This is a genomic window from Kineosporia sp. A_224, assembly GCF_002198655.1.
Classification (GTDB): domain Bacteria; phylum Actinomycetota; class Actinomycetes; order Actinomycetales; family Kineosporiaceae; genus R-H-3.
On sequence record NZ_MWLN01000225.1, the window covers coordinates 1 to 43,079 of the forward strand.

Genomic DNA, 43,079 nt, shown 5'->3' on the forward strand with positions numbered 1-43,079 from the left:
CAGAAGCGGACGCTGCCCGAGCAGGTGGCGCCGGTGACGAGGTTCGTCGCCTTGGCCGAGATGACGTCCGTGCCCTTGAGGTTGGTGACGACCTTGCGGACGTGGAACACGCCCGCGACGGTCTTCTTCGTCGTGTTCACGCGAGTGATGCCGTTGTCCTTGATGACGACCTTCCAGTTCTGGCCGGACCGGGCCTCCACCTCGTACTCGATCTCGATCTTGCCGTTCTCCGGGCCTGCCTTGAGCTTCCAGGAGCCGCTCGGCGAGCAGGAGCCGCGCTTCTCGACGCGGCCGGCCTTGGCGTCGGCGGGACCGGCGGCGAGGACGCCGCCGGCGAGCAGTGCGACGGCGACGGCACCGGCGGCGCCGGCGCGGACGGTGCGACGAGGGGATCGGGTGGTGGACATGGAGGCCTCCAGGACCTTCGAGGGGACTCCCCCGGGGGAGCGGGGGCCGCGGCGCTGGTCGCCGCTGCGGCACTCGAAGCCTGCGGCCGCAGCGGGGCAGGTTGCGAGAGGGACATCCGGGCTACGCCGTGCGCACGTCGCCGGGACCGCAGGTGCTAGGACCAGCCCCCGGGAACCTGCCCCTTCGGCCAACGACCGTTCGGGCAAGGACGACCCGGCCCCGTGGCCGCACCGGCCCCCGCGGCCTGGCACCATCAGCAGGTGCCGAAGACGCTCCGCGCCCCGTCGTGGCGCCCGCTCGCCGTCCTGCTCGCCGCCGCCGGGGTGACGCACGTCGTCGCCCCGCAGGTCTTCGAACCGCTCGTCCCGCGCCGGCTCGGCCCGCCGCGCCCGTGGGTGCTCGGGTCGGGCGTGGTCGAGGTCGCCTGCGCGGCCGGGCTGCTGCACCCCCGGACCCGCCCGCTCGCGGCCCGGGCGACGGCGGCGCTGTTCGTCGGGGTCTTCCCCGGCAACGTCCAGATGGCGGTCACGGCCCTGCGGTCGCACAAGGCCGGACCGGTCTACCGCGCCGTCACGCTCGCCCGGCTGCCGCTCCAGGTCCCGCTGGTGCGCTGGGCTGTACGTGTCGGACGTGAGGGTTAGTGTCTTCGGTGTGACTGCCACCACATTCACCGACCAGCACTTCACCGACCAGGACTTCGCCGCGCTCACCGACCCGCTCCGGGGTGAGCTGACCGCGCACTGCTACCGCATGCTCGGCAGCCTCCACGACGCCGAGGACCAGGTGCAGGAGACCTACCTGCGCGCCTGGCGGGCGTTCTCCCGCTTCGAGGGCCGGTCGTCGGTGCGGACGTGGATGTACCAGATCGCGACGAACACCTGCCTCACCGCGCTCGAGCAGCGCAGCCGCCGCCCGATGCCGACCGGCCTCGGTGCACCGGCGTCCGACCCGCTCGGCCCGCTCGAGTCGCGTCCCGAGGTGCCGTGGCTCGAGCCGGTGCCGGACGCGCTCGTCAGCGCCCCGGGCGCCGACCCGGCCGCGGTGGCCACGACGAAGGACAGCGTCCGGCTCGCCCTCGTCGCCGCCCTGCAGTTCCTCACCCCGCTGCAGCGCGCCGTCCTCATCCTGCGCGACGTCCTCGCGTTCAGCGCCGCCGAGACCGCGCAGATGCTCGAGATCTCCGTCGCGTCGGCGAACAGCGCCCTCCAGCGCGCCCGGGCCGGGCTCGCCCGGCACCCGCGCACCGGTGACGGCGCCTGCGTCGACGCGCTCGACGAGCGCTGCCGGGGCCTGCTCGAGCAGTACATGGCCGCCTTCGAGCGGTACGACACCCGGGCCCTCGTCGTCCTGCTCAAGGACGACGCGACGTGGGAGATGCCGCCGTTCACCGGCTGGTACCGGGGGGCGGAGCAGATCGCGGCGCTCATCGGCACCCAGTGCCCCGCCGAGCGGCCGGACGACATGAAGATGCTCGCCGTCGAGGCCAACGGGCAGCCGGCCTGCGCGATGTGGATGATCGGGCCGGACGGCGTCCACCGCGCCTTCCAGCTCCACGTCCTGGACGTCGTCGAGGGCGGCGACGGCACGGTCGGGGTCGCCCACGTCTCGGCGTTCTTCGACACCGCGCTCTTCGACGCGTTCGGGCTGCCCCAGGTGTGGCCGGACGACGCGGAGCGTGCCGCGGCCCTGCCGCCGGGCGGTCACCCGCTCAACCCGCACCACCAGTCCTGACGCGACGCGGCGCCGGCCCCCGTGACGGGGGCCGGCGCCGGGTCGTGGACCGGGTCGGGCAGGTCAGCGCGCGACGACGAGGTCGCGCTCGGCCTGCCGCTCGCCGTAGTGCCGCACGAGCATCGAGACGTCGATGATGAGCGCGACGTCACCGTTGCCGAGGATCGTCGCACCGCCGATCCCGTTGACGTGGCCGAAGAGCATGCCCAGCGGCTTGATGACGGTCTGGAACTCCCCGACGAGGGCGTCGACGACGAGCCCGACCTTCATGCCGGCGTACTCGACGACGACGACGTTCTCGCGGCGCGGGCGCTCGCCGTCGATGCCGAACAGCGACCGGAGCCGGATGAACGGCAGGACCTCCCCGCGCAGGTCCATGCAGTCGCGCAGGTCGCTGTTCGGCGGCAGCTCGACGCACTCGATGACGCGGTCGAGCGGCACGACGTACGACGCGCTGCCGACCCCGACGAGGAAGCCGTCGATGATCGCGAGGGTGAGCGGCAGCCGGATCCGCATCGTGCAGCCGACACCGACCTTGCTCTCGACCTCGATCATCCCGCGCAGCGCCGTGACGTTGCGCTTGACGACGTCCATCCCGACGCCGCGGCCCGACAGGTCGGAGACCTGCGCCGCGGTGGAGAAGCCGGCCTCGAAGATGAGCTGGTAGATGTCCTGCTCGGACAGCGACGCGCCGGCCTCGACGAGCCCGCGCTCGACGGCCTTCGCGAGCACCTTCTCGGGGTCGATGCCGCCGCCGTCGTCCGTCACCTCGATGACGATGCTGCCGGAGTCGTGGTACGCGTTGAGCCGCAGCGTGCCGCGGGCCGGCTTGCCCCGCTCGGCCCGGACCTCGGCCGACTCGATCCCGTGGTCCATCGAGTTGCGGACCAGGTGCATGAGCGGGTCGCCGATCTGCTCGACCAGGGCCTTGTCGACCTCGGTCTCGCCGCCGGAGATGACCAGGGCGATGTCCTTGCCGAGGTCGGCGCTCACGTCGCGGACGACGCGCTGGAAACGGCTGAACGTCGTCCCGATCGGCACCATGCGCAGCTGGAGGGCGCTGTCGCGGACCTCCTCGACGAGACGCATGAGCTCGCTGATCGAGGCGAGGAGCGTCTCGTCGCCGTTCGTCGTGGCGTGCAGCCCGGCGCCGGCACCGGCGATGACGAGCTCGCCGACGACGTCGATGAGCCGGTCGAGCCGCAGTGCGTCGACGCGGATGCTCCGCGCCTCACGGGCCGCGCCCGCGGCGGCCTGGCCGCCGGCCGGGGCCGCGGTCTTCGCCGCCGGCGTCTTCGCCGCCGCGGAGACCGTCTTCGCTGCCGTGGCGGGGGGCTGCGCCGCAGCGGTTCCGCCCGTCCGGCTCTGGGCCGGGACGCCGGCGACCGCGGCGGGGGCCGCGGCGGCAGGCGTCTGCGTGTCCGGAGCCGGCGCAGCGGCCGCCGGGGCGGCCGGAGCCGTGCCGGTGACCTCGACGGCCGAGCCGGCCTGTGCCAGCGCCTCCTCGAGGGCCCGGGGCGTGAGGGCGCCGGAGGTCACGAGCACCTCGGCGACCGCACCGGCGAGCTCGCCGGAGCCGGTGACGAGCGTCGCGTAGTCCGCTGCCGGGCTGCCGGCCGCGAGCACGGTGATCTCGCTGTCCTCGCGGACGAACTCGAAGACGTCCGAGACGGACGCGACGTCGGCGGTCGTCTCGAGAGTCACCTCGAAGTCGAGGTAGGACGACTCGGGGTCGAAGGCAGCAGCGTCCGGGAACAGCCCGTCGAGGACGCGGACGTCACGGATCTCGCCGAGCGTCGACAGGTAGCGGATGAACGACAGCGGGTCCATCCCGCTGCGCAGGCAGTCGACGCCGAACCGCAGCGACAGGTGCATCGCCCCCTGGCCGGCGGCGGTGTCCGCGGCGTCGGCGGTGGTGGTGTCGGCCGGGGCGGGTGCGTCGTCGGCGGGTGCGGGGGCCGCGGCGTCGGTGAGGTACGGCTCGAGCCGGGCGTGCAGCGCGACGCCCTCGGCGGCCAGGGCCGGGTCCTCGTCGAGGCGGCCCTCCTCGACGGCGGACATGAGCCGCCCGAGGTGGTCGCAGCACGGCAGGAGCGCGCCGACGAGCTCGGGGCTCACGGCGATCTCGTCGTTGCGCAGCCGGTCCAGGACGCTCTCCAGGACGTGCGTGAACCGCACGAGGTGGTCCAGGCCGAACAGGCCCGACGAGCCCTTGATCGTGTGCGCGGCACGGAAGATCGCGCCGATCGCCTCCTCGGGGTCGGTGTCGTTCTCGAGCCCGAGCAGCCCCGTCTCCATGTCCTGCAGCAGCTCACGGGCCTCGACGACGAACGTCGCCATGGCCGAGCGCATCTCGTCCTCGAAGCTCATCGGTCCGCTCCTTCAGGCGTCGGGGTCAGTCGCTCGAGGCGCGCGTCGAGGTGGACGATCGCGAGCGCCTCGGTGACGGCGTTGCTCGCAGCCGTGATCTCCAGCGTCTTCCCGAGCTGGGTCGCCTCACGGCGGGTGAGCAGCAGCAGCTGCAGGCCCGCGGCGTCGAGTTCGGTGACGGCGGACAGGTCCACGGTCAGCGTGTCGCCGCGCTCGAGGAGGGCCAGGAGCTCGGTCTTGCGGTCGCCCGCGGTGTGGATCGTCAGCTCGCCGTCGATGACGAGGTCGGCCCCGCCGGACGGCGTCCCGGCCTCGACCGTGCCGGCCTCGGTCGCGGCGGCCGCGGTGGCGGCGGCCTCGGCGGTGGCCGGGTCGGTGGTCTGCGTCCGCGCGGCCTGCGCCTGCTGCGCGCCGCGGTTGGCCCCGGATCGGCGGCTCACGGCAGGATCAGCTTCGAGACGGCGGCGAGCATCTGCGCCGGCTGGAACGGCTTGACGACCCAGGCCTTCGCTCCGGCGGCCTGGCCCTCGGCCTTCTTGCCGTCCGCGGACTCGGTCGTCAGCATGATGATGGGCGTGAACTTGTACGCCGCGAGCTTCTTCGTCTCCTTGACGAACGTGATGCCGTCCATGCGCGGCATGTTCACGTCGGAGATGATGAGGTGCACCTTCCGGCCGTCCAGCTTCGACAGCGCGTCGACACCGTCGACGCCTTCGATGACGTCGTAGCCGGCGCCTCGCAGGGCGAGGCCGACGACCTGCCGGACCGAGGCGGAGTCGTCCACCACGAGGATCGTCTTTCCCATGTCTGCGTGCTCCTAGAAGAAGGTGATCTCGGTGTCGTGGACATCGACCGGTGCGCCGGAGGAGTGCACTTCGTGCTCTTCGGCCATCGTGTACGTCGACTGAAGCATCTCCAGCAGCCCGTCCGGGTCGAGCGGCGTCGGGACCGGTGCGGCCTCCGCGAGGGACCGCTCGACCTGGACCGGGAGCGCGTCGATGCAGTCCCGCACGTGCTCGAGGGTCTGGCTGACCCGGTCCTGGAACTGGAACAGGACGATCGAGCTCTCCAGCTCGCTCTTGACGCCTTCTGCGGCGGCGCTCAGCTGGTCGCCGGACTCGCGCAGGCCGACGACGACGGCGTGCAGGTCGTCGAGGACCTCGCGGACCTTCTCGTTGGCGTCCACGACCAGGTGGTCCTCGTTGCGGGCGCTCTCCTCGGCCATGTCGATCGCCGCGGTGATCGCCGTGCTGACCTCGTCGGCCTTGCGGCCGATCCGGGCGCCGGTGGTGCCGGACATGTCGGCGAGCTGGCGGACCTCGACGGCGACGACGTTGAAGGCGCGCCCCGCCTCCCCGACCCGGGCTGCCTCGATCGCCGCGTTGAGCGCGAGGAGGTGGGTCTGCTCGGCGATCCGGGTGACCTCGGTCGTCATGCTGCGCATCTCGTCGTTGAGGGACATGAGCAGGCGCAGCTCGCTGAGGGTCTGGCGCTTGGCCGTGAGGGCGTTGTCGAGCGAGCCGACGACCTCGAGGAGGCGCTCGCGGCTGTAGTCGAAGACGTCCCGGTAGGCCTCGGACATCGCCTCGCGGGAGGGGTCGACGATCTCGTTGAGGTGGCTGACGATGCCGCCGAAGGTACCGATGAGGTCGTTGATCGACTCCCCCATCTGGACCCGCGAGGACTCGACGTGCGCCGACCAGACCGGGGTCACGACCTCGGACAGCCGCTTGACGCTCTCGGCGTAGGCCTGGACGTCCTCGACGCTGACCGGGCCGGACGCGCCGGAGCCGCCGGACGCACCCGTCTGCGGGCCCGCGGTGCGGCCCCGGCGCAGGCCCGCGAGCCAGCCCGCCACCCCGGCGACGAGTGCGCCTGCGACGAGTCCGATGAGCATGTCCACGAAGGTCTCTCCCTCACTTCCGGTTCGCGAAACCCGCGATGGCGCCCGGGATGCTCTGCAGCGGCATCTCGGTGGCGACCCCGCCCATCCGCACGGCCTCGGCCGGCATCCCGTAGATGACGCAGGTCGCCTCGTCCTGGCCGACGGTCTGGGCACCGGCGTCGCGCATCTCCTTGAGGCCGCGGGCGCCGTCGTCCCCCATGCCCGTCATGATCACGCCCATCGCGTTCGGGCCCGCGAACTGCGCGACCGAACGGAAGAGGACGTCGACGGACGGCTTGTGCCGGTTGACCGGCGGGCCGTCGGCGACCTTGACGCGGTACTGGGCGCCGTCCCGGACCAGGCTCATGTGCCGGCCGCCGGGGGCGATGATGATCCGCCCCGGGAGCACCCGGTCGCCGTCGCTGCCCTCGATGACCTCGGACTGGCACACCCCGTCGAGGCGGGACGCGAACGCCGCGGTGAACTTCTCGGGCATGTGCTGGACGACGACGATCCCGACCGGCACCCGGGGCATGTTCGTGAACACGGCCTCGAGCGCCTGGGTGCCGCCCGTCGACGTGCCGACGGCGACGACCCGGTCGGTCGTGACGCCCATGTACGTGCGCGCGGAGTGCGCCGGGGCCTCGGCCATGGCCTGCTCGGGGCGGCGCTGCCCGGGCATCTGCGACAGCGTGCTGGAGATCGCCCGCATCCGCGCCATGTTCCCGGCGGCGGCCTGCTTGACGACGTGCGCGATGTCGTTGCCGTCCTGCTCGAGGAACTGCTTGAGGCCCGCGGTCGGCTTGGTGACGAACGCGAACGCGCCGGACGCCATCGCCTCCATCGTCGTCTGGGCGCCGCGCGTGGTGAGCGTGGAGCAGATGACGACGGGGGTCGGCTTGACCGCCATGAGCTTCTTGAGGAACGTGATGCCGTCCATCCGGGGCATCTCGACGTCGAGGACGACGACGTCGGGCCACTCCGCGTTCATCCGCTTCATGGCGTAGATCGGGTCGGCCGCGGCCCCCATCACGTGGATCCCGGGGTCCGCGTCGAGGACGCTCGTCAGCACCTGGCGGACCAGTGCGGAGTCGTCGACGATGAGGACGTTCACCTGAGGACTCATCGCAGGACCAGCTCCTCGCTGATGTCGACGTGCCGCATCCACACGTCTCCGCGGTCGATGTCGAGGATCACCTGCCGGTGCCCCGTGCCCCCCAGGTGCATCGCGCTCAGCCGCAGGCCGTGCGCCTCGAGCAGCCGCAGGCCGGCCTCGACGTTCCACGCGGCCACGTCGACGGGCGAGCCGGCCGGCACCGCGAACTGGGTCCCGCCGCCGAACATCTTCACCTGGTACTCCTGGGGTGAGGTCGAGGCCGCGGCGACGCCCTCGAGAAGCATGAGGAGGGCCTCGTCGGCGTACCTGCCGTTGAGCTCGTCGGCCGGTGTTCCCGCCGGCCGGCTGGGGGTCATGTAGTGGCACATGCCGCCGATCCGGGCGGCCGGGTGCCACAGCGTCACCGCGACGCAGGACCCGAGGAGCGTGCGGACGCGGATGTCTCCGCCGCCGAACCACAGCTCCCCGGGGCGGAGGAAGACCTCGTGAGGTCCCTCCAGGTCAGTCATCGCCGGCGCCTGCCCGGTACACCGAGGGCTGGATCATCCGCAGGCCGGAGCCGAGGCCGTTGACCGACTCCGAGTGGCTGACGAACAGGTAGCCACCGGGCCTGATCATGCCCTCGACCTGGCGCACGAGCTGGGCCTTGGTCTCGGTGTTGAAGTAGATCATCACGTTGCGCAGGAAGACCACGTCGAACGTGCCGAGGTCGGTCGGCAGGTTGATGAGGTTCGCGCTGCGGAACCGGGCGTGCTCGGTGAGCGCGGGCGAGATCGCGAGGTAGCCCTCGTACTCGTCGCGGCCCTTGAGGCAGTACTTGCGCAGCAGGTTCTGCGGGATCCGCTGCGCCGCCTCGACCGGGTAGAGCGCCCGCTGCGCGGTCTCGAGCACCCGGCTGGAGATGTCGGTCCCGACGATCTCCCAGTCGCCGTCGGCCCCGAGCCGCTCGGCGAGCGTCATGGCGATGGTCCAGACCTCCTCGCCGGACGACGAGGCCGCGCTCCAGATCCGCACGCGCTGGTTGCGCGGCAGGTCCGCGAGCCACGCGTCGAGGAAGTCGAAGTGCGCGGGCTCGCGGAAGAACGACGTCTCGTTCGTCGTGAGCAGGTCCACGACGAGGCGGGTCTCGAGCGGGTCCCCGTCACCGAGGCGGCGGAAGTACTCGGAGTAGCTCGTGAGCCCGAAGTGCCGCAGCCGGCGGTCGAGCCGGCCCATCACCATGGCTTCTTTGCCCGGCTTGAGGTCGATCCCGGTCATCGCGTGGAGGAACCGCGCGAGCCAGGCGAACTCGTCGGCCGAGATCTCCGGCCGGGTGTCCGTGGAGGTGCTCACTCCTGCACCGTCTCCGCCCGGGCCTCGACCGAGGTCGACGCCTTGCTGAGCAGCACCATCTCCTCGACCGACAGCACCCGGCTGACGTCGAGGACGATGATGAACTCGCCGTTGTACTTCGCCATGCCGCTGATGAAGTCCGAGCGGATCCCGGCCCCGAAGGCGGGCGGCGGCTCGATGTCCTCGGCTCCGAGGTGGACGACCTTGTTCACCGCGTCGACCATGATGCCCATGTCCTGGCCGGCCTCGCCGTCCTCGGTGCCGCCGGCCGCCTCGACGATGATGATGCTCGTCCGGCGGGCGATGTCGGTGTTGCCGCGGCTGAACCGCGCCGCCATGTCGACGACGGGGACGACGCGGCCGCGCAGGTTGATCACGCCGCGGATGAACGACGGCATCATCGGCACGACCGTCAGGTGACGGAACTCGATGATCTCGGTGATGTCGAGGATCGGCAGGGCGTAGACCTCCCCGCCGAGCACGAACGTCAGGTAGCGGTCGGACTTCGAGCTGAGGTGCTCGCCGTCGCCGTCCCGACCGAGCTGGCGCGGCAGCTGGCTCACCGCGCCGGCGGGCGCGGCCGGACCGGACTCGAGGGTGTTCGTCATCGTCTCTCGCCTCTCAGAACCGGTCGAACTTCGCCTCGTCGAACACCGGGGCGGTGTCCGGGCGCTTCATCTGGACGGGGGTCTGCGCCGGGATCCGGGGCAGGGACTGCGGCTCGGCCGGCCGTGCGGCCGACGAACGGAACTGGCTGCCGGTCTTGAAGAACTGCATGAGGCCCTGGAGCTGGGCCGTCTGGCTCGTCATCTCCTCCGACGTCGCCGCGAGCTCCTCGGACGACGAGGCGTTCTGCTGGGTGATCTGGCTCATCTGCGACATCGCCCGGTTGATCTGGGAGACGCCCGTGGTCTGCTCACCGGACGCCGCCGCGATCTCCTGGACGAGGTCCGAGGTCTTGCGGATGCTCGGCACCATCTCCTGGAGCAGGCTGCCCGCCCGCTCCGCGGTCTGGACGCTGTCCCCGGCGAGCTGGCCGATCTCCTGGGCCGCGACCTGGGAGCGCTCGGCGAGCTTGCCGACCTCGGTCGCGACGACCGCGAAGCCCTTGCCGTGCTCGCCGGCGCGGGCGGCCTCGATCGTCGCGTTGAGCGCGAGCATGTTCGTCTGGAACGCGATGTCGTCGATGATCGCGATCTTCGCCGCGATCTNACGGCAAGGGCTTCGCGGTCGTCGCGTTGAGCGCGAGCATGTTCGTCTGGAACGCGATGTCGTCGATGATCGCGATCTTCGCCGCGATCTGCTTCATCGCCTCGACCGTCTTCTCGACCGCGTCGCCGCCCTCGGTCGCCTCGGTCGCCGCCTTGCCGGCGATGCCGTCGGTGGCCTTGGCGTTGTCGGAGTTCTGGGCGATGCTCGCGGCCATCTGCTCGATGCTCGCGCTCGTCTCCTCGACGCTCGCCGCCTGCTCGGTCGTCGCCTGGGACAGGTTCTGCGACGCCCCGCTGATGTGGTTGGCGGCGTTGGCGAGCTGGCCGGCCGCGGAGACGACCTCCCCGACGGTCTCGGCGAGCTTGGCCACGGTGTTGTTCGTCGTGACCCGCAGCGCCTCGAGCTGGCCGCGGTAGGGCGTCTGGATCGTCTGCGTGAGGTCGCCCTGCTCCATGGCCGTGAGGATCCGGCTCACCTCGTCGAGCGGGCCGATCACCGCGTCGAGGGTGTTGTTGATCCCCTCGACGATGGACCGGAAGCCACCGGCGTGCCGCATCGCGTCCGCGCGGGTCTCCAGCCGGCCCTCGACGGCGGCCTTGGCGAGCAGGTCGGTGTCGGCGATGAGCGCCCGCAGGTTGGACCGGACCTGCTCGACCGTCTCGTTGATGAAGACCTTCTTGCCGGGGAAGGTCTCGAGCGGTGCGTCGAAGTCCCCCACGCCGAAGGCCTTGACGACCGCCATCGCCTTCTTCTTCACCGCGATGTGGCCGTTGACCATGTCGTTGACACCCTGCGCCATGACCTTGAACTCGCCCGGGAACTGCTCGACCGGCATGACGACGTCGATGTCGCCCGCGTCGTGCTCCACGGACATGTGGTTCATCGAGGCGATGAAGCCCTTGAGGTTCGCGCGGAAGGTCTCGATCGTGTCGTTGATGAAGGCCTTCTTGCCCGGCAGCTGCTCCATCGGCGCGTCGAAGTCACCCTCGCCGAACGCCTTGATGACCGCCATCGCCTTCTTCTTCACCGCGATGTGCGCGCCGACCATGTCGTTGACGCCCTGGGCCATCCGGCCGAACTCGCCCGGGAACTCCCCGGCCGGGATCGAGACGTCGATGTCGCCCGCGTCGTGCTCGGCGGACATGTGGTTCATCGCCGCCATGAGGCCCTTGAGGTTGCCGCGGACCGTCTCGATCGTGTCGTTGATGAAGGCCTTCTTGCCCGGCAGCTGCTCGAGGGGGGCGTCGAAGTCACCCTCGCCGAACGCCCGGACGACCGCCATCGCCTTCTTCTTCACCGCGACGTGGCCACCGACCATGTGGTTGATCGCGTGCGCGAGAGGCCGGTAGCCCTCGGGGAGCCGCGCGGCGTCGATGGCGACGTCGATGTCGCCCGCGTCGTGCTCGGCGGCCATGTGGGCGATCTCCGCCTGCAGCGTGGCGATCGTGTCGATGAGCGAGTTCGCCGCGAGGCACAGCGGCAGGTCTTCGTGGTCGACCCCCTCGACCGGCGCCCGCAGGGTGAGATCGTTGCGGGCGGCAGCCTCGAGGGCCGTCGTGACGGCGGCGTGCACGGCTGCGGAACGGGACCCCGGGCGGGCCCCCTGACGGCTCAGACGGTCGAACACTCGACGACTCCAGCTCTCGAGACGCGCCGGGCGGCGCGTGCCTGTTCGGACGGACGGCTCCGGGGTGCTGCTGTCCGCTCACTCCGGGCATCGGCCGCAACGGGCGGGGACTGAAGCGTCCTGATCATCCGGGCGCCGAGATCCTGGGCGGGACATGCCCAGGACTCCCGGCGGAACGCGGAGGACCGTTCGCGACGACCGACGTCCTCAAGTCATCGGCAGCCGGTCGCAGCCGCTGGACGGCACCACCTGCCGCCCGCCGGGTGATGGGTCGTTGACCCGTCCGGGTGGGCCGTCACCCGGTGCGACGCACCGCCCCGTCGAGCACCTGGGCCCATCGCCGCAGCACGCCCCGGCGGCGTCGGCTGTCGTCGGTGAGGACGTCGGCGAGCGCCAGGCCGCGGAGCAGGTCGAGGGTGCCCTGGACGAGCTCCCGGTTGCCGGGCAGCGTCTCGTCGACCCCGAGCAGCGCGACCGCCGTCCGGTGCACCTCGGCGTTGACCTCCGCCTCGGAGCGGGCCACGAGCGCGCGCAGGTCGTCCTCGACCGCCGCGGCCGTGTGCAGGTGCAGGGCGGCGCGGAACAGCGGCCCGGTGTAGACGCCGCAGAGCATGACGAGGACGGCCTCGGTCCGCTCCCCGGACGGGGCGAGCCGGGCCGCCTCGCGGCGCACGTGCGCGAGCCGCTCCTGGGCGGTGAGCTCGAAGGCCGCGGCGAACAGCGACTCCCGGGTCGGGAAGTGGTGCTGCGCCGCACCCCGGGAGACGCCGGCGCGCTCGGCGACGGTGACGACCGTTGAGCCCGCCCAGCCGTGCTCGGCGAGGGACTCCACCGCGGCCTCGAGGACCTTGCGCCGGGTCAGCCGGCTGCGGTCCTGCTGCGGCTCGCGACCGGCGGGCTCCCGCCCGGCCCGGCCCGCCGTCACCACCACGTGAACCTCCTGGTCCGTCCTGCTGCGGCTCCGTCGCGCCCGGTGCGTCACGATCGAGCGCCCGGTGCGTCAGATCGAGCGCCCGGTGCCCTCCCAGTAGGGCCTGCGCAGCACGTTCTTGAGGATCTTGCCCGTCGCGTTGCGCGGGAAGGCCTCGACGACGTCGACGCTGCGCGGGCACTTGTAGCCGGCGAGGTGCTCACGGGCGTACGCGACGACCTGCGCGGCGTCGACGGTGTGCCCCTCGGCGGGGACGACGATCGCCTTGACCGCCTCGCCCCAGACGTCGTCGGGGACACCGACCACCACCGCCTCGGCGATGCTCGGGTGCTCGACGAGGACGCGTTCGACCTCCGGGCCGTAGACGTTCTCGCCACCGGTGATGATCATGTCCTTGACCCGGTCCTCGATGAAGACGAAGCCGCCGTCGTCGACCCGGCCGACGTCCCCGCTGCGGACGTACCCGTCCGGGGTGATCGTCTCGGCGGTGGCCTCCGGCTTGTTGAGGTAACCGCCCATCCGCTGCTCGGTCCGCCACCACAGCTCGCCCGGGGTGCCCGGCGGGACGTCCTCGCCGGTCGCCGGGTCGACGACCCGCAGCTCCACCCCGGGGATCGGGGTGCCCGCCGACGCGAGCCGCTCGGGCCGGGCGGCGTCCCGGTGCGCCGCCGGCTTCAGCGTGGTCACGACACCGCTCAGCTCGGTCATCCCGTAGACCTGGAGGAAGTCGGTGGCCGGGCACGCCTCCATCGCGGCGCGCAGCACCGGCAGCGGTGCCGGGGAGGCCCCGTAGCCGAGGATCTTCAGTCGTGCGAGCGCCCCGAGCGCAGGGGCGCCGGCCTGGACGAGCCCGGCGATGACGGCCGGCACGAGGAAGGCGTGCGTGCACCCGCCGAGGAAGCTCCCGACGAGGCCCGGGCCGGTCACCTCGCGCAGGACCGTCGTCGGGACCCCGGCGTCGAACCCGACGAGCGCGTAGCAGCTGCCGCCGACGTGGAAGAGCGGCATCGCGACGAGGTTGCGGTCGCCGGGGCCCATCGGGAAGTCGCTGCGCAGGGCCACGGTGTGCGCCACGAGGCCGCGGTGCGTGAGCGTCGCCCCCTTGGGGAAGCCGGTCGTGCCGGAGGTGTACAGCACGAGCGCGGTGTCGTCCGGCTCCACGTCGGGCGCGGCGTCGGCGGGCGTGGCCGCGGCGAGGAACGCCTCGTAGGTGTCCTGCTCGCCCCCGACGACGACCACGGTCGTGATCCCGGGCAGCCGCTCATGGACCGCCTCCCAGGCGGGCACGAGGTCGGCGCCGACGAACAGCAGGCGCGGGGCGGCGTCCCCGAGGACGTACACGAGCTCGTCGGGTGCCAGCCGCCAGTTGACGACGGCGTTCGCGGCCCCCACCGCGCTCGCGCCGAGCGTCACCTCCAGGCACGCGGGGTGGTTCTTGTCGACGAACGCCACCCGGTCGCCGCGGCCGATGCCGGCGGCGGCGAGCGCACCGGACACGCGGCGGGCCCGGTCGTCCCACTGCGCCCAGGTCCATGTGGTGCCCTCGTACGCGACCGCCTCGGCGTCGGGCGTCGTCGTCGCCCAGTGCCGGACGATGTCGCTGACGAGCCGCGGGCGCGGACCCGGCCGTGGGGTGGCGATGGCGTCGGAGGTGGTCATCACGGTCTCCTTCGGTGCGGTCAGCGGGCCCAGGACGGCGGACGGCGCTCGGCGAAGGCGGTCATCCCCTCGCGGGCCTCGGCGGAGGCGAACAGCGACGCGGACAGGGCGGCGAGGGCCGGGCCGGTCGCGTCGAGGGCGGCGAGGACGTCGGCCGCGGCGACCTTCTTCGACTCGGTGAGGCCCTGCGGCGAGCACAGCCGCAGCGCCGCGAGCACCTCGTCGACGGCGGCCGCGGGGTCGTCGGCAGCGACCGTCACGAGGCCCGCGGCCTGCGCCTGCGCGGCGTCGAACGTCTCGCCCGTGAGGTAGTAGCGGCCCGCCGCGCGGCTCGTCATCCGCGGGGTCGTGACAGCGGAGATGACGGCGGGCGCGAGGCCGAGGCGGGACTCGGTGAACGCGAAGGTGCTCCTCGGGCCGGCGACGACGACGTCACAGGCACCGACCAGGCCGAGCCCGCCGGCCCGGACGTGCCCGTCGACGAGCGCGACGACCGGGCACCGGTGGGCGACGAGCCCGCGCAGCAGCCGCAGCAGCGTCTCAGCTGTGGCTTCGACGCCGTCTGCGAGCGCCTCGCGCAGGTCGGCACCGGCGCAGAACGTCGTCCCCGTGTGGGTGAGCACGACCGCCCGCACGTCGCGGTCGGCGGCCGCCCGGTCGAGCGCGGCCTCGAACCCCGCGACGAGCGCCCGGGAGAGCGCGTTGCGGTTGGCCGGTGAGTCCAGGGTGAGGGTGGCGACGGCGTCCCGGACGGCGTACCGCACGACCTCGCCGTCGTCCGGCTGCCCGCCCATGGGTGTGCCCATCAGTAGGACCTCGGCAGCCCGAGACTGTTCTGCGCGACGAAGTTGAGGATCATCTCGCGGCTCACCGGGGCGATCCTGCCGACCCGGGACATCGTGAGCAACGGGGCGAGACCGTACTCCCGGCTCAGGCCGTTGCCGCCGAGGGTCTGGATCGCCTGGTCGACGGCCCGGGCACCCGCCTCGCCGGCCGCGTACTTCGCCATGTTCGCCGCCTCGCCGGCGGCCTCCTCGTGCCCCTCGTCGACGAGTGCCGCGGCCTTCTGCATCATGAGCCGGGCCAGCTCGACCTCGACCTTCACCTGGGCGAGCGGGTGCGAGATGCCTTGGTGCGCACCGATCGGCACCGACCAGACCTGCCGCTCCTTCGCGTACGCGACCGCCTTGTCGAGCGCGTAGCGGGCCGTCCCGAGGGCGTAGGCCGCAGCCATGACCCGCTCCGGGTTGAGGCCGGCGAAGAGCTGGGCGAGACCGGCGTCCGGGTGCCCGACGAGAGCGTCGGCGGGCAGCGCGACGTCGTCGAGGAAGAGCGCGAACTGCCGCTCCGGGGTGAGCAGCTCCATGTCGATGGCGCGGTGCTCGAAGCCGGGGGTGGTGCGCGGGACGACGAACAGCGCCGGCCTGAGCCTGCCCGTGCGCGCGTCCTCGGTGCGGGCCACAATCATGACGTCGTCGGCGGCGTCGACTCCCGAGACGTAGACCTTGCGGCCCGTGAGCAGCCAGCCCGCGTCGTCCCCCGTGCCGTCGCGCCGGGCGACGGTCGTGATGTTGTGCGAGTTGGAGCCGGCGTCCGGCTCGGTGATGCCGAAGGCCATGACCCGGCTGCCGTCGGCGAGACCGGGCAGCCAGCGGGCCTTCTGCGCGTCGGTGCCGAACCGCGCGACGACGGTGCCGCAGATCGCCGGCGACACGACCATCATGAGCAGGCCGCAGCCGACGGCGCCGAGCTCCTCGAGGACGAGGGAGAGCTCGTAGAGCCCGGCCCCGCCGCCGCCGTGCTCGGCGGGCAGGTTCACCCCGAGGAAACCGAGCTTGCCGGCCTCGGCCCACAGCTCGTCGGCGTGCCGCCCGGCCCGGGAGACCCGCTGGAAGTACTCGAAGCCGTAGCGCCGCCCGAGGTCGCCGACGACCTCGCGCAGGGCGGCCCGTTCGGGGCTCTCGACGAAGCTCATCGCTGCTCCTCCTCGCTCCCGGCCGCGCCCGCCGCATCGTCAGCTGTGTCAGCTGTGTCAGCCGTGTCACTGACGACGGCGAGGACCGCACCGACCTCGACCTGGTCGCCGACGGCGACCAGGACCTGCGCGACGACCCCGGCGGCCGGGGCCGCGAGGACGTGCTCCATCTTCATGGCGTCCAGCCAGACGAGCGGGGTACCCGCCTCGACCCGTTGCCCGGCAGCGGGTCCGAGCCGGACCACGGTCCCGGGCATGGGCGCGAGCAACGAGCCGGCGGCGGCTGCGGCCCCGGCCTGCGGGAAGCGTGCGAACGGGGTCAGCGCGACCGGGCCCAGCGGGGAGTCGACGCACACCAGGGCCGCGTCGCCCTCGCCGTGCGGGGCGCTGCCGTGGGCGGCGACGTCGAACGTACGGCGGACACCGTCGACGTCGAGGACGACCCTCTCCGGGTCCGCGGCGACGAGCGCGACGTCGCCGGACCCGTCGGCCCGCAGGCCGTCACGGCCCAGCCGGTAGGCGACGTCGACCCGCTCCCCGGCGTGCTCGAACGCCGCCGTCTGCGGGTGCGCGAGGACGTTGCGCCACCCGCCGGGCAGGTCGCCGAGCACCGGGGCCGCGCGCCGTCGTCCGGCCGCCGTCGCCAGGGCCGCCGCGATCGCGGACCAGCGGACGGCGTCCGGGCCGGCGAGCGGTGCCGCGAGGACGGCCAGGTCGTGCCGGTCGAAGAACCCGGTGTCGGTGTCGCCGGCGGCGAAGGCGCTGTGCCGCAGCGTGTTGACGAGCAGGTCGCGGTTCGTCGTGACCCCGTGGACCCGGGCCGAGACCAGGGCCGTGGCCAGCCGGGCCACGGCGTCCTCGCGGTGCGGGGCCCAGGCGATGACCTTCGCGAGCATCGGGTCGTAGTGCGGCGAGACCGTGCCGCCGCTCTCGACGCCGCTGTCGAGCCGGAGCACCGCGCGGTCGGCGGGCCGGTCCGGCACGGCGAAGCGGGCGTCGACGCCGGGGACCTCGAACCGGTGGAGCGTGCCGGTGCGCGGCGCCCAGCCGGCGGCCGGGTCCTCGGCGTAGAGGCGCACCTCGACGGCGTGGCCGCGCGGCGCGGGCGGCTCCGGGTCGAGCGGGCGGCCCGCGGCGACCGCGAGCTGGGCGGCGACGAGGTCGAGGCCGTACCGCAGCTCGGTCACCGGGTGCTCGACCTGCAGCCGGGTGTTCGTCTCGAGGAAGAAGAAGCGCGGCACGCCGTCCGAGCCGGTGCCCGCGCCGTCCACGAGGAACTCGACGGTCCCGGCCCCGACGTAGCCGATCGCGCGGGCGGCCGTCGTCGCGGCGTCGAGGAGCCGCTCCCGCAGCGCGGGCACGGCGTCGACGAGCGGGGACGGCGACTCCTCGACGATCTTCTGGTGCCGGCGCTGGATCGAGCACTCGCGCTCGCCGAGCGCCCAGACGGTGCCGTGGGTGTCGGCGAGCACCTGCACCTCGACGTGCCGGCCGCGCTCGACGTACGGCTCGACGAAGACGCTGCCGTCACCGAACGCGGCGAGCGCCTCGGCGCCGGCGCTCTCCACGGCGCCGGCCAGGTCCGCGAGGTGGCGGACGACGCGCATCCCGCGCCCGCCGCCGCCCGCCGACGCCTTGACGAGGACGGGCAGGTCGGCCGCCGTGACGGTCGCGGGGTCGAGGTCGGCGAGCACGGGGACGCCGACCGCCTCCATCGCCTTCTTCGCCGCGGTCTTCGAGCCCATCGCGCTGATCGCGGCCGGCGGCGGGCCGACCCAGACGAGCCCGGCGGCGGCGACGCCCGCGGCGAGGTCGGCGTTCTCCGAGAGGAAGCCGTACCCCGGGTGGACGGCGTCCGCCCCGGCCCGCAGCGCGGCTTCGACGACGAGGTCCCCGCGCAGGTAGGTGTCGGCGGCGGACGTGCCGGGGAGCCGGACGGCGGCGTCCGCCTCGGCGACGAAAGGCGCACCGGTGTCGGCGTCGGAGAAGACCGCGACCGTGCCGATCCCCAGGGCGCGGCAGGTCGCGAAGACCCGGCGGGCGATCTCGCCGCGGTTCGCGACGAGGACCGACGTGATCGGCCGGAAGGTCTTGCGCGGTATGGGAACCATCACGCCCTCACATCCTGAAGACGCCGTAGCCGCGGGCTCCCGCGACGGGCGCGCTGTGCGCTGCGGACAGGGCGAGCCCGAGGACGGTCCGGGTGTCCCGCGGGTCGATGACGCCGTCGTCGTAGACCCGCCCGGACAGGAACATCGGGAGCGACTCGGCCTCGACCTGGCGCTCGACGGCGGCCCGCAGGTGGGCGTCCGCCTCCTCGTCGAACGGCAGCCCGCGGGACTGCGCCGACGCGCGCGCGACGATCGACAGGACCCCCGCGAGCTGGGCCGGCCCCATGACCGCCGAGCGGGCCGACGGCCAGGTGAAGAGGAATCGGGGGTCGTAGGCCCGCCCGCACATCCCGTAGTGCCCGGCGCCGTACGAGGCGCCCATGAGCACCGAGAGGTGCGGCACGGTCGAGTTGGAGACGGCGTTGATCATCATCGAGCCGTGCTTGATGATGCCGCCCTGCTCGTAGGCCGCGCCGACCATGTAGCCGGTCGTGTTGTGGAGGAAGACGAGCGGGGTGTCGGCAGCGTTGGCGAGCTGGATGAACTGCGCCGCCTTCTGCGACTCCTCGCTGAAGAGCACGCCGCGCGCGTTGGCGAGCACCCCGACCGGGTAGCCGTGGACGCTGGCCCAGCCGGTGACGAGGCTCGTGCCGTAGAGCGGCTTGAACTCGTCGAGGTCCGAGCCGTCGACGACCCGGGCGACGACCTCGCGGGGGTCGAACGGGGAGCGCAGGTCGCCGGGGACGATCCCGAGCAGGTCGTCCGGGTCGTGGCGGGGCCCCGCGTAGACCGGTGCCGGGGCCGGGCCGGCCTTGCGGTGGTTGAGCCGGGCGACGATCCGGCGGCCGATCCGGATCGCGTCGTGCTCGTCGTCGGCGAGGTGGTCGGCGAGCCCGGAGCGGCGGGCGTGCATCTCCGCCCCGCCGAGCGACTCGTCGTCCGACTCCTCGCCCGTGGCCATCTTCACCAGCGGCGGCCCGCCGAGGAACACCTTCGACTGCTCGCGGATCATGACGACGTGGTCGCTCATCCCGGGCAGGTAGGCCCCGCCGGCCGTGGAGTTGCCGAAGACGATGGCGATCGTCGGGATCCCGGCCGCGGACAGCCGCGTGATGTCCCGGAAGATCCGTCCGCCGGGGATGAAGATCTCCTTCTGGGTCGGCAGGTCGGCGCCGCCGGACTCGACGAGGTTGACCAGCGGCAGCCGGTTCTTCGCGGCGATGTCGAGCGCCCGGTAGGTCTTCGCGGCGGTCCACGGGTTCGTCGTCCCGCCCTTGACCGTGGGGTCGCTCGCGACGACGACGCACTCGACGCCCTCGACGACCCCGATCCCGGTGACGACGCTCGCGCCGACCGTGAAGTCGCTGCCCCACGCGGCGAGCGGGGACAGCTCGAGGAACGGGGAGTCGCGGTCGAGGAGCAGCTCGATGCGTTCGCGCGCCAGGAGCTTGCCGCGGGCCCGGTGCCGGGCGACGGCCTTCTCGCCGCCGCCCGCGACGGCCGCCGCGTGCTGCGCCTCGACCTCCGCGAGCCGGGCGAGCATCGTCTCCCGGTTCGCGACGGCGTCCGCCGAGCGCGGGTCGAACGTGCTCCTCAGAGCGGTCACAGCAGCGCCTCCGGGATGTCGACGACGCGGGAGCGCAGCCACTCGGCCAGCCCCTTGGCCTGCGGGTCGAAGCGGTGCTGGGCGGCCACCCCTTCGCCGAGGACCCCCTCGACGACGAAGTTCACCGCCCGCAGGTTCGCGAGCACCGACCGGGTGACCGGCAGGTCGGCGGTCTCGGGCAGCAGGGCCCGGAACGTCTCGACGGTGAGGCTGCGCTCGAGCCACGGCCAGACGTCGGGCGTCCGGGCCCAGACGCCGACGTTGGCGCTGCCGCCCTTGTCCCCGGAACGGGCGCCGACGACGGTGCCCAGCGGGGCGCGGCGGGTCGGAGCACCCGGCGCGCAGCCCGCCGGCAGGTCCGGTGCCGGGGCGGCGAGGGCGTCGTCCGGGGCCGTGGACGCGCTCTCGCGCAACGGGTTCGGCGGGACGACGACCCGGACGCCGTCCGGCAGCACAGCGACCTGCTCGACGTCCGCGGCGTCGACGGCGGCGGCGGTGAAGACGCCGTACGGGCTCGCGTCCCCGGGCGGGGCGGTGAGGTGGAAGCCCGGGTAGCCGGCCAGGGCCAGCTCGACGGCGGCCGCGGAGAACGCCCGGCCGACGACCTTCGGGTCGCCGTCCTTGACGGCGCAGCGCAGGAAGGCGCTCGCCTCCTCCTGGGTCGCGGCGTCCGGGTGGTCGGTGCGGGCGAGCGTCCACCGGACCTCGCGCGGCGAGCGGGGCAGCGCCGCGAGGGCGTGCTCGAGCTGGGCCCGCGCGAGCGTCGCCTTGGCCTCGACGTCGAGACCCGTGAGCACGAAGGTCACCTCGTTGCGGAACCCGCCGAGGCCGGCGAGCCCGGCCTTGAGGGTCGCGGGCGGCCGTTCGCCGCGGACGCCCTCGATCCGCACCCGGTCGGGGCCCTCCTGCACGAGGTGCACGGTGTCGAGCCGGGTCACGACGTCGGGGCCGGGGTAGCGGGGGCCGGCGACCTCGTAGAGCAGCTGGGCCGTCACGGTTCCGACGGTCACCGCACCGCCGGTGCCGGGGTGCTTCGTGACGACGCTGCTGCCGTCGGCGTGCACCTCGACGAGCGGGAAGCCGGGGCGGGTGAGGTCGGTGCCCGCGGCGAGCAGGTCGGCGAAGAGCGCGTAGTTGCCGCCGGTCGCCTGGGCGCCGCACTCGACGACGTGCCCGGCGACGACGGCGCCGGCCAGCGCGTCGAGGCAGGCCGGGTCGTCCGCGCGCCAGCCGAAGTGCGCCGCGGCCGGCCCGACGACGAGCGAGGCGTCGGTGACCCGGCCGGTGACGACGACGTCGGCCCCGGCGTCCAGGCAGGCCGCGATGCCCCAGCCGCCGAGGTAGGCGTTGGCGGCCACCGGCTGCGCACCGTGCCGGCCCACCGCGTCGAGGCCGAGGGCGGCCGCGCGGGGCAGGAGGTCGTCGCCCTCGACGTGGGCGACGCGCACGTCGAGCCCGAGCCGGTCCGCGAGCGCCCGGACGGCGTCCGCGAGGCCGGCGGGGTTGACGCCGCCCGCGTTGGTGACGATCTTCACGCCTCGGTCGAGCGCCGTCCCGAGCGTGCCCTCGAGCTGGCGCAGGAACGTCTTCGCATACCCGGTCGCCGGGTCCTTCGCACGGTCCCGACCGAGGATGAGCATGGTCAGCTCGGCGAGGTAGTCGCCGGTGAGGACGTCGAGGTCGCCGCCGGAGAGCATCTCGGCCACCGCGGAGAACCGGTCGCCGTAGAAGCCGGACGCGTTGCCGATCCGCAGCGGGGGCCGGGTCACGCCCGCTCCCCCGCCGGCCGCCCGGCCCCCGGAGGGCCGGCGAACGCCTGCGCGACGTCGAGCCAGGCGTCGGCGTCCGGGCCGGTCGCGACGAGCGCGGTGTCCGCGCGGTGCCGGCGCCGGGCGGCGAGCAGGCACAGGTCGAGCGCCGGCCCGGTGACGTGCTGCGCGGCGTCCGGCGGGCCGAACACCCACGTGCCCCCGTCCGGTGCGGTGAGCTCGACCCGGATCTCGTCGGCGGGGGGCGGGCGACCGTGCACGGCGAAGGAGAAGCCCGTCGTCCGGACGGCGAGGCGCGCCACGTGCCGCAGCCGCGCCGTCGGCACCCGGGTGACCCCGAGCGCGTCGGCGACGTCCTGGCCGTGCGCCCAGGTCTCCATGAGGCGGGCCGTCGCCATCGAGGTCGCCGCCATCGGCGGCCCGAACCAGGGCAGCTTCGTGCCGTCGGGCACGGCCCGCAGCGCGGCGTCGAGGGCTGCACGGGCGCTGCGCCAGCGGGTGAGCAGCGCACCGCCGGACGCTGCCGCGCCGGTCTCGGCCTCGCGGTCGACGACGTGCTCGGGCGCCTCGCCGGAGGCGAGCAGCGCCTGCACCGCCGCGAGGAACGCGGCCGGGTCGGTCGCGGCGAGCGCGGCGATCTCGTCGGTCCAGGCGAGGTGGGCGATCTGGTGGGCGACGGTCCAGCCGGGGGCGGGGGTGGCCGACCGCCAGGTCGCGGCGCCGTCCGTCGGCCCGTCGGGGAGGTCCGCGACGAGCGCGTCGAGGTCGGCACACTCCGCGCGCAGGTCGGTGAGCACCTCGTCGAGCATCGCTGCACCTCCTGCGCCGCGGCGCCGTCGCCGCCCCAGGAGGGTGACACGGGCCCTCGCGACAAATCAAGCACGTCTGCTTTGTTCTGCACAGCCGTGCAGCCGTGGGTGCCTGCATGCGGGCGCCCCGACACCCGTCTGCATCCACCCATCGCTGCACGGGTGCGGCCGACCCGAGACACTGGCGCCATGCCCGACTACGGCCACGACCTGATCTTCGGCACCTTCATCACCCCGGAGGCCGCCGCGGCCGAGCGGGTCGTCGCCCTCGCCCGGCTCACGGACGCCGTCGGTCTCGACCTCGTGACGGTGCAGGACCACCCGTACCAGCCGACGTTCCTCGAGACCTGGACCCTGCTGTCGGTCATCGCGGCGTCGACCCAGTCGGTGCGCGTCGTCCCCAACGTCGCGAACCTGCCGCTGCGCCCGCCCGCCGTCCTCGCCCGGGCCGCGGCGAGCCTGGACCTGCTGAGCAACGGCCGGGTCGAGCTGGGCCTGGGCACGGGCGCCTTCTGGGACGCCATCGCCGCGAACGGCGGCCCCCGCCGCACGCCCGGCGAGGCCGTCGGGGCGCTCGAGGAGGGGATCGCCGTCATCCGCGGACTGTGGGCGGACGGCGGCGCGGTCCGGGTGGACGGCGAGCACTACTCGGTCGTCGGGGCCAAGGCCGGCCCGGCGCCGGCGCACCCGATCGGGATCTGGCTCGGCGCGTACAAGCCGCGGATGCTCGCGGTGACCGGACGGCTCGCCGACGGCTGGTGGCCGAGCCTCGGCTACGCCGCTCCCGACACGCTCGCAGCGATGAACGCCCGCATCGACGAGGCGGCGGAGGCGGCCGGCCGCGGGGCCCAGGACGTCCGGCGGCTCTACAACGTGCACGGCCGGTTCACGGTGCAGGGCAACGGGTTCCTCTCCGGGCCGGCCGAGCAGTGGGCGGAGGAGCTCGCCGACCTCACGCTCACGCAGGGGATGAGCGGCTTCGTCCTCGGCAGCGACGACGCCGACGACATCCAGCGGTTCGCCGCCGAGGTGGTGCCCGCCGTCCGCGAGATCGTCGCCGCCGAGCGCACCAGGGCGCAGCAGCCGGCCACCACCGGGCCGGTCGACCTCGGCGGGCCGGTGGAACCGGCCCACGTCGACGTCGCCACCGGCGCCCCGGTCTGGCCCGCCGGGCTCGCGGTCACCCCGACCCCGGACGACGGGACCCGGCGCAGCGCCGTCCGGCCCTGGGACGAGGCGACCCGGCCCGTCGTCGCGCCGCCCGACCCGGCCCGCCCCTACACCGCCCACGAGCAGGCCGCCGGGCAGCACCTCGTCGACGTCCACGACCACCTGCGCAGCGAGCTGCGCCAGGTGCAGGGCCTCGTCGAGCAGGTCGCCGCCGGCACCCTGGACGCCGGCACCGCCCGGTCGCACATCAACGCGATGACCATGCGGCAGAACAGCTGGACGGTCGGCGCCTACTGCGCGTCGTACTGCCGTGTCGTCACGGTCCACCACACGCTCGAGGACGAGAGCGTCTTCCCGCACCTGCGCCGCGCCGAGCCCCGCCTCACGCCCGTGCTCGACCGGCTCGCCGAGGAGCACCTCGCGATCCACGGCGTCCTCGAACGGGTCGACCAGGCCCTCGTCGCCTTCGTCGCGCCGGGCAGCGCGGGCACGGCGCCTCTCCGGGAGGCCGTAGACCTGCTCTCGGACACCCTGCTGAGCCACCTCTCGTACGAGGAGCACCAGCTCGTGGAACCGTTGGCCCGCCACGGCTTCTACTGAGCGGGAACCCTACGACCGCGTCACGGCGTACCGTGCCGGGCGATGACGTCGCGGTACCAGAGCGCACTGTCCTTCGGGGTGCGCTCGAGGGTGTCGTAGTCGACGCGGACGATCCCGAAGCGCTGGTCGTAGCCGCGGGCCCACTCGAAGTTGTCCATGAGGGACCACGCGAGGTAGCCGCGGACGTCGGCGCCGCGCTCGATCGCCCGGCCGACGGCGTTGATGTGGCCGTCGAGGTAGGCGGTCCGGTCGGCGTCGTGGACGGCGCCGTCCGCGCTGACGACGTCGGGGAACGCCGCACCGTTCTCGGTGATCATGAGCGGCAGCCCGGGGGCGCGCCGGTGCAGGCGGACCAGCAGGTCCTCCAGCCCCGAGGGGTCGATGCTCCAGCCCATCGTCGTGTAGGGCGGGCCCTGGTCGACGAAGTCGACGTCCTCGCTGCCGACCCACGGGGACGCCTCCGAGTCGCCGTGGCCGTCGGCCTGGACCCGCGGCCCGACGCCGTCCCAGGCCTGGACGACGGTCGGCGTGTAGTAGTTCACGCCGAGGACGTCGAGGCGCTGGGCGGCGGTCTTCTCGTCGCCGTCACGGACGAAGGACCAGTCGGTGACGGACGCCGTGTCCGCGAGCAGCGCGGCCGGGTAGGCACCGTCGAGCATCGGACCGAGGAAGACCTGGTTGCCGACGCGGTCGATCCGGGCCGCCGCCTCGACGTCGGCGGCGCTCGCGGGGTCGGCCGGGCGGACCTCGTGGAGGTTGAGGGTCACCGAGCAGCGTGCGGCGTCGCCGAGGACGCCGCGGATCGCCTGGACGGCGAGACCGTGCCCGAGGTTGAGGTGGTGCGCGGCGGCGAGCGCGGCCGCCGGCTCCCGGCGGCCGGGCGCGTGCACACCCGAGCCGTAGCCGAGGTACGCCGTGCACCACGGCTCGTTGAGCGTCGTCCAGGTGTGGACCCGGTCACCGAGCGCGCCGGCGAGCACCGACGCGTACTCGGCGAACCGGTAGGCGGTCTCCCGCTCGGGCCAGCCGCCGGCGTCCTCGAGGGGCTGCGGGAGGTCCCAGTGGTAGAGCGTCGCGATCGGCCGGATCCCCTTGTCCAGCAACGCGTCGACGAGCCGGGAGTAGAAGTCGAGCCCGGCCTGGTTCACCGCGCCCGAGCCGGTCGGCACGATGCGCGGCCAGGCGACCGAGAAGCGGTAGCCCTGCAGCCCGAGGCCGGCCATGAGCGCGACGTCGGCGTCGACCCGGTGGTAGTGGTCGCACGCGACGTCACCGGTCGCGCCGTCCAGGGTCAGCCCGGGGGTGTGGGAGAAGGTGTCCCAGATCGACGGGCCGCGGCCGTCCTCGGTCGCCGCCCCCTCGATCTGGTAGGACGCGGTCGCCGCGCCCCACAGGAACCCCTCCGGGAACGTCATTCCCATACGTGCCTCCAGCGGTCGTGTCGGTCGTGCAGGTCACCCGTCGCGGCGACCATCCTGTACCGGTCCAGGTGGCACGCTACCCGGTCCTGCTGGGAGCGCTCCCGTCCGTGCGCCGGGCGGCACGTCCGACACGCGGTCATCCTGGCGGGACCTGCCCCCGGACCAGGAGGATGGTCACGGTCGGGGCCGGACGGCGCACCCCGCCCGGGGACGTCCCGCCGCACGCCGCACGGAGGTGACCGGTGGTCGACGTGACCGGAGCGGACGACCCGTTCCTGCGAGGGGCCCTCGCCCCGCCGGAGCGCACCCTCGTCGACGTCTTCCGCGAGACCGTCGCCCGGCACCCGGGCGCTCCCGCGATGGACGACGGCACGTCGGTGCTCACGTACGCGGGCCTGGCCGCCGCGGTCCGGGCGACCGCCGACGGGCTGCGCGCGGCCGGCATCTCGCGCGGCGACCGGGTCGGCGTCCGGATGCCGTCGGGCACCCACGCGCTCTACACCTCGATCCTCGCGGTCCTGTCCGCCGGCGCCGCCTACGTCCCCGTCGACCTCGACGACCCCGACGAGCGGGCCCACCTCGTCTTCCGCGAGGCGGACGTCGCCGCGGTGCTCACCGCGGACGAGGGCCTCGTCGTCCGCCGGCGCAAGGCCCGGACGGCACGGCCCGCGGCAGGTTCGGAGCCCGAGGGCGCTGCCACCGACCCCACGCCGGACGACGACGCGTGGATCATCTTCACCTCCGGGTCGACGGGCACCCCGAAGGGCGTCGCCGTGACGCACCGCAACGCCGCGGCCTTCGTCGACGCCGAGGCCCGGATGTTCCTCCAGGACCGCCCGCTCGGCCCCGGCGACCGGGTGCTCGCGGGGCTGTCCGTCGCCTTCGACGCCTCGTGCGAGGAGATGTGGCTCGCCTGGCGGTACGGCGCGTGCCTCGTCCCGGCGCCGCGCGCCCTCGTCCGCAGCGGCATGGACCTCGGCCCGTGGCTCGTCAAGCAGCGGGTCAGCGTCGTCTCGACGGTGCCGACGCTCGCGTCGCTGTGGCCGGCGGAGGCGCTGGACGCCGTCCGGCTGCTCATCTTCGGCGGCGAGGCCTGCCCGCCGGACCTCGCCGCCCGGGTCGTCGTCCCCGGCCGCGAGGTGTGGAACACCTACGGCCCCACCGAGGCGACCGTCGTCGCGTGCGGAGCCACCCTCGACGGCACCGGCCCGGTCCGGATCGGCCTGCCGCTCGACGGCTGGGACCTTGCGGTCGTCGACAAGGACGGCGCCCGCGTCGCCGAGGGCGAGGTCGGCGAGCTGGTCATCGGCGGCGTGGGCCTGGCGCGCTACCTCGACCCGGCGAAGGACGCCGAGAAGTACGCGCCGATGCCGACGCTCGGCTGGGACCGCGCCTACCGCAGCGGCGACCTCGTGACCCTCGACCGGGCCGGGCTGCTCTTCCAGGGCCGCGCCGACGACCAGGTCAAGCTCGGCGGCCGGCGGATCGAGCTCGGCGAGGTGGACGCGGCCCTCCAGGCGCTGCCCGGCGTCGCCGGGGCGGCCGCCGCCGTCCGGAAGACCGCCGCCGGCAACCAGATCCTCGTCGGGTACGTCGCGCTCGCGACCGACGAGCCCGCCGGGGCGGGGAACGGGGCCGGGGACGGCGCGGACGTCGGGACCGAACCCGGGACGGACGGCGCGGCACCCGGTTTCGACGTCGCCGCCGCGACCGCCCGGCTGCGTGAGAGCCTGCCCGCCGCGCTCGTCCCGCGGCTCGCCGTCGTCGGCACGATCCCGACCCGCACGTCGGGCAAGGTCGACCGGGACGCCCTGCCGTGGCCGCTCGAGGGCATGACGTCGGAGCCTGCGGTGGCGTCCCACCTCACCGGTACCGCGGCCTGGGAGGCCGAGCAGTGGGCCCGGATCCTCGGCGCGAGCATCGCCGGCCTCGACGACGACTTCTTCGCCCACGGCGGCGGCAGCCTCGCCGCGGCCCAGCTCGTCTCGGTGCTGCGGACCCGGTACCCCGAGGTCACGGTCGCCGACGTCTACGAGAACCCGCGGCTCGGTACGCTCGCCGACACCCTCGAGGAGTTCACCCCGTCGGTGAGCTCGACGGACCGCGTCGTCAAGCCGGTCCGGTGGCAGATGCGCGTCGCACAGACCGTGCTCGGGGTGCCGCTCGCGGCCGTGACCGGGCTGCGCTGGCTGCTGTGGCTCGCCGTCGCCGTGAACCTCCTCGTGGAACTCGACCTCTGGCGCCCGGACGACGGGACACGGGCCCTGATCTTCACGGCTCCCGGATGGGCGCAGCACGTCTCCTGGTGGTGGGTCGCCCTCGGTTGGCTCGTCCTCGTCTCCCCGCCCGGCCGGTTCCTCCTCGCCGGCGCCATGGCCCGGGTCGTCACCCGCGGCGTCCGGCCCGGCAACTACCCGCGCGGCGGCCGGGTGCACCTGCGGATCTGGTTCGCCGAGGCCTGGGCGTCGGCGGTCGGCGCCGACGGGCTGCTCTGCGCGCCGTGGGTCGTGCACTACGCGCGGCTGCTCGGGGCGTCCGTCGCCAAGGACGTCGACCTGCACGCCCTGCCGCCCGTCACCGGCCTGCTGACCCTCGGGAAGGGCTGCTCGGTCGAGCCCGAGGTGGACCTGTCCGGGCACTGGGTCGACGGCGACGTGCTCGTCGTGGGCCGGGTCCGGGTCGGGGCCGGCGCGTCGGTCGGCGCCCGGAGCACGCTCGGCCCGGGTGCCCGGCTCGGCCAGGGCGCCCAGCTCGCCCCGGGCTCGGCGGTGCTCGGCTCCGTGCCGCCCGGCGAGCGCTGGGCCGGCTCCCCGGCCGAGTTCGACGGCCCGGCGCGGCACGACGCCCCGACCGGGCGGCCGCCGCGCGGGCTGCGCTGGGTGCCCGTCTTCGGGCTCGGAGCGGCCGCGTTCGCCGGGCTGCCGCTGCTCGCCGCGGGTGCCGGGCTGCTCGTGCTCGCGCCGCGGCTCGACCCTGTGCTCATGTCCGGTGCGGAGGCCGCCCGCACGGTGCTGCTCTGGTCCCCGCTCGCCGGCCTCGCCGCCTTCACGACGTACGCCGTCGTCGTCGCGGTCGCCGTCCGGCTGCTGTCGGTCCGCCTGACGACCGGCCACCACGCCGTCCGCAGCCGGGTCGGCTGGCAGGCCTGGGGCGTCGAGCGGCTCATGGACGAGGCCCGCACCTGGCTGTTCCCGCTGTACGCCGGGCTGTTCACCCCGGTCTGGCTCCGGATCCTCGGCGCGAAGGTCGGCCGCGGGGTCGAGGCCTCGACGGTCGTCATGCTGCCGAGCCTCACGTCGGTCGGCGAGCACGCCTTCCTCGCGGACGACACGATGGTCGGCTCCTACGAGCTCTCCGGCGGATGGATGCGGATCGCCCGCGCCAAGGTCGGCAAGCGGGCCTTCCTCGGCAACTCCGGGATGACGGCGCCCGGCCGCAAGGTGCCCAAGGACTCGCTCGTCGCGGTGCTCTCCGCAGCGCCCAAGCGGGCCAAGCGGGGCACGTCGTGGGTCGGCAGCCCGCCGGTGCAGATGCGCCGCGCCGCGCAGGAGACCGACACGAGCCGCACCTATGCGCCGGCGACCCGGCTCAAGGTGGCCCGCGGCACCGTGGAGGCGCTGCGGATCGTGCCGACGCTGGCCTCGGTGACGCTCGCGGCGGGCGTGCTCGTCGTGCTCCAGGCCGCCGTCGTCACCTGGGGCTGGTGGGCCGCCGCGCTGCTCGCCGGCCCGGTGCTGCTCGCCGCGGCCGTCGCCGCCGCGGTCGTGACGTCGCTCGCGAAGTGGCTTCTCGTGGGCCGGATCCGGGCCGTCGAGTACCCGCTGTGGAGCTCGTTCGTCTGGCGCAACGAGCTCGCCGACACCTTCACCGAGATGCTCGCGGCGCCGTTCTTCCTGCGCTCGGCCGCGGGCACCCCGGCGATGGTCTGGTGGCTGCGCTCGATGGGCTCGCGGATCGGTCGCGGCGTCTGGTGCGAGTCGTACTGGCTGCCCGAGGCCGACCTCGTGACGCTCGGGGACGGCGCGACCGTCAACCGCGGGTGCGTCGTCCAGACCCACCTCTTCCACGACCGGATCCTCTCGATGGACCACGTGACCCTCGAGCCCGGCGCCACCCTGGGGCCGCACGGCGTCGTCCTGCCCGCGGCGACGATCGGCACGTCGTCGACCGTCGGACCCGCCTCGCTCGTCCTGCGCGGCGAGGAGGTGCCCGCCCAGACCCGGTGGCGCGGCAACCCGATCGTCTTCTGGCCGGACGACGCCCCGCGGGCCACCGGGCCCGCCGTCCGGGTCGAGGAGCCGACCCCCGGGCCGACCCCCGGGCCGACCGCCGGGGCGGCCCCGGCCGCGGGCGCATAGGGTCGCCCGTGATGACGAACCGACGATCGACGGGTCGCGCGCCCGCCGAGGGCTCCGCCGGGGACCCCTATCGCCCCAAGAGCGGCGACGACGCCTACCGGGTGCTCCGGTACGACATCGACCTCGATTACCGGGTCGCGAGCAACCGGCTCGACGCGACGGTGGCGCTCTCCGTGCTGACCCGGCGCGCGACGTCCCGCCTGCACGTCGACCTCGCCGGCCTGCGGGTCGTCAAGGTGCTCGTCGACGGCCGGCCGGCCCGGTACGCGCACCGCGGCCGCAAGCTCGTCGTCACGCTGCCGAGGCAGGCACCGGCCGACACCGCCCTGACCCTGTCCGTGCGGTACAGCGGCTCCCCGGCACCGCTCGACGGGCCCTGGGGCGAGGTCGGCTGGGAGGAGCTGAGCGACGGCGTCATCGTCGCGAGCCAGCCGGACGGCGCGCCGTCCTGGCTGGCCTGCAACGACCACCCGGGCGACAAGGCGAGCTACCGCTTCACCGTGACGACGGAGTCGCTCTACACGGTCGTGTGCAACGGCTCGCTCGTCGACCGGCGCGCCGGCGCCAGCCGGACGACCTGGGTCTACGAGTCGCCGGAGCCGATGGCGACCTACCTCGCGACGGTGCAGGTCGGCCGGTACCGGCTCGTCGACACCGCGATGGGGCCGGTCCGGCAGCGCGCCGCGGTGCCGCCCCGGCTGCTCGCGGCGTTCGACCACGACTTCGCGCCGCAGGCCGCCATGGTGCGGCTGTTCGAGCGGGTCTTCGGCCCGTACCCGTTCGAGGCGTACACCGTTGTCGTCACCGACGAGGCGCTCGAGATCCCGCTCGAGGCGCAGGGTCTGTCGATCTTCGGCGCCAACCACGTCGACGGCCGGCGCGGCAGCGAGCGGCTCGTCGCCCACGAGCTCGCGCACCAGTGGTTCGGCAACAGCCTCACGCTCGGGCGCTGGCAGGACATCTGGCTCCACGAGGGCTTCGCGGCGTACGCCGAGTGGCTGTGGTCCCAGGAGAAGGGTCGCGAGACCGCGGACGCCCTGGCCCGCAAGGCCTGGCAGCGGCTGTCCGGGCTCCCGCAGGACCTCGTCATCGCCGACCCGGGCCCGGACCTCATGTTCGACGACCGGCTCTACAAGCGCGGGGCGCTCGCCGTGCACGCGCTGCGGCTGACGATGGGCGACGCGGCGTTCGGCCCGATGCTCCGGGCCTGGACGACCGAGCACCGGCACGGCACGGTGACGACCGCCGGCTTCGAGGCGCACGCGCAGGCCTGGACCCCGGAGCCGCTCGGCGCGCTGTTCACCGCGTGGCTGCGGTCCCCGAAGCTGCCCCGGCTGCCGGCCCCGCCCACCGGCTGACGACCGCGACCGCGGCGGCGTACCCGGTCGGCGCCTCGAGGTCCAGCAGATGCACGGCCGCCGGGTCGGGCAGCGGCAGGTAGGCAGCGACGGTCACGCGCAGCGGGTGGCGCGGCCAGTCGACGAGCACCGGCGCGGCGTCCGGTGCGGAGACGACGACGGACGACGGCTCGACGAGCAGCCCGACCCCGGCCGCCTTGAGGACGGCCTCCTTGCGGACCCAGGTCCGGGCCCGGCCGGCGGGGCTCGCGGCGGCCGGGCCGGATCGTTCGCCCGGGTGCAGGGCGACGACCGGGAAGCCGGGGAACGCCGTCCCGGCGAGTGCCTCGACGTCGATGCCGACCGGACCGTCGACGCTCACCACGGCAGCGCCGACGCCGCCCGCCGTCGCGACGCTCACGTGGACGTCCGGGGCGTCCAGGAGCACCGGCCTGCCGTGCGGGCCGCCGCACGCCGGGCACGGGTCGCGGCCCAGCCGGACGGCGTCCGGTGTCGTCCCGAGCCGCGGGGCGGCGAGGGCACGCAGCAGCGCGTGGACGTCGTCCGTGCCCGTGACGACGACGTCGAGACCGGCACGGATCCCGGCCACCGGCTCAGACGCCGAAGATCTCGCCGATCCGGGCCCGCATCACGGCGGGGTCGACGTCGACGCCGGTCCAGTGCTTGATGCTGATGACGCCCTGGTTGACGAGCATCCCCAGCCCGTCGAGCACCGTGCAGCCCCGCTCCTCGGCCTGGCGGACGAACAGGGTGCGCGGCGGGTTCGGGATGACGTCGGCGACGACGAGGCCCGCGTGCAGAGAGTCCAGGTCCACGTCGACCCGGCCCTCGACGTCCGGGTAGAGGCCGATGGACGTCGTGTTGACGACGATCGTCGCGTCGTCCGGCACCCGGTAGGTCGAGTCCCAGACGACGGGGTCGGACGCCGCGGGCGTCTTCGCCGCGACGAGCGCCGCGAGCTCGGCGCCGCGACCGGCGGAGCGGTTGACGACGGTGACCCGCGAGGCGCCCGCGAGCGCCGTCTCGACCGCGACCGCTCGGGCGGCGCCGCCGGCGCCGAAGACGACGACGTGCGCGCCGACCGGGTCGGCGACGGTGAGCAGCGACGCGAGGAAGCCCTTGCCGTCGGTGTTCTCGCCGAGGTACGAGCCGTCGGGCTGCCGGACGGCGCAGTTCACCGCGCCGATGATCGCGGCGGACCCGCCGAGGCCGTCGAGGTGCTCGATGACGGCGACCTTGTGCGGCAACGAGCAGTTGAAGCCCGCCCAGCCCATGGCCCGGGCGCCGCGCACGGCGTCCCCGAGGGCCTCGGGCTGCACGTCGCAGTTGACGTACCGGGCGTCGATGCCGTGGTGGGCGTAGGCCGCCTCGACCATCGCGACCGTCGGGTTCTCGGCGCACGGCGTCGCGAACGACCCGGTGATCGTCGACAGGAAGTTGACCGTCATCGTCCCTCCACAGCTGGACCCGGGCCAGACCTTACGCGCGAGGCGCCCCGGGCACGAGCAGGAGCCCGGCCCGGGACGCCCCGGTGCGTGCGTCGGCGCGTGCGCCGACGTCGCGTCAGTCGGCGTGCTTCGACAGCGCGACGAGGACGCCCGCGACCGCGAAGTACTTGTTGCTGCCCAGGTCGCGGACCGTCTTGATGCCGAACGCGGCGGCGAGGTGCTCGGCGTCCGAGTCGCTGACGCCGGCGAGGGCCGCCACGGGCGCGTCGAGGATCTCCGCGAGGGACTTGCCCTCGTACGCCTTGTCCAGTGCCTTGTCGAGGTTGACCTGTACTGCCACGGTCGACTCCTTCGTCGTCTGCCGGTTCCCCCGTCACGCGTCCGCGTCCGGCGGGTGCGCCGCACGTGCGGCGCCGGGATCACGCTGCCACAGCACCGCCCCGATCGCGAGGACCGCCGTCCCGGCCGAACGGCGGGTCCTGCGGCGAGGCGTCAGGCGGGCAGCGGCTCCGCCGGCGGCAGCTCGGCGAGGCTGTCCCGCTGCGAGAGGGCGACGACCCCCGCGATGGCGACGCCGAACGCGGCGACCGCCGCGACCCCCCAGCCGGCGTCGACGCTGTCGCCGAGCCACACGACGCCGACGACGGCCGGCACGGCGGTCTGGGTGACGATGAGGGCGGACGTCGTCGCGAGCACCCCGGCGCGCTGGAGCGCCGTCGAGTAGAGCAGGAACGCGGTGACACCCGCGATGACGAGGGCGTACGTCGCGGGGTCGGTCACGAGGGTGCCGACGGACAGGTCCGGCACGACCCGGCCGGCGAGCGCGACGACCGCGTAGCCGCAGCCGGAGAGCAGGCTGAGACCGACGGCGGCCCACTCGGTGTGGATCCGCCCGACGACCTGGCCGAGGACGACGACCAGACCGGCGGCGAGGAGCAGCAGCGCCCGCTCGCCGGTCGTCGTCGTCACCGTGCCGTGCGACTCGGCGGCGACGGCGAGCACGAACAGGCCGGAGCAGACCGCGACCACGGCGACCTGCTCGACGCGGCCGAAGGGCGCGCCCACGGTGCGGGCGGCGAGCACGGCGGTCACGGCGACCGACGACGAGATCACCGCCTGGGCGAGGAAGAGCGGGGCCGTGCGCAGGGCGACGAGGTGCAGGACGAAGCCGCCGAGGTAGAGCACGACCGCGCCGATGTAGACCGGGTGCCGCAGCAGCCGGACGAGCAGCCGGAAGTCGACGCCCGCCGTGGTCTGCTCCCGGCGCGCCGAGACGGCCTGGAGGAGCGCGCCGACGCCGAACGCGAGGGCGGCCGCGAGGGCGCAGAGCAGTCCGAGAGCCACACCTGAGGTTACGTCCCCGCGACGCAGCGCGTTCCCCGACCCGGCATGCTCCCAGCCGGGACCCAGCGACCTGTCAGTGTTCCCCGGCGGCCGCGGGTGCCATCGGGGTGACCCCGAGAGCGGCCGTACGGCGACGGGTCACCGTCAGGTGCAGGCTCATGGCGAGGTAGTACACGAGGTACGCCAACGAGGCCCCGACGACGATCGGGTTCGGGTTCGGCATCTGCGTGAGGAGGACGGCGTAGAGCACGAGCCAGCCCGCGGTGAACGCGAGGTTGGTGCGCCGGAAGGCCGCCGTCCGCGACGGGTAGATGTAGCAGATCGGCACGAAGACGAGCGCGCTGCAGACGAGCAGGATCGCCGTCACCGTGGCCGGGCTGAGGTCGGCGATGATCACGTAGAACGCGACCACGTTCCAGTAGCTCGGGAAGCCCAGGAAGAAGTGGTCGTCGGTCTTCGCGTCGACCCGGCAGAACTGGTAGCTCGAGGCGAGGAGCGGGATCGTCGCCAGCGCCGTGCCGAATGCCCCCTCGGGCAGGTAGCCGCCGCTCCAGAGCAGGAGCATCGGCGCGAACGCGTAGGTCAGGTAGTCGACGATGTCGTCGAGCCGGGCGCCGTCGAACCACGGGATGCGCTCCTTGACGCGCATCCGGCGGGCGAGCATGCCGTCGGTGCCGTCGACGATGAGCGTCACGAGACCGAGCCACAGCGCGGTGATCGCGTCCCCGGCGAAGGCGGCGAGCACGATGAGCAGGGCGAGGGCGCTCCCGCTCGCGGTGTACAGGTGCACGGCACCTGCTCCGGCACGCGCCCAGTTCCCGTCGTGCAGGAATCCCGCCTTGAGGTCGGGCGTGGCCACGGCACTCCTTCGGCTGGTGCGCCCTCGCGCTGTCCGGGCGGCACTCTCGACTATGTCGGGCGGCAGTCTGGCCGGGCGCATCCGGCGCGCCCGCTGCTGCAGGCGTGAGGAGCACGATATCTCGCCCAGCCACCGGACAGATGCCTCGTCGTTACCCGCCTGTGCCGTTATGTCCAGAATTTTCATGATCTCCGAAGTGCGAGCGGCGTAAGAGTCGTGTAACGCGATGCCCTCCGCGGGCCACCGAGACTGGCGAAGGGGTCAGCGGTGACCCGCCGCGACGACGCGATCACCAGGAGGCCGCACCGTGGACGACCTTTCGACCGCCCCTGCACCTGGATCCGTGGAGCGGCGGCCGCGCAGGCTCGTCGCCTCGCTGCTCGTCGTGGCGGTGGTCCTCGCCGGTGCCGGGGTCGCGGCCTGGGTGTTCCAGCCCTGGCGGCTGTGGACGACGACCGTCGTGGCCGAGGCCGCGCCCGGCGCTGTGCCCGCGCCGGCCGGGACGCCGACCGCAGGGGCCCCGGCGCCCGCCACAAGGGCCTCGGGGTCGCCGTCCGCGGCCGGGCCGCAGGTCGTCGCGGCCGGTGACCTCGACTCCCTCGCCCACGAGACGACCGGCCGGGTCACGCTCGTCGCGCTCCCGGACGGCGGGCACGCCGTCCGGATCGAGGACCTCGCGACCTCCGACGGCCCCGACCTGCGGGTGTGGCTCTCCGCGCGGACCGTGGCGGACGTCGAGGACGCCGAGTCCGGCCGCTGGCTCGAGCTCGGGCCGCTGCGCGGCAACCGCGGGGCGCTCACGTACCCGGTGCCGGCCGGTACCGATGTCTCGGAGTTCGCGAGCCTCGTCATCTGGTGCAAGCGGTTCTCGGTCGGTTTCGGGGCGGCGCCGCTGACGGTGGCCTGAGCCGCGGGCCCGAGCCGGTGACCGGCTGCTACCCGGTCCGGTCGCCGTCCCGCGGGCCGGCGACCGGCACCCGCAGCTCGAACCGGCAGCCGCCCGGCACGTCCCCGACCGTCACGTCGCCGCCGTGCGCCCGGGCGACCCCGCGGGCGATCGCGAGGCCGAGCCCGCCGCCGCCGTCCGCGCCCGGCGTCCGGGCCGTGCTCGCCCGCCAGCCCGGCTCGAAGAGCCGCTCGACGTCGGCGGCCGCGATCCCGCCGCAGCCGTCCTCGACGCCGACGACCGCGACCGGGGCGTCGTCCGCACCCCGGGGGTCGACCCGGACATTGACCCGGACGTCGACCCGGACGTCGGCCCGGACGACCGAGCCCGGCGCCGAGTAGCGGACGGCGTTCGCGACGAGGTTGCCGACGACCCGGGCGAGTGCGCGGCCGTCGCCCCGCACCTGGATGCCCTGGTGCGGCCCGGGGTGCGCGACCGGCGCGACGGTGACCCCGCGGGCCGCCGCCCCGGCGGCGGCGGCGCCGGTGACGTCGCGGACGAGCGCGGCGAGGTCGAGCGGGGCGAGGTCGAGCAGGACGGCACCGGCCTGGAGCCGGGAGAGCTCGAAGAGGTCGTCGACGAGGCCGCCGAGCCGGTCGACCTCCTGGAGGATCTGACGGTGGTAGCGGGCCGGGTCGGCGGCCAGGCCGTCCTCGAGGGCCTCGGCCATGGCCCGGACCCCGGCGAGCGGGGTGCGCAGGTCGTGGCTCACCCAGGCGACGAGCTCGCGGCGCGAGTCCTCCAGGGCGCGCTCGCGGGCGCGCGCCGCGGCGAAACGGTCCCCCGCCGAGACGAGCTCGGCATGGATCTCTGCGAGCTCGAGCAGGTGCGGGGTGTCCCCGTCGTCCCGCCCGCCGTCCGCGGTCCGCCGGGCCAGCCGGCGGACGGCGACGACGTCCCGGACGACGACCCGGCCCGCGACGACGGCCACGGCGAGGGCGACGACCCCGGCGACGAGGCTCACCCGGACGACGACCCCGAGGTCGTGGGTCGAGATGAACATGGCCCGGGCGGCGCCCCAGACCCCCGCGACGAGCGAGGCGACCCCGACGACGGCGGTCGCGACGAGCGTGGACCGCACCGAGCGGCGCGGCGCGAGCCGGACGACGAGCAGTCCCACGACCCCGACAGCGCCGGACCAGGCCAGCGCCAGCAGCACGACCTGCACGCCGGCCGGGACCGTCATGCCTGCTCCCAGCGGTAGCCGACGCCCCACACGGTCGCGAGGAGCGCGGGGGCCGACGGGTCCGCCTCGATCTTCTCCCGCAGCCGGCGGACGTGGACGGTGACGGTCGAGGTGTCCCCGAAGTCCCAGCCCCACACCTCGCGCATGAGCTGCTCGCGGCTGAACGCCGTCCCCGGGTGGGCCATGAGGTGGGCGAGCAGGTCGAGCTCGCGGGCGGTGAGGGTGAGCGGGGCGCCGTCCCGGGTGACGGTCCGGGCGGCGAGGTCGACGACGAGCCCGCCCGCGACGAGGCGGCGCCGGCCGGCCGCGGCGAGGGCGGCCGCCGGGCCCGGCGTGCCACCGCCCCCCGACGGTGCGGCCCGCCGGAGCACCGCCTGCACCCGCAGCACGAGCTCGCGCGGGCTGAACGGCTTGACGACGTAGTCGTCCGCGCCGCTCTCGAGACCGGCGAGCCGGTCCGCCTCGTCCCCGAGCGCGGTGAGCATGACGACGGGCAGGTCGGCGCGGGCCTCCCGCAGCCGGCGGCACACCTCGAGGCCGTCGATGCCCGGCAGCATGAGGTCGAGGACGACGAGGTCGGGCCGCTCCCGGGCCGCGACCGCGAGCGCCGTGACCCCGTCCGCGGCCCGGACGACGGTCAGCCCGGCGTCCTGGAGGTAGGCCGCGACGACGTCGGCGACCGTCTCGTCGTCCTCGACGACGAGCACGGTCAACGGGGCCGCCATGACCGCAGCCTAGGCGGCGGGGGCGGGCCCGGAGCCGCAGCCGGGCTCACCGGCCCCTTACGGCCCCGGCCCCCGCGTCGGCATGCTGGGAGGGTGAAGCTGCGCACCGTCGTCGGGGACCTCACCGGGCAGCCGGTGGACGCCGTCGTGCGCGTCGTCCCGCCGCCCCGGCGCCGGCGCACCCCGGACGACGAGCTCGGGCTGCTGCGTGCCGCCGGCCCGCAGGCGCTCGCCGCTTTCGAGGAGCTCCTCGCGCTGTCGCACCCGGCAGGTCTGCCCGCGGGACAGGCGGTCTCGACGACGGCCGGCACCCTGCCCGCACGCTGGCTCGTGCACGTGGCCGCCCCGCAGTACGACATCCGGGTCGACCGGGAGCACCTGCTCTCCGCGGCGTACCGGTCGGTGCTCGCGGTCGCCGACGCGCTCGGTGCCCGCACCCTCGCGCTGACCCCGATCGGGATGACCCAGCCCTACTGGCCGCTCGACGTCGCGACCCGGGTGGCCCTGACGACCCTGCCGAACACCCCGACCCGGGTCCGCGAGGCGACCCTCGTCGTCCGGACGCCCGCCGCCCTCGACGTCGTCGCCGCGGCGCTGGCGCGGTAGGTGCGCCGGCACTCCGGCGTGATCGTGACGGTCTCCGCGGCGCCGTGCCGCGGGATCGGTCACGACAAGCCAGTTCGAGCGGGCCGCCGCGCCGGTGCGATGCAAGACTCGCCCGATGCCCGAGGATGCGCTGCCGGTGCCGACGTACGACCTCGACACCGGGACGTCGATGCGATCACCCGCCGGGTCGTCCGGCCGGTGCTCGGAGCGCTGCTGCGGCCCGGCGAGGTCGACGAAGTCGACGTCAGCATCGGTCCGGACAGGTCAGGAGCGCCGGAGCACCTGTGGGGCACCCACCTCGGCCCCGAACCCGGCCGGTTCGTCTGGCTCCGTGTTCTCTGCTCGGGCGAGGCGTACGACCGCCGCGTCTGCGAGGTGACCGACCAGCCGGAGGACGCGTTCGCGCTCTCGTGCGACCTCTACTCGGACCTGAAGGAGTTCGTCGCGGAGAGCCGGTTCGGGTGGGGCCAGCTGCGCGACGGGGACTGGACGGTCCCGCCGCCGTGAGCCGCTCGCGCCCGGGACGTCGGCCCGGTGGCGTTGTCGGTGGGTGGTCGTAGGTTCGTCCCGTGATCGACCACGTGGGCATCCAGGTCGGGGACGTCGAGGCGTCCGTGCGGTTCTACACCGGCGTCTTCGCCGCGATCGGGCTCAAGGAGGTGATGCGCTTCCCCGTCGCGAAGTCCTACGCCGTCGGGTTCTCCGGTCCGGACGGCAACCCGGACTTCTGGCTCAGCCCCGCGTTCGGCGAGGAGCGGCGCGAGGCGCATCTCGCGCTGCAGGCGCCCGACCGGGCCGCGGTGGACGCCGTTCACGCCGCGGCGGTGGCCGCCGGGGTCGAGGTGCTGCACACGCCGCGGGAGTGGCCCGAGTACCACCCGGGCTACTACGCCGTCTTCCTCCGCGACCCGGACGGGCACAACGTCGAGGCCGTCACGCACGCCTGAGCGGCGCGGGTCAGCGCGGCAGCAGCCGCGTCGTCGGCGGGCCCGGCGCGGGCAACGCAGCAACGGGGTGGGACACGGGCGCGAACCTGCCGGACGACGGGCCGGGTGTCCGGCCGGCCTCCCAGTCAGCCCGCGCCGAGGCGATGTCGTCGTGGTCGCGGCCGACGAAGTTCCACCACATGACGAGCCGCTCGCCGAACGGTGCCCCACCGAGCAGGAAGACCCGCGCGGGGCCGTCGGCCTCGAGCGGCACGACGTCGCGCCCCGGCGGCAGGTGGAGCAGCGCGCCGCGCGGCACGGTGACGCCGTCGACCCGCACGTCGCCCTCGACGGGGAGGAGACCGTGCTCGAACGACGGGTCGAGCGGTACGCGGGTGGCCGCCGGCGCCGCGCCGGAGTCCCGGCGGAGCACGAGGTCGACGCCGACGATCGGCGAGTACGTCGCGGCCGGCGAGCGGACGGCGTCCGCGGCGTCCCCGCGGCCGAGCGCCCCCAGGACGACGGTCGCCGTCGCCCCCGGCAGGTCCACGGTCGGCAGCCCGGCGTGGTGCTCGAAGTGCGGCTCCTGGTGGCGGTCACCGTCGGGCAACGCGACCCACAGCTGGAGGCCGTGCATCGTCGTCCGGTCCACCCCGGCGCCGTCCGGGTCGCCCGCGTCGGCCGGTCCGTCGAGCACCGAGTCCTCCGCGTGCGCGATCCCCCGGCCCGCCGTCATGAGGTTGAGCTCGCCGGGGCGGACGACCTGCTCCGACCCGAGCCCGTCGCGGTGGAGCACCTCGCCCGAGTAGAGCCACGTCACCGTCTGCAGCCCGATGTGCGGGTGCGGCGGCACGTGCATGCCGGTCTCGGCGACCGGCGCCGGGCCGAAGTGGTCGACGAAGCACCAGGCACCGATCGTCCGGATCTGCTTGTGCGGCAACGTCCGCCGCACGAGGAGCGCCCGCGGGCCGCCGAGCGGCACCTCGCGCGGCTCGAGCAGGCTCGTCCCCGGGCCGTCCGGGGCGGGTGCGCCGTCCGTGCCGACGACGTCGGGGTCGAGCCTGCTCATGCGGTCCTCCGGCGGGTCGGTCCTGGCGGCGGCTGCCGCCGGGTCAGGAGAGCCGTGCGTGCATCTCCCAGACGAGGATCTCGGCGTCGGTCGACGCCGTGACCTTCTGGCCGCCGCCGAGGATCCGGGCGGCGTCGCCGTCCGTCAGCTCGCCTGCGCCCTCGAGCCGCACCGTGCCGCGCGGCACGAAGAGGTGGACGAACGGCGCCTCCGGCAGCGTCACGGTGTCGCCCGCGGACATCCGCGAGGCGAGCAGCGCGGCGTACTGGTTCTTGATCCGGATGGCCGCGTGGTCGGCGTGCCCGGGCATCCCGGACGCGACCGGGACCAGCCCGCCGCGCATGAGCTCGTCGGCGATCTCGAGCTGCTCGTAGCCCGGCGCGATCGAGCCCTCGTCGGGCACGACCCACATCTGCACGAAGTGCACCGGGTCGAGGTGCTCGGGGCCGCCCTCGAGGCGCCACGAGTCGTTCTTCTCGCTGTGCAGGATGCCGGTGCCGGCACTCATCCGCTGGGCCAGGCCGGGGTAGATGACGCCGCTGTGCCCGGTGGAGTCCTGGTGCACGAGCGAACCCTGCATGACCCAGGTGACGATCTCCATGTCCTGGTGGGGGTGCGTCTCGAAGCCGGTGCCGGGCTTGACGATGTCGTCGTTGTTGACGAGCAGCAGCCCGAAGTGGGTGTTCCGCGGGTCGCGGTGGTGCCCGAAGGAGAACGAGTGCTTGGAGTCGAGCCAGCCGCCCGCCTTCGTCACGAACCGCTCGCCGGCCCGCCGGACGTCGATGCCCGGGTCCACGACCTCGAGGGTCGACGCGCTCGCGGGGGTGTCGCTCATGGGTCCACGCTCCTGTCCGTCCCCACGAGTCTGCCGTGCCGGCTCGTGACCGGCGCGCCGTCCTCGTGGGTAGTTTTGAATTCAACTATCCGGAGAACGGTACAGGACGCCGGGACATTCCGGCAGCGGACGACGGGGGCGGACGACGGGGGCGGGCGTGGCCTCGAAGAGGCGCCGGAACGCCAGGAGGCGGGGGCCGGTGACCTCCCCGTGGAGTCACCGACGCCCCGCCCCGGGGACCGCCCCCGGTCCCGCCTCAGCGACGATAGTCATCGCTACGCATGTTTGAAAGCGTTCTCCACGCCTGTCCACTACTTGTCAACTATGGTGTGACCCGCGTATGGAGGCCGTGTCAGGGCGGTTGATCTCGGGGCCATCGCCACATCCGCCGGTACCGGGCGGACGACTTACGGGGCACGTGTGGCAACGATGACCGGGGGAACCTCCGGGCCGACGCCGGACGGGCGGGCCGACGACGGCCCGACCGTCGTCGCGGTCCGTCACGACGACCTGGGCGGCCTGCGGGTCGAGCGGTCCGGCAGGAACGGTGCGCCGGACCTCGACGCGCCGCCCGAGGACGACGGCGACCACGGCGACCCGGACGACGTCGGGCAGGTCGACGTCGACACCCTCAACCGCGACCTCATGGCCCTGCGCAAGGGCCGCGCGCTGCAGTCCCCGGGGCTGGTGTCCCGGCTCGGGCCGGCCCTCGTCGCGGCCCTCGACCTCGACCTCGCCCTCCCGGAGACCGAGCTGCGCCGGCTGGCCCAGAGCGGCATCGTCGAGGCGGCGCAGGCGCTCGCCGGGGACCTGCGCGAGGCCGTGCTCGTGAGCCTGGCCGTCGACGGCTGGACGAACGTGCCGCTGCTCACCGACCGGATCGACGCCATCGCGACCGCGATGGACCGCGACGCCCGGACGGCGCGACGCCGGCTCGACGCCGCGACCCGCCAGCTCGCCGACGCCCTGGCGTCCCGGCAGGCCGGCGAACCGGGCAACCCGTTCGCCCCGACCGGCTGGTACGTCGAGAGCCTCGCGGCCACCATGCGGCTCGACTCGGCGTCCGCCCGGCTCACCGAGGACCGCGTCATCGTCGCCGACGCCGACGGGCTCGACACCGTGACGGCGACGCTGAGCGTCCAGGCGCTCGAGCCGGGGACCCTGCCCGAGCTCGGCATCGTCGCCGAGGCGGGCTGCCGGATCCGGGGCGCGCACCGCGTCTCGGAGAGCCACTGGCGGTACGAGCTGGCCCTGCCGCGGCCGCTGCGGGCCGGCGAGCGCCACCGGTACGTCGTGAGCTTCTCCGCGGACCGGGACCGGATGCGGCCGCACTACGTGCTCATCCCGCTGCGTCGCACGCGGCGGTTCTCCGCCGAGATCCGGTTCGCCGACGCCGACGCGGTGGCGCTCGCCTGGCGCCTGGACGGCGTCCCGCCGGCGGTGCTCGAGGACGCGCACCCGACGACCCGCACGCTGACCCCGGACGAGACCGGGGTGATCCGGGTCCGGTTCGAGCAGGTCGTCCAGGGGCTCTGCTACGGCGTCCAGTGGCGCTGGGCCTGACCACCGACCGGCCCGCCGACCACTGACCCGACCGCTCGTCCGGGGCCGGCCCGTCCACACCCCCGGACCGGGCCCGGCTTGTCCACAGGGGCATGCCCCGACAGCCCCGGACCGTCACCCCCG

At 74.4% G+C, this 43,079-nt stretch carries 37 protein-coding genes and 2 pseudogenes; 10 read left to right on the plus strand and 29 right to left on the minus strand.

Annotated elements, in window-relative coordinates:
• Nucleotides 1-407: pseudogene (locus EDJALFJO_RS34645) on the minus strand (hypothetical protein); the annotation flags it as partial.
• Between the two features lie 261 nt (nt 408-668).
• Between EDJALFJO_RS34645 and EDJALFJO_RS29950 the strand changes: the two are divergent.
• Together EDJALFJO_RS29950 and EDJALFJO_RS29955 are read left to right on the plus strand one after the other, a co-directional pair.
• Complete coding sequence (locus EDJALFJO_RS29950) at nt 669-1,049, plus strand: DoxX family protein (RefSeq protein WP_088290087.1); 381 nt, start codon at nt 669-671, stop codon at nt 1,047-1,049.
• A 10-nt stretch (nt 1,050-1,059) separates the two neighbouring features.
• Entirely contained in the window at nt 1,060-2,139 is a 1,080-nt protein-coding gene (locus EDJALFJO_RS29955; RefSeq protein WP_088290027.1) for a sigma-70 family RNA polymerase sigma factor, read from the plus strand.
• A 63-nt stretch (nt 2,140-2,202) separates the two neighbouring features.
• Here the strand turns inward: EDJALFJO_RS29955 and EDJALFJO_RS29960 are convergent, their stop codons facing one another.
• The 18 genes and pseudogenes from EDJALFJO_RS29960 to EDJALFJO_RS30040 form a co-directional block, all read right to left on the minus strand.
• Nucleotides 2,203-4,509: a chemotaxis protein CheA gene (locus tag EDJALFJO_RS29960; RefSeq protein ID WP_088290029.1), complete on the minus strand. Its 2,307-nt coding sequence runs from the start codon at nt 4,507-4,509 to the stop codon at nt 2,203-2,205.
• Entirely contained in the window at nt 4,506-4,949 is a 444-nt protein-coding gene (locus EDJALFJO_RS35220) for a lipid asymmetry maintenance protein MlaB (protein ID WP_198950770.1), read from the minus strand. Before EDJALFJO_RS35220 ends, EDJALFJO_RS29960 begins: the two co-directional genes overlap by 4 nt.
• Nucleotides 4,946-5,314 (minus strand): response regulator, encoded by a 369-nt coding sequence (locus tag EDJALFJO_RS29970; RefSeq protein WP_088290031.1) that lies wholly within the window; start codon nt 5,312-5,314, stop codon nt 4,946-4,948. Before EDJALFJO_RS29970 ends, EDJALFJO_RS35220 begins: the two co-directional genes overlap by 4 nt.
• A gap of 12 nt (nt 5,315-5,326) precedes the next feature.
• Complete coding sequence (locus EDJALFJO_RS35895; RefSeq protein WP_088290033.1) at nt 5,327-6,406, minus strand: methyl-accepting chemotaxis protein; 1,080 nt, start codon at nt 6,404-6,406, stop codon at nt 5,327-5,329.
• A gap of 19 nt (nt 6,407-6,425) precedes the next feature.
• Nucleotides 6,426-7,520: a chemotaxis response regulator protein-glutamate methylesterase gene (locus EDJALFJO_RS29980; protein ID WP_088290035.1), complete on the minus strand. Its 1,095-nt coding sequence runs from the start codon at nt 7,518-7,520 to the stop codon at nt 6,426-6,428.
• Nucleotides 7,517-8,020 carry a chemotaxis protein CheD gene (locus EDJALFJO_RS29985; RefSeq protein ID WP_088290037.1) on the minus strand — a complete coding sequence of 168 codons (504 nt, stop codon included), beginning with the start codon at nt 8,018-8,020 and terminating at the stop codon, nt 7,517-7,519. Before EDJALFJO_RS29985 ends, EDJALFJO_RS29980 begins: the two co-directional genes overlap by 4 nt.
• Nucleotides 8,013-8,843, minus strand: a complete 831-nt coding sequence (locus EDJALFJO_RS29990) for a protein-glutamate O-methyltransferase CheR (protein WP_198950771.1) — start codon at nt 8,841-8,843, stop codon at nt 8,013-8,015. Before EDJALFJO_RS29990 ends, EDJALFJO_RS29985 begins: the two co-directional genes overlap by 8 nt.
• Entirely contained in the window at nt 8,840-9,451 is a 612-nt protein-coding gene (locus tag EDJALFJO_RS29995) for a chemotaxis protein CheW (RefSeq protein WP_088290039.1), read from the minus strand. The genes EDJALFJO_RS29990 and EDJALFJO_RS29995 overlap by 4 nt, the downstream gene beginning before the upstream one ends.
• Before the next feature lie 13 nt (nt 9,452-9,464).
• Nucleotides 9,465-10,054 (minus strand): methyl-accepting chemotaxis protein (locus EDJALFJO_RS36620; protein WP_369812588.1); only part of this gene is annotated, 590 nt, incomplete at its 5' end.
• A gap of 1 nt (nt 10,055) precedes the next feature.
• A pseudogene (locus EDJALFJO_RS36625) lies at nt 10,056-11,469 on the minus strand (HAMP domain-containing protein); the annotation flags it as partial.
• A 508-nt stretch (nt 11,470-11,977) separates the two neighbouring features.
• Entirely contained in the window at nt 11,978-12,613 is a 636-nt protein-coding gene (locus tag EDJALFJO_RS30005; protein WP_233150117.1) for a TetR/AcrR family transcriptional regulator, read from the minus strand.
• 69 nt (nt 12,614-12,682) lie between these two features.
• Nucleotides 12,683-14,272, minus strand: coding sequence for a long-chain-fatty-acid--CoA ligase (locus EDJALFJO_RS30010; protein WP_088290041.1), 1,590 nt, complete (start codon nt 14,270-14,272; stop codon nt 12,683-12,685).
• A 20-nt stretch (nt 14,273-14,292) separates the two neighbouring features.
• The gene (locus tag EDJALFJO_RS30015) at nt 14,293-15,078 is read right to left on the minus strand and encodes an enoyl-CoA hydratase family protein (RefSeq protein ID WP_233150118.1); all 786 of its coding nucleotides are present in this window, start codon (nt 15,076-15,078) and stop codon (nt 14,293-14,295) included.
• On the minus strand, nt 15,078-16,247 hold the full coding sequence (locus EDJALFJO_RS30020) for an acyl-CoA dehydrogenase family protein (protein ID WP_088290045.1): 1,170 nt from the start codon (nt 16,245-16,247) through the stop codon (nt 15,078-15,080). The genes EDJALFJO_RS30015 and EDJALFJO_RS30020 overlap by 1 nt, the downstream gene beginning before the upstream one ends.
• On the minus strand, nt 16,244-18,358 hold the full coding sequence (locus EDJALFJO_RS30025) for a biotin carboxylase N-terminal domain-containing protein (protein ID WP_088290047.1): 2,115 nt from the start codon (nt 18,356-18,358) through the stop codon (nt 16,244-16,246). The genes EDJALFJO_RS30020 and EDJALFJO_RS30025 overlap by 4 nt, the downstream gene beginning before the upstream one ends.
• Before the next feature lie 7 nt (nt 18,359-18,365).
• Complete coding sequence (locus EDJALFJO_RS30030; RefSeq protein WP_088290049.1) at nt 18,366-19,964, minus strand: acyl-CoA carboxylase subunit beta; 1,599 nt, start codon at nt 19,962-19,964, stop codon at nt 18,366-18,368.
• The gene (locus tag EDJALFJO_RS30035; protein ID WP_369812589.1) at nt 19,961-21,661 is read right to left on the minus strand and encodes an acyclic terpene utilization AtuA family protein; all 1,701 of its coding nucleotides are present in this window, start codon (nt 21,659-21,661) and stop codon (nt 19,961-19,963) included. The genes EDJALFJO_RS30030 and EDJALFJO_RS30035 overlap by 4 nt, the downstream gene beginning before the upstream one ends.
• Nucleotides 21,662-21,729: 68 nt before the next feature.
• Nucleotides 21,730-22,542 (minus strand): TIGR03084 family metal-binding protein, encoded by an 813-nt coding sequence (locus EDJALFJO_RS30040; protein WP_088290054.1) that lies wholly within the window; start codon nt 22,540-22,542, stop codon nt 21,730-21,732.
• A 189-nt stretch (nt 22,543-22,731) separates the two neighbouring features.
• On the opposite strand from EDJALFJO_RS30040, the gene EDJALFJO_RS30045 reads away from it, so the two are divergent.
• Nucleotides 22,732-24,312 (plus strand): LLM class flavin-dependent oxidoreductase, encoded by a 1,581-nt coding sequence (locus tag EDJALFJO_RS30045; RefSeq protein ID WP_088290056.1) that lies wholly within the window; start codon nt 22,732-22,734, stop codon nt 24,310-24,312.
• A 20-nt stretch (nt 24,313-24,332) separates the two neighbouring features.
• Here the strand turns inward: EDJALFJO_RS30045 and EDJALFJO_RS30050 are convergent, their stop codons facing one another.
• Nucleotides 24,333-25,733: a GH1 family beta-glucosidase gene (locus EDJALFJO_RS30050; protein ID WP_088290058.1), complete on the minus strand. Its 1,401-nt coding sequence runs from the start codon at nt 25,731-25,733 to the stop codon at nt 24,333-24,335.
• 242 nt (nt 25,734-25,975) lie between these two features.
• On the opposite strand from EDJALFJO_RS30050, the gene EDJALFJO_RS30055 reads away from it, so the two are divergent.
• Entirely contained in the window at nt 25,976-30,091 is a 4,116-nt protein-coding gene (locus tag EDJALFJO_RS30055) for a Pls/PosA family non-ribosomal peptide synthetase (protein WP_088290059.1), read from the plus strand.
• An 11-nt stretch (nt 30,092-30,102) separates the two neighbouring features.
• On the plus strand, nt 30,103-31,449 hold the full coding sequence (locus tag EDJALFJO_RS30060; protein WP_088290061.1) for a M1 family metallopeptidase: 1,347 nt from the start codon (nt 30,103-30,105) through the stop codon (nt 31,447-31,449).
• On the opposite strand, the gene EDJALFJO_RS30065 is transcribed toward EDJALFJO_RS30060, so the two are convergent.
• From EDJALFJO_RS30065 to EDJALFJO_RS30085, 5 genes are all read right to left on the minus strand, one after another.
• Entirely contained in the window at nt 31,391-32,038 is a 648-nt protein-coding gene (locus tag EDJALFJO_RS30065) for a 4'-phosphopantetheinyl transferase superfamily protein (protein WP_088290063.1), read from the minus strand. The two genes, EDJALFJO_RS30060 and EDJALFJO_RS30065, sit on opposite strands and share 59 nt — an antisense overlap.
• 4 nt (nt 32,039-32,042) lie before the next feature.
• Entirely contained in the window at nt 32,043-32,897 is an 855-nt protein-coding gene (locus EDJALFJO_RS30070) for a shikimate dehydrogenase (protein ID WP_088290065.1), read from the minus strand.
• A 115-nt stretch (nt 32,898-33,012) separates the two neighbouring features.
• Nucleotides 33,013-33,237: a hypothetical protein gene (locus EDJALFJO_RS30075; protein ID WP_088290067.1), complete on the minus strand. Its 225-nt coding sequence runs from the start codon at nt 33,235-33,237 to the stop codon at nt 33,013-33,015.
• A gap of 152 nt (nt 33,238-33,389) precedes the next feature.
• Complete coding sequence (locus EDJALFJO_RS30080) at nt 33,390-34,241, minus strand: hypothetical protein (RefSeq protein ID WP_088290069.1); 852 nt, start codon at nt 34,239-34,241, stop codon at nt 33,390-33,392.
• A gap of 73 nt (nt 34,242-34,314) precedes the next feature.
• A complete protein-coding gene (locus EDJALFJO_RS30085) occupies nt 34,315-35,100 on the minus strand; it encodes a phosphatidylcholine/phosphatidylserine synthase (RefSeq protein WP_198950773.1) in 786 nt (261 codons plus the stop codon).
• 307 nt (nt 35,101-35,407) lie between these two features.
• Here EDJALFJO_RS30085 and EDJALFJO_RS30090 point away from each other — a divergent pair, with 307 nt between their 5' ends.
• Complete coding sequence (locus EDJALFJO_RS30090; protein ID WP_198950774.1) at nt 35,408-36,007, plus strand: DM13 domain-containing protein; 600 nt, start codon at nt 35,408-35,410, stop codon at nt 36,005-36,007.
• A 28-nt stretch (nt 36,008-36,035) separates the two neighbouring features.
• On the opposite strand, the gene EDJALFJO_RS30095 is transcribed toward EDJALFJO_RS30090, so the two are convergent.
• Nucleotides 36,036-37,232 carry a sensor histidine kinase KdpD gene (locus tag EDJALFJO_RS30095; RefSeq protein ID WP_088290073.1) on the minus strand — a complete coding sequence of 399 codons (1,197 nt, stop codon included), beginning with the start codon at nt 37,230-37,232 and terminating at the stop codon, nt 36,036-36,038.
• Nucleotides 37,229-37,957 (minus strand): response regulator transcription factor, encoded by a 729-nt coding sequence (locus EDJALFJO_RS30100; protein WP_088290075.1) that lies wholly within the window; start codon nt 37,955-37,957, stop codon nt 37,229-37,231. The genes EDJALFJO_RS30095 and EDJALFJO_RS30100 overlap by 4 nt, the downstream gene beginning before the upstream one ends.
• Before the next feature lie 93 nt (nt 37,958-38,050).
• Here EDJALFJO_RS30100 and EDJALFJO_RS30105 point away from each other — a divergent pair, with 93 nt between their 5' ends.
• The 3 genes from EDJALFJO_RS30105 (at nt 38,051) to EDJALFJO_RS30115 (ending at nt 39,510) form a co-directional block, all read left to right on the plus strand.
• Nucleotides 38,051-38,563: a macro domain-containing protein gene (locus tag EDJALFJO_RS30105; RefSeq protein WP_143448873.1), complete on the plus strand. Its 513-nt coding sequence runs from the start codon at nt 38,051-38,053 to the stop codon at nt 38,561-38,563.
• 198 nt (nt 38,564-38,761) lie between these two features.
• Nucleotides 38,762-39,070: a hypothetical protein gene (locus tag EDJALFJO_RS30110; protein ID WP_088290077.1), complete on the plus strand. Its 309-nt coding sequence runs from the start codon at nt 38,762-38,764 to the stop codon at nt 39,068-39,070.
• A gap of 62 nt (nt 39,071-39,132) precedes the next feature.
• Nucleotides 39,133-39,510: a VOC family protein gene (locus EDJALFJO_RS30115; protein ID WP_088290079.1), complete on the plus strand. Its 378-nt coding sequence runs from the start codon at nt 39,133-39,135 to the stop codon at nt 39,508-39,510.
• Nucleotides 39,511-39,520: 10 nt separating this feature from the next.
• Here EDJALFJO_RS30115 and EDJALFJO_RS30120 read toward each other — a convergent pair whose 3' ends face one another.
• Together EDJALFJO_RS30120 and EDJALFJO_RS30125 are read right to left on the minus strand one after the other, a co-directional pair.
• Complete coding sequence (locus EDJALFJO_RS30120) at nt 39,521-40,558, minus strand: pirin family protein (RefSeq protein ID WP_088290081.1); 1,038 nt, start codon at nt 40,556-40,558, stop codon at nt 39,521-39,523.
• A gap of 43 nt (nt 40,559-40,601) precedes the next feature.
• Nucleotides 40,602-41,393: a pirin-like bicupin family protein gene (locus EDJALFJO_RS30125; protein ID WP_088290083.1), complete on the minus strand. Its 792-nt coding sequence runs from the start codon at nt 41,391-41,393 to the stop codon at nt 40,602-40,604.
• Between the two features lie 429 nt (nt 41,394-41,822).
• On the opposite strand from EDJALFJO_RS30125, the gene EDJALFJO_RS30130 reads away from it, so the two are divergent.
• Nucleotides 41,823-42,956 carry a hypothetical protein gene (locus EDJALFJO_RS30130; RefSeq protein ID WP_088290085.1) on the plus strand — a complete coding sequence of 378 codons (1,134 nt, stop codon included), beginning with the start codon at nt 41,823-41,825 and terminating at the stop codon, nt 42,954-42,956.
• Nucleotides 42,957-43,079 lie beyond the last annotated feature (123 nt).

Bases quoted from the DNA above. Each gene is read 5' to 3' on its own strand.
- EDJALFJO_RS30035 (WP_369812589.1), bottom strand. From the start codon at position 21,661: ATGCTCTCCGGCGGCGACCTCGACGTCCTCACCGGCGACTACCTCGCC.
- EDJALFJO_RS29995 (WP_088290039.1), bottom strand. From the start codon at position 9,451: ATGACGAACACCCTCGAGTCCGGTCCGGCCGCGCCCGCCGGCGCGGTG.
- EDJALFJO_RS29970 (WP_088290031.1), bottom strand. From the start codon at position 5,314: ATGGGAAAGACGATCCTCGTGGTGGACGACTCCGCCTCGGTCCGGCAG.
- EDJALFJO_RS29960 (WP_088290029.1), bottom strand. From the start codon at position 4,509: ATGAGCTTCGAGGACGAGATGCGCTCGGCCATGGCGACGTTCGTCGTC.
- EDJALFJO_RS30125 (WP_088290083.1), bottom strand. From the start codon at position 41,393: ATGAGCGACACCCCCGCGAGCGCGTCGACCCTCGAGGTCGTGGACCCG.
- EDJALFJO_RS35895 (WP_088290033.1), bottom strand. From the start codon at position 6,406: ATGCTCATCGGACTCGTCGCAGGCGCACTCGTCGCCGGGGTGGCGGGC.
- EDJALFJO_RS30060 (WP_088290061.1), top strand. From the start codon at position 30,103: ATGACGAACCGACGATCGACGGGTCGCGCGCCCGCCGAGGGCTCCGCC.
- EDJALFJO_RS30045 (WP_088290056.1), top strand. From the start codon at position 22,732: ATGCCCGACTACGGCCACGACCTGATCTTCGGCACCTTCATCACCCCG.
- EDJALFJO_RS30070 (WP_088290065.1), bottom strand. From the start codon at position 32,897: ATGACGGTCAACTTCCTGTCGACGATCACCGGGTCGTTCGCGACGCCG.
- EDJALFJO_RS30025 (WP_088290047.1), bottom strand. From the start codon at position 18,358: ATGGTTCCCATACCGCGCAAGACCTTCCGGCCGATCACGTCGGTCCTC.
- EDJALFJO_RS30015 (WP_233150118.1), bottom strand. From the start codon at position 15,078: ATGGGCACACCCATGGGCGGGCAGCCGGACGACGGCGAGGTCGTGCGG.
- EDJALFJO_RS30095 (WP_088290073.1), bottom strand. From the start codon at position 37,232: ATGACGGTCCCGGCCGGCGTGCAGGTCGTGCTGCTGGCGCTGGCCTGG.
- EDJALFJO_RS30050 (WP_088290058.1), bottom strand. From the start codon at position 25,733: ATGGGAATGACGTTCCCGGAGGGGTTCCTGTGGGGCGCGGCGACCGCG.
- EDJALFJO_RS30040 (WP_088290054.1), bottom strand. From the start codon at position 22,542: ATGCTCGACGAGGTGCTCACCGACCTGCGCGCGGAGTGTGCCGACCTC.
- EDJALFJO_RS30020 (WP_088290045.1), bottom strand. From the start codon at position 16,247: ATGAGCTTCGTCGAGAGCCCCGAACGGGCCGCCCTGCGCGAGGTCGTC.
- EDJALFJO_RS30120 (WP_088290081.1), bottom strand. From the start codon at position 40,558: ATGAGCAGGCTCGACCCCGACGTCGTCGGCACGGACGGCGCACCCGCC.
- EDJALFJO_RS30130 (WP_088290085.1), top strand. From the start codon at position 41,823: ATGACCGGGGGAACCTCCGGGCCGACGCCGGACGGGCGGGCCGACGAC.
- EDJALFJO_RS29980 (WP_088290035.1), bottom strand. From the start codon at position 7,520: ATGAGTCCTCAGGTGAACGTCCTCATCGTCGACGACTCCGCACTGGTC.
- EDJALFJO_RS30010 (WP_088290041.1), bottom strand. From the start codon at position 14,272: ATGACCACCTCCGACGCCATCGCCACCCCACGGCCGGGTCCGCGCCCG.
- EDJALFJO_RS30100 (WP_088290075.1), bottom strand. From the start codon at position 37,957: ATGGCGGCCCCGTTGACCGTGCTCGTCGTCGAGGACGACGAGACGGTC.
- EDJALFJO_RS29985 (WP_088290037.1), bottom strand. From the start codon at position 8,020: ATGACTGACCTGGAGGGACCTCACGAGGTCTTCCTCCGCCCCGGGGAG.